The organism is Paenibacillus provencensis (assembly GCF_042678545.1).
Lineage (GTDB): Bacteria > Bacillota > Bacilli > Paenibacillales > Paenibacillaceae > Paenibacillus > Paenibacillus provencensis.
Map to the genome: position 1 here is coordinate 1,440,420 of NZ_JBHTKX010000001.1, position 57,671 is coordinate 1,498,090.

General features: G+C 42.0%; 49 protein-coding genes, 3 pseudogenes and 1 other annotated feature (1 of these 53 only partly in view). Of the genes and pseudogenes, 17 read left to right on the top strand and 35 right to left on the bottom strand.

Going from position 1 to position 57,671, the window contains the following annotated elements:
* The first annotated feature begins 450 nt into the window (after nucleotides 1–450).
* The 4 genes from ACFQ3J_RS06935 (at nucleotide 451) to ACFQ3J_RS06950 (ending at nucleotide 6,957) form a co-directional block, all read left to right on the top strand.
* Nucleotides 451–1,233: a hypothetical protein gene (locus ACFQ3J_RS06935; RefSeq protein ID WP_139236966.1), complete on the top strand. Its 783-nt coding sequence runs from the start codon at nucleotides 451–453 to the stop codon at nucleotides 1,231–1,233.
* A 528-nt stretch (nucleotides 1,234–1,761) separates the two neighbouring features.
* Nucleotides 1,762–2,934 carry a hypothetical protein gene (locus tag ACFQ3J_RS06940; protein ID WP_091156535.1) on the top strand — a complete coding sequence of 391 codons (1,173 nt, stop codon included), beginning with the start codon at nucleotides 1,762–1,764 and terminating at the stop codon, nucleotides 2,932–2,934.
* A gap of 105 nt (nucleotides 2,935–3,039) precedes the next feature.
* Nucleotides 3,040–3,939 carry a CPBP family intramembrane glutamic endopeptidase gene (locus ACFQ3J_RS06945; protein ID WP_091156532.1) on the top strand — a complete coding sequence of 300 codons (900 nt, stop codon included), beginning with the start codon at nucleotides 3,040–3,042 and terminating at the stop codon, nucleotides 3,937–3,939.
* 783 nt (nucleotides 3,940–4,722) lie between these two features.
* Nucleotides 4,723–4,966: a binding site (T-box leader), on the top strand.
* A gap of 110 nt (nucleotides 4,967–5,076) precedes the next feature.
* Complete coding sequence (locus ACFQ3J_RS06950) at nucleotides 5,077–6,957, top strand: alanine--tRNA ligase (protein WP_170862398.1); 1,881 nt, start codon at nucleotides 5,077–5,079, stop codon at nucleotides 6,955–6,957.
* Between the two features lie 829 nt (nucleotides 6,958–7,786).
* Here the strand turns inward: ACFQ3J_RS06950 and ACFQ3J_RS06955 are convergent.
* Nucleotides 7,787–8,302: pseudogene (locus tag ACFQ3J_RS06955) on the bottom strand (transposase); the annotation flags it as partial.
* Nucleotides 8,303–8,599: 297 nt separating this feature from the next.
* Between ACFQ3J_RS06955 and ACFQ3J_RS06960 the strand changes: the two are divergent.
* Nucleotides 8,600–9,193, top strand: a complete 594-nt coding sequence (locus tag ACFQ3J_RS06960) for a TetR/AcrR family transcriptional regulator (RefSeq protein WP_091156525.1) — start codon at nucleotides 8,600–8,602, stop codon at nucleotides 9,191–9,193.
* A 15-nt stretch (nucleotides 9,194–9,208) separates the two neighbouring features.
* Here ACFQ3J_RS06960 and ACFQ3J_RS06965 read toward each other — a convergent pair.
* A pseudogene (locus ACFQ3J_RS06965) lies at nucleotides 9,209–9,501 on the bottom strand (IS4 family transposase); the annotation flags it as partial.
* On the opposite strand from ACFQ3J_RS06965, the gene ACFQ3J_RS06970 reads away from it, so the two are divergent.
* From ACFQ3J_RS06970 to ACFQ3J_RS06985, 4 genes and pseudogenes are all read left to right on the top strand, one after another.
* Nucleotides 9,465–9,638: a hypothetical protein gene (locus tag ACFQ3J_RS06970; protein ID WP_379293353.1), complete on the top strand. Its 174-nt coding sequence runs from the start codon at nucleotides 9,465–9,467 to the stop codon at nucleotides 9,636–9,638. The pseudogene ACFQ3J_RS06965 and the gene ACFQ3J_RS06970 sit on opposite strands and share 37 nt — an antisense overlap.
* Nucleotides 9,639–9,722: 84 nt before the next feature.
* Nucleotides 9,723–10,667, top strand: a complete 945-nt coding sequence (locus ACFQ3J_RS06975; protein ID WP_091156523.1) for a DUF4097 family beta strand repeat-containing protein — start codon at nucleotides 9,723–9,725, stop codon at nucleotides 10,665–10,667.
* A gap of 108 nt (nucleotides 10,668–10,775) precedes the next feature.
* Entirely contained in the window at nucleotides 10,776–11,432 is a 657-nt protein-coding gene (locus ACFQ3J_RS06980; protein WP_091156520.1) for a hypothetical protein, read from the top strand.
* Nucleotides 11,433–11,590: 158 nt separating this feature from the next.
* A pseudogene (locus tag ACFQ3J_RS06985) lies at nucleotides 11,591–11,810 on the top strand (helix-turn-helix domain-containing protein); the annotation flags it as partial.
* Nucleotides 11,811–12,534: 724 nt separating this feature from the next.
* Here the strand turns inward: ACFQ3J_RS06985 and ACFQ3J_RS06990 are convergent.
* Entirely contained in the window at nucleotides 12,535–12,807 is a 273-nt protein-coding gene (locus ACFQ3J_RS06990; RefSeq protein ID WP_091156516.1) for an HU family DNA-binding protein, read from the bottom strand.
* A 113-nt stretch (nucleotides 12,808–12,920) separates the two neighbouring features.
* Entirely contained in the window at nucleotides 12,921–13,124 is a 204-nt protein-coding gene (locus tag ACFQ3J_RS06995; RefSeq protein WP_091156513.1) for a cold-shock protein, read from the bottom strand.
* A gap of 167 nt (nucleotides 13,125–13,291) precedes the next feature.
* Here ACFQ3J_RS06995 and ACFQ3J_RS07000 point away from each other — a divergent pair, with 167 nt between their 5' ends.
* Nucleotides 13,292–14,203: a tyrosine-type recombinase/integrase gene (locus ACFQ3J_RS07000; RefSeq protein ID WP_091156511.1), complete on the top strand. Its 912-nt coding sequence runs from the start codon at nucleotides 13,292–13,294 to the stop codon at nucleotides 14,201–14,203.
* Between the two features lie 550 nt (nucleotides 14,204–14,753).
* Here ACFQ3J_RS07000 and ACFQ3J_RS07005 read toward each other — a convergent pair.
* Nucleotides 14,754–15,338, bottom strand: a complete 585-nt coding sequence (locus tag ACFQ3J_RS07005) for a hypothetical protein (RefSeq protein WP_091156508.1) — start codon at nucleotides 15,336–15,338, stop codon at nucleotides 14,754–14,756.
* A gap of 875 nt (nucleotides 15,339–16,213) precedes the next feature.
* Here ACFQ3J_RS07005 and ACFQ3J_RS07010 point away from each other — a divergent pair.
* From ACFQ3J_RS07010 to ACFQ3J_RS07025, 4 genes are all read left to right on the top strand, one after another.
* Nucleotides 16,214–16,423: a hypothetical protein gene (locus ACFQ3J_RS07010; RefSeq protein ID WP_091156507.1), complete on the top strand. Its 210-nt coding sequence runs from the start codon at nucleotides 16,214–16,216 to the stop codon at nucleotides 16,421–16,423.
* A gap of 37 nt (nucleotides 16,424–16,460) precedes the next feature.
* Nucleotides 16,461–16,967, top strand: a complete 507-nt coding sequence (locus tag ACFQ3J_RS07015; RefSeq protein ID WP_091156504.1) for a DUF2247 family protein — start codon at nucleotides 16,461–16,463, stop codon at nucleotides 16,965–16,967.
* A gap of 1,386 nt (nucleotides 16,968–18,353) precedes the next feature.
* Nucleotides 18,354–21,383 carry a DEAD/DEAH box helicase gene (locus tag ACFQ3J_RS07020; protein WP_251584057.1) on the top strand — a complete coding sequence of 1,010 codons (3,030 nt, stop codon included), beginning with the start codon at nucleotides 18,354–18,356 and terminating at the stop codon, nucleotides 21,381–21,383.
* Between the two features lie 395 nt (nucleotides 21,384–21,778).
* Nucleotides 21,779–22,396: a copper amine oxidase N-terminal domain-containing protein gene (locus tag ACFQ3J_RS07025; RefSeq protein WP_251584055.1), complete on the top strand. Its 618-nt coding sequence runs from the start codon at nucleotides 21,779–21,781 to the stop codon at nucleotides 22,394–22,396.
* 992 nt (nucleotides 22,397–23,388) lie between these two features.
* Here ACFQ3J_RS07025 and ACFQ3J_RS07030 read toward each other — a convergent pair.
* Nucleotides 23,389–24,114 (bottom strand): PadR family transcriptional regulator, encoded by a 726-nt coding sequence (locus ACFQ3J_RS07030; protein ID WP_251584053.1) that lies wholly within the window; start codon nucleotides 24,112–24,114, stop codon nucleotides 23,389–23,391.
* A gap of 172 nt (nucleotides 24,115–24,286) precedes the next feature.
* On the opposite strand from ACFQ3J_RS07030, the gene ACFQ3J_RS07035 reads away from it, so the two are divergent.
* Nucleotides 24,287–24,757, top strand: a complete 471-nt coding sequence (locus ACFQ3J_RS07035) for a hypothetical protein (RefSeq protein ID WP_251584051.1) — start codon at nucleotides 24,287–24,289, stop codon at nucleotides 24,755–24,757.
* 91 nt (nucleotides 24,758–24,848) lie between these two features.
* On the opposite strand, the gene ACFQ3J_RS07040 is transcribed toward ACFQ3J_RS07035, so the two are convergent.
* The 3 genes from ACFQ3J_RS07040 to ACFQ3J_RS07050 all read right to left on the bottom strand — a co-directional run bounded on the left by ACFQ3J_RS07040 (nucleotide 24,849) and on the right by ACFQ3J_RS07050 (nucleotide 27,970).
* A complete protein-coding gene (locus ACFQ3J_RS07040; RefSeq protein WP_091156496.1) occupies nucleotides 24,849–25,751 on the bottom strand; it encodes an SDR family oxidoreductase in 903 nt (300 codons plus the stop codon).
* 209 nt (nucleotides 25,752–25,960) lie between these two features.
* Nucleotides 25,961–27,157, bottom strand: coding sequence for a TraB/GumN family protein (locus ACFQ3J_RS07045; protein WP_251584049.1), 1,197 nt, complete (start codon nucleotides 27,155–27,157; stop codon nucleotides 25,961–25,963).
* A 384-nt stretch (nucleotides 27,158–27,541) separates the two neighbouring features.
* Nucleotides 27,542–27,970: a MarR family winged helix-turn-helix transcriptional regulator gene (locus tag ACFQ3J_RS07050; RefSeq protein ID WP_091156492.1), complete on the bottom strand. Its 429-nt coding sequence runs from the start codon at nucleotides 27,968–27,970 to the stop codon at nucleotides 27,542–27,544.
* A 369-nt stretch (nucleotides 27,971–28,339) separates the two neighbouring features.
* Here ACFQ3J_RS07050 and ACFQ3J_RS07055 point away from each other — a divergent pair, with 369 nt between their 5' ends.
* Nucleotides 28,340–28,768: an EamA family transporter gene (locus tag ACFQ3J_RS07055; protein ID WP_091156489.1), complete on the top strand. Its 429-nt coding sequence runs from the start codon at nucleotides 28,340–28,342 to the stop codon at nucleotides 28,766–28,768.
* Nucleotides 28,769–28,859: 91 nt separating this feature from the next.
* On the opposite strand, the gene ACFQ3J_RS07060 is transcribed toward ACFQ3J_RS07055, so the two are convergent.
* The 9 genes from ACFQ3J_RS07060 to metE all read right to left on the bottom strand — a co-directional run bounded on the left by ACFQ3J_RS07060 (nucleotide 28,860) and on the right by metE (nucleotide 43,359).
* Nucleotides 28,860–30,422, bottom strand: coding sequence for a helix-turn-helix domain-containing protein (locus ACFQ3J_RS07060; protein WP_251584047.1), 1,563 nt, complete (start codon nucleotides 30,420–30,422; stop codon nucleotides 28,860–28,862).
* Nucleotides 30,419–32,188: a sensor histidine kinase gene (locus ACFQ3J_RS07065; protein WP_251584046.1), complete on the bottom strand. Its 1,770-nt coding sequence runs from the start codon at nucleotides 32,186–32,188 to the stop codon at nucleotides 30,419–30,421. Before ACFQ3J_RS07065 ends, ACFQ3J_RS07060 begins: the two co-directional genes overlap by 4 nt.
* A gap of 33 nt (nucleotides 32,189–32,221) precedes the next feature.
* On the bottom strand, nucleotides 32,222–33,046 hold the full coding sequence (locus ACFQ3J_RS07070) for a carbohydrate ABC transporter permease (RefSeq protein ID WP_251584086.1): 825 nt from the start codon (nucleotides 33,044–33,046) through the stop codon (nucleotides 32,222–32,224).
* A gap of 135 nt (nucleotides 33,047–33,181) precedes the next feature.
* Nucleotides 33,182–34,063 carry a carbohydrate ABC transporter permease gene (locus tag ACFQ3J_RS07075; RefSeq protein WP_251584045.1) on the bottom strand — a complete coding sequence of 294 codons (882 nt, stop codon included), beginning with the start codon at nucleotides 34,061–34,063 and terminating at the stop codon, nucleotides 33,182–33,184.
* Between the two features lie 57 nt (nucleotides 34,064–34,120).
* Complete coding sequence (locus ACFQ3J_RS07080) at nucleotides 34,121–35,434, bottom strand: extracellular solute-binding protein (protein ID WP_251584044.1); 1,314 nt, start codon at nucleotides 35,432–35,434, stop codon at nucleotides 34,121–34,123.
* A 582-nt stretch (nucleotides 35,435–36,016) separates the two neighbouring features.
* Entirely contained in the window at nucleotides 36,017–36,736 is a 720-nt protein-coding gene (locus ACFQ3J_RS07085) for a hypothetical protein (RefSeq protein WP_251584043.1), read from the bottom strand.
* Nucleotides 36,737–36,862: 126 nt separating this feature from the next.
* Nucleotides 36,863–38,335 carry a protein adenylyltransferase SelO gene (locus ACFQ3J_RS07090; protein WP_251584084.1) on the bottom strand — a complete coding sequence of 491 codons (1,473 nt, stop codon included), beginning with the start codon at nucleotides 38,333–38,335 and terminating at the stop codon, nucleotides 36,863–36,865.
* A gap of 97 nt (nucleotides 38,336–38,432) precedes the next feature.
* Nucleotides 38,433–40,829 (bottom strand): polyprenyl synthetase family protein, encoded by a 2,397-nt coding sequence (locus ACFQ3J_RS07095; protein WP_251584042.1) that lies wholly within the window; start codon nucleotides 40,827–40,829, stop codon nucleotides 38,433–38,435.
* Between the two features lie 238 nt (nucleotides 40,830–41,067).
* The gene (gene metE / locus ACFQ3J_RS07100) at nucleotides 41,068–43,359 is read right to left on the bottom strand and encodes a 5-methyltetrahydropteroyltriglutamate--homocysteine S-methyltransferase (protein WP_251584041.1); all 2,292 of its coding nucleotides are present in this window, start codon (nucleotides 43,357–43,359) and stop codon (nucleotides 41,068–41,070) included.
* A gap of 289 nt (nucleotides 43,360–43,648) precedes the next feature.
* Between metE and ACFQ3J_RS07105 the strand changes: the two genes are divergently transcribed.
* The gene (locus ACFQ3J_RS07105; RefSeq protein WP_251584039.1) at nucleotides 43,649–43,777 is read left to right on the top strand and encodes a DUF4023 family protein; all 129 of its coding nucleotides are present in this window, start codon (nucleotides 43,649–43,651) and stop codon (nucleotides 43,775–43,777) included.
* A gap of 116 nt (nucleotides 43,778–43,893) precedes the next feature.
* Here the strand turns inward: ACFQ3J_RS07105 and ACFQ3J_RS07110 are convergent, their stop codons facing one another.
* The 17 genes from ACFQ3J_RS07110 to ACFQ3J_RS07190 form a co-directional block, all read right to left on the bottom strand.
* Nucleotides 43,894–44,454, bottom strand: a complete 561-nt coding sequence (locus tag ACFQ3J_RS07110) for a 5' nucleotidase, NT5C type (protein ID WP_251584037.1) — start codon at nucleotides 44,452–44,454, stop codon at nucleotides 43,894–43,896.
* A gap of 95 nt (nucleotides 44,455–44,549) precedes the next feature.
* Nucleotides 44,550–45,857, bottom strand: coding sequence for an aminotransferase family protein (locus tag ACFQ3J_RS07115; RefSeq protein ID WP_251584036.1), 1,308 nt, complete (start codon nucleotides 45,855–45,857; stop codon nucleotides 44,550–44,552).
* Nucleotides 45,858–45,971: 114 nt separating this feature from the next.
* Nucleotides 45,972–47,210 (bottom strand): MFS transporter, encoded by a 1,239-nt coding sequence (locus ACFQ3J_RS07120; protein WP_170862397.1) that lies wholly within the window; start codon nucleotides 47,208–47,210, stop codon nucleotides 45,972–45,974.
* 87 nt (nucleotides 47,211–47,297) lie between these two features.
* Entirely contained in the window at nucleotides 47,298–47,987 is a 690-nt protein-coding gene (locus ACFQ3J_RS07125; RefSeq protein ID WP_251584035.1) for a PDZ domain-containing protein, read from the bottom strand.
* On the bottom strand, nucleotides 47,988–48,851 hold the full coding sequence (locus ACFQ3J_RS07130) for a PDZ domain-containing protein (RefSeq protein WP_091156454.1): 864 nt from the start codon (nucleotides 48,849–48,851) through the stop codon (nucleotides 47,988–47,990).
* A 17-nt stretch (nucleotides 48,852–48,868) separates the two neighbouring features.
* Entirely contained in the window at nucleotides 48,869–50,065 is a 1,197-nt protein-coding gene (locus ACFQ3J_RS07135; protein ID WP_251584034.1) for an NAD(P)/FAD-dependent oxidoreductase, read from the bottom strand.
* Nucleotides 50,066–50,162: 97 nt separating this feature from the next.
* Nucleotides 50,163–50,687: a hypothetical protein gene (locus ACFQ3J_RS07140; RefSeq protein ID WP_091156450.1), complete on the bottom strand. Its 525-nt coding sequence runs from the start codon at nucleotides 50,685–50,687 to the stop codon at nucleotides 50,163–50,165.
* 105 nt (nucleotides 50,688–50,792) lie between these two features.
* Nucleotides 50,793–51,227 carry a 3-hydroxyacyl-ACP dehydratase FabZ family protein gene (locus tag ACFQ3J_RS07145; RefSeq protein WP_251584033.1) on the bottom strand — a complete coding sequence of 145 codons (435 nt, stop codon included), beginning with the start codon at nucleotides 51,225–51,227 and terminating at the stop codon, nucleotides 50,793–50,795.
* A gap of 12 nt (nucleotides 51,228–51,239) precedes the next feature.
* Nucleotides 51,240–51,635: a 3-hydroxyacyl-ACP dehydratase FabZ family protein gene (locus tag ACFQ3J_RS07150; protein ID WP_251584032.1), complete on the bottom strand. Its 396-nt coding sequence runs from the start codon at nucleotides 51,633–51,635 to the stop codon at nucleotides 51,240–51,242.
* A gap of 40 nt (nucleotides 51,636–51,675) precedes the next feature.
* On the bottom strand, nucleotides 51,676–51,972 hold the full coding sequence (locus ACFQ3J_RS07155; RefSeq protein ID WP_379292467.1) for a cupin domain-containing protein: 297 nt from the start codon (nucleotides 51,970–51,972) through the stop codon (nucleotides 51,676–51,678).
* Between the two features lie 59 nt (nucleotides 51,973–52,031).
* The gene (locus ACFQ3J_RS07160; protein ID WP_251584031.1) at nucleotides 52,032–52,787 is read right to left on the bottom strand and encodes a class I SAM-dependent methyltransferase; all 756 of its coding nucleotides are present in this window, start codon (nucleotides 52,785–52,787) and stop codon (nucleotides 52,032–52,034) included.
* A 44-nt stretch (nucleotides 52,788–52,831) separates the two neighbouring features.
* A complete protein-coding gene (locus tag ACFQ3J_RS07165) occupies nucleotides 52,832–53,488 on the bottom strand; it encodes a helix-turn-helix transcriptional regulator (protein WP_091156439.1) in 657 nt (218 codons plus the stop codon).
* A 235-nt stretch (nucleotides 53,489–53,723) separates the two neighbouring features.
* Complete coding sequence (locus ACFQ3J_RS07170) at nucleotides 53,724–54,191, bottom strand: DinB family protein (protein ID WP_091156437.1); 468 nt, start codon at nucleotides 54,189–54,191, stop codon at nucleotides 53,724–53,726.
* A gap of 121 nt (nucleotides 54,192–54,312) precedes the next feature.
* Nucleotides 54,313–56,049, bottom strand: coding sequence for a CRTAC1 family protein (locus ACFQ3J_RS07175; protein WP_251584029.1), 1,737 nt, complete (start codon nucleotides 56,047–56,049; stop codon nucleotides 54,313–54,315).
* Nucleotides 56,034–57,074, bottom strand: a complete 1,041-nt coding sequence (locus tag ACFQ3J_RS07180) for a DUF1702 family protein (RefSeq protein WP_379292471.1) — start codon at nucleotides 57,072–57,074, stop codon at nucleotides 56,034–56,036. The genes ACFQ3J_RS07175 and ACFQ3J_RS07180 overlap by 16 nt, the downstream gene beginning before the upstream one ends.
* A gap of 3 nt (nucleotides 57,075–57,077) precedes the next feature.
* Nucleotides 57,078–57,311: an acyl carrier protein gene (locus tag ACFQ3J_RS07185; RefSeq protein WP_091156431.1), complete on the bottom strand. Its 234-nt coding sequence runs from the start codon at nucleotides 57,309–57,311 to the stop codon at nucleotides 57,078–57,080.
* 17 nt (nucleotides 57,312–57,328) lie between these two features.
* A protein-coding gene (locus ACFQ3J_RS07190) for an SDR family NAD(P)-dependent oxidoreductase (protein ID WP_251584024.1) crosses the window boundary here: on the bottom strand, nucleotides 57,329–57,671 show its end. 413 nt of this gene lie beyond the right edge of the window; the window shows 343 of its 756 coding nt (coding positions 414–756); its start codon lies beyond the right edge, outside the window; the stop codon is at nucleotides 57,329–57,331.

A 57,671-nucleotide genomic window follows, 5' to 3' on the forward strand; every position in this document is an offset into this window, starting at 1 on the left:
AATGAGGGAAAAGCTCGCGTAGGATTTGATGAGGATGGGCTTGTCTAAGCAGACTTTTTCTCTAGTTCTTTTCTCTAGTATTCAAAGTTAGTAAATTAATCATTGCATGGAAGTGATATCTACACATTAATGAAAAAAACAAGAGATTATTAATCTGTTAATAATGCGATAAGTATATCATAAATGCGAAAAATAAAGATTGAAGACATTATTCATGCTAGTTCTACAATTTTCCCTACTAAATTACATTTTCTCTGCCTTGAATAAAATAGATCATCCGTTTGATTGATTTTACATTAATATAATATAACTAATACAGAACGAGAAATAATTTACAAATATTTGTAAAAATAGGATTGACCTTCTAGTCATCAATCTATTATATTCAGGTATGAAAATTGATCTGGCCAGAAGATTTTCAATATGACATTGTTTGGAGGAGAAGGATTTATGAGAAAAAGAATTGCAGGATTTTTGCTAAGCATGGCATTAATGCTAACCGTTCCTTTTCAAGCCGTTGGAGCCGAATCGGTAGACAAGCTGGATCAGATCATTTCACTGCATGGCAATGGACTGACCAAGGAAGAATTGAAAGAGAGCCTTTCAGATTATTCCGATCAAGAAGGAATTACTCAGGATCAAGCAGCAGACCAGATTTTGAAAGAATTGCAGACTAGTAAAGCAGCGATCGAGCCCATGAGAACAATAACGGAGATTCCTGAAAAAGATAAAGCGGCTGTTTCCCTGTATTCTAGTCAAATCAATCCATTCTCTAACAATGGAAATGATGGAAGTTATCAACTAATTCAAAGCCGTAAAGGCACCTTCTTCTACCAGCCGGCGGCAACTTGGGGTTTCACCCATGGCCATATCGGAATGTACTATACTACAACGACGATTATTGAGGCAGCCAATCCTGATGATGGAATAAGAACAGCCTCAGTTGCAAATCGCAAAGTAGCGAAGGGATCCAGAGTCATGTCTACTTCTCTTACTACACTAACCGAAGATAGTAATGCTGCGAATTGGGCATACAGCAAAAAAGGCAACGGATATAACAGCAACTTTGCGGTCAACCGTTCCTGCGGTGGACCTAAGTACAATTGCTCACAGCTCGTATGGTGTTCATTTAAACAAAAAGCCGGTATCGATCTAGACAAGAATAAGGGAGCAGGTGTCTACCCGAATGACATTCGTGATCATGCCAATGTATATGACATCAAAGTGTATTAATGTAACCGCTATATAACCTCTAATCATCTTAAGTGCAATCTACTCTACATCACACCCAAAAAACAGACATAGGTGAATCAATTTCATAACTCATTAAAAAGGTGGATTCGAAACTATAATAGACAAATTAAATCATTTTGATCTATATATACTCTTGATTTAAGCAGCTAAAGGTATTTTGAAATTGATTCAGGAAAAGAAAATGACAACTTTAAATTACTTGCAAATGTCCCGGAAGGTTAGAAAAGCAAAACCGAATAAAGATACAGCAACATCCACCTACCGGCATTGATTTAGACAAGGATTACGGTTTCGGCGTCTTCGGTTTAAGATATTCAAGTTTACTGATCGAAGCAGCCGGGATCAAAGGCTGTACTTCCATAACGAGGTCAGGAGTACATGTGTCCTGGCCTCGTACCATTCACAATACAGTACATATGCATAATGTTGCTAACTTGCCAAAGTTGTTCGGGACCTTTTACCGGGGATGAATCACACTCTTAACACAGTCGAAGGAGATTTCAAACAATGTATAACCTGCCAAGCTATAAAATTATACTCTTATGCGTTCTATTGTTGCTCGTCATCATGCTTGCGGCATGTTCTGGAGATCAGGCTCCGGAAACAGAGAAAGTGACCTATTCAGAGGCTGTAGCTTCTATTCTATACTCAACGGACGTCGCTGGAGAGGGGTTAGGCTCTGGAATTAGCTATCTTTTTCTTGTTAAAGATGACGGGAGCATATCTGTGGTCAAGGATAGAGGTTTGGAACTCAATTCGCTCATTCCTTATCAGGATAAGTTGCTGCTTCATCAAAAGAGCGAACTGGTAGAAATACAAGCAGATAGCGAAATCAACCGGATTGAGTTTCAAGATTGTAATGCGCCGTCCGGGTACGGTCAATCTTCGGGCGTATTGGAAGGACCCGGCTATCATTATTCATTATTTAATGTCGGTTTCACCGAGGATATGAGCGGTTATACCTCCAAAATCAGGTGGGGCGATGGAAAGAGCAACTACTGTGGGGAGATTGGGAGTTTTTTTGAGACATTTGGGAATGACGATGAATTCATTTATTTGTTCAGCGGAGATTCAGTAGATCCGGAGAAATTAAACTTCCGAAGAGTGACGCTTTCCGATGGCGAGATTACGGAGAGCGACCCGGTAGAATTAACCAGTATGGAGTCAGATGCAAGAATCATGTTCACTCGCTTTATACCGTATAAGGATCGGCTTTTAGGTATTTTCTCAGACTCGTCGTTAGGTAATGCTGAGCTCAAGTTATTGGAGATTAACCCTGAAGAACCTTCTGATGCCAAGATACATGAATTAAAGAGTTACCCCGGCTATAGTTCAGATTATTTCCTTTATAACAAGGACAGCATTCATGTTCACGACGGGTTGATCTATTATGCGGACGGTTACGGTGATGTCTATGCTTATGATCCTGAAGCAGAGTCCTTGAATAAAAAGTTCCATTTTGAAAACTATACGAGAACTTCTATGCTTCAAGATGAGCAAGTTCATTTTACCGACAATCTTGTGTACTTTTTCAGGAAAAATCAAGAGAGCGGAGATCATATAATCGAAACTTATACACTGGATGGTGAAAAAAAATCCATCTTACCCGTAAAGGGCATTAAAGAGCAAATCGGAAAAGATAGTGTTCATATTTACGATTTTAAGATGCTAGTCAAATAATAATAGAAAGAAGGTTTAGATATGGATTTTCAAGCTCACTTTGATCTTGCAGTATTGCAGCAAGGAGGATGAACTATCTACAAAGCGTATAAAGGTACAAATAAAATGAATAACCAACTAACAATGAAGAGTGCAGGCTGGATATTCTTTGTTTCCTATGTCACCGGGATCCTTCTGTCTGCATGGATGAGCGGGCAAGGGAATAGGCACCATGAGGACCTATACTTATTTATGGGTTATGTTGCCGTAGGGCAGATCGGACTGAACGTGCTCCCCGCCGTATTATGGTGCCGGTATCGGAAAATATCTCTTATTACCGTGTTCAGACTTCATAGAGTTTCATTTAAAAATGTTATGCTTTCACTGCTAATCTACGCCCTATGTCAAATTATTTTATTGTTTTTTCATCAGGTTACCGAGGTTTTTTCTGTATGGTTGGGCGCTCCTTATCAGACATCGCATTATCCGGTTGCGGATTCCCTGCTCTCTTTATTTATCCTATTGGTTAGTATTGGAATTATCCCGCCGATTTGCGAAGAGCTGTTGTTCCGGGGAGTGCTGATAACGGGATATGCATGGCGTGGAATGTGGTTTGCAGCAGCGGCCAGCTCTTTTTTGTTCGCTATTTTCCACGATAATCCTTACAGGCTGATCGAATTATTCGGAGCGGCCTTTGTCTCTTCACTGCTGGTGATCAAGTCAGGCTCCATCATTCCGGGGATCATCGTTCATTTGTTGACCAATTCGGTTTATGTGCTCAGTTCCTATTTACAGGGCGGAGATATGCTTGAGGGAATTTCGAGACCTGAGGGTCCCGGTGCGGGTATCCTTTTACTAACCTTGGGTGCATCAATAATTTGCTTCTTTATTTGCAAATGGCTCTTAAGCCGATTTGACCCGCCAGGAGAGAAGGAAAAAGAGCAGAAAATGAGTTCCTCGGTACAGTGGATTGTCCCTATTGTTGCATCCGTCGGGGTGTTTATCCTAAAGTTATTGTATTTTTGATTGTTTTTTACTCGAAATGCTCCTCTAATTTCAATGGATTACCACACCTTTAAAAAGAGCAGTTCATCTTGCAGGATTGAGTTTTAGCATTTAGCAGCCAAAGAAGTGGAACATTTTAACTATGAATGCCCATATCAGCATGAATTAGATAAAATGAATATTCAATCAATGAAATCTTGCACACCACAAAAAATGGCAATTATGAGCATAAGCAGCTTCAAAAAACTGTTGAGGCATATATAAAAAAAGAATTTTTGAAATAATACAAAGTGAAAACAATTGATAATGTAATATGCCTTTAAATGCTATTATGAAAGTCAAATTGATAAATTCCATGTTGTAGAGATAATTTTGATTCTCAATCGTTTTCAATTGCGAATATAAAAGCACGGCAGTTATGGCTAGTGAGGCTCCACTGCGAACAAGTTTCTTACCGAACTGCTTTGGACAAATCAAAGGCTGACGGAAGGCCTCCTGCTGACCGCTTTCCAGGTAATTGTTCAGCAATTCCCTCTCTCAGAAGCACACCCAGTGTTGGTTTAAAGTTCTTGGTTCTTACGAATTGTGTTTTGGTGGATACCTATTCCTTCTGGATCAATAACCAATCAGCATTGGCTGAAAAGTGAATTTGTGAAGTTTATCAACGAATGAATCCTATCTCTTTAACAAGCAATAACCTTCAAAGAAAAGGGCAGATCAACTAATTTCTTCCTTTTCATAATTTAACAAAAATGTTAATTTACGGAGCAAGTTGGGTGTGATACCATTGGTTTAACTTAAAACGAAAAGGCTATGATGAGAAATAGTAGGTATTAGGGATCTCACAGAGAGAAGATGGTTGGTGCGAATCTTCATTGATCTAATAGTGAAGCAGTCTCGGAGCTGTGAACCGAACAGAGGAATCTTAGTAGGCTTCAACGGAGTTCCACCGTTATTCAGGAAACAATATCGGAGATATCCCGTATTGATAGAGTGCAGAGAAATCTGAAATTAGGTGGTAACACGGACATAATAGTTCGCCCTAAGTTGACAAGAAATATGTCAGCTCAGGGCTTTTTTTGTTTTATTTCTTCTCGTTTAATTATTTGCAAAATAATTTTCCGAGAATAAATAATAATTGAAATGGAGGTATTGAACATGGTGAAAATGACACCAGATGACTTAAGAAAGTCATATATTGATTTTATGAAAGGAATAGGGGCTAGCCAAGTGCCCTCTTCTAGCTTGTTACCAGAAAATGATCCCTCAACGTTGTTTACAGGAAGTGGAATGCAACCTATGGTTCCATATTTATTGGGGGAAAAGCATCCGATAGGTAATGAGATTGCTAATATTCAGAAGTGTTTAAGGACAGTGGATATTGATGAAGTAGGAGATACGTCGCATCTGACATTTTTTGAAATGATAGGTCGATGGGAGTTTGAAGCAAATGAAAATAACTATAAGAAAAAGCAAATCGATGCCATTTGGAATTGGCATATTATCGAATTAGGAATTGATCCTGGCAGGCTGTATATCAGTGCTTTTATAGGAAGTGATGATTTGAATATACAGAAAGATACGGAAGCCATTCAAATCTGGTCAGAAAAATTTAAATCAGTTGGTATAGAACCTATCATTGAAGATGATCCCTATCAATATGGGGCATCTAGAGGTGGGAAAATATTCTTATACGATGAAAAAGAAAATTGGTGGAGCCGAGCCGGAAGTCCATTGGATATGCCTGTTGGTGAACCGGGTGGGCCTGATAGTGAAATGTTCTATGATCTTGAACCAGGCGGTGATTCACTGGATCATCCTGCTTCTGTAAGCGAGAGGTTTTTAGAAATTGGGAACAACGTATTTATGTGTTACAAAAAAGAAGACACAGGATTTGTAAAAATGCAAAATCCCAATATTGATTATGGAGGCGGATTAGAAAGGGTTGCAACAGCCCTTAATGGTGACAAGGATATTTATAATACGGCTTTCTTCCTTAATCCCAAGAAAAAATTGATGGAGTTAAGTGGTAAACAATATACTGACGATTTAAAGTCGTTTAGAATCATACTTGATCATGTGAGAGCGGCTACTTTTCTAATTAATGATGGTGCGGAGCCAGCTAATAGTGATGCAGGGTATATAACAAGAAGGTTATTAAGAAGGGCGATTCGTGCAGGTAAAAAAATAGGTATACAAGGAAGTTTTGTGGGTGAGTTGTCTGAAGTTTATATAGATGAAGCAACAGCTTATGAAGATTTGATCGGTAATAAAAAGAAAGTTATCGAAATAGTAAATAAGGAAGAAAATCTTTTCTATAGAACTTTACAACAAGGAGAAATTGAAATACAAAAACATCTTAAGAATAAGGGTAAAGTTACAGGTGCGGATGCCTTTTATTTTTACGAAACATATGGGTTTCCCTTGGAGTTGACGGAAGAGTTTCTAACTGAAAATGGATATAGCGTGGAGGGCAAGGCGTCTTATATAGAGGCGGCAAAGAAACATGCTGAAAAGAGCAGAACTGCTTCTGCGGGTAAATTTAAAGGTGGATTAGCTGAACATTCAACAGAAACAACAGCGCTGCACACGGTATCTCATTTATTACTTGCTGGTTTAAGGGAAGTTTTAGGTGATCATGTTCATCAACAAGGAAGTAATATTACTTCAGAACGATTACGGTTTGACTTCAATCATGATGAAAAACTTACGCCAGAGCAAATAGCTGAGGTGGAAAAGTATGTGAATGATGCGATTTTATCAAAAGCAGTTACCTATATTTCAGAGATGCCTAAAATTGAAGCGAAAGAAAGTAATGTTGAAGGGAATTTTTGGGATAAATATCCGGATATCGTTAAGGTGTATACAATCAAAGATAACGAAGGGAAAGTTTGGAGTCGAGAAGTATGTGGAGGACCTCATGTAGAAGATACAACAAACTTAGGAAAGTTCAGTATTAAAAAAGAACAATCTTCTGCTGCTGGAGTTAGAAGGATTAAAGGAGTAATTAATAAATATTTCCAGAACGCGGAACAATAGCTGATGTTTTAGGATTGCCATTTGTAACAACGTTATGAGTTGCCGGGAATCCAGGATGAATGATAAATCCGGCAAACGAAGAGGGTTTGACATCGCTTCGCCTTTCCGTTGGCGGTACCGGAGCACAGTATTCAAAGAAAAAGCAATTCGGATTAAATCCGAATTGCTTTTTTACTGCAAGAAAGGGGACTAAATGAAAATTCAGTAGTAGTGTCGATTAACGTTTGTCGGGGGACAAGAACATATTCCCATTGAAAGTCGCTATTTTAGCTGCTTTTCTTATTATCAGGTTAGCCAGTAATTACTGGTTGGCCTTTTTTTGTGGTCGTTTTACGATGGGGGAAGCCGGGAGAACGCAGGGGCTTTAGGGGCTTTGACCTCGTAATAAAAACGGTTCTCCCACGACCTCTAAAACTCCATGTTTGAGCTGGTAGGGACGATGACCTCGCATAACAAGCGAAGCTATGGATTTGGAACCATCGTGGAACTAGCCGGCGAAATCAAAGACGAGGAGTGAGGAAATGGAACCTGTTGTAGGCGTGGATGTGGCCAAAGGTTCAAGTGTGGTATGCTAAAAGCATAATTCATTCACCGCAAGCGAAATAGGTCTAATGACGCCAGGCAACTGCACCAAAAGGGTTTTATGATTAAGATAACGGGAAACGTTAGATCAAAACAGTAATGGAGCAGTTTGCCAGTCGGCGCTGCTCCTTTTTTGTTAAGCTACCCTGAAAATTAACTCATAGCGTAACTCTAAAAAACAATACGAAACTAGGCGCAGCTTACAAGATTTTTAAAAAAGCTGCGTCTCTTGGTTTGAGAAGGTTAATTAGGATGCTTCCGAAGTGACCAGAGTTACAGTAAATCCAAGGTTTTCTAGCTTTCGAACAGTCTGTTTGACGATCGCGTCTTGGTGCCGTTTCTCAAAATAATCGGAACCTAAGTCTTTATAATCTTCTTGCCTGGTTAGTAAATGGTAAGCAATGGTCATGATGGAGTGGGCTACGGCAACAGCTGCGCGTTGCCTTCCTTTGCGAGCTGCAATTCGCCTGTACTGGGCACCGAGATAATGATCTGATCCCCGTATGGAGTGAGAAGCTTCGATGAGTGCGGATCGGAAATATTTATTGCCTTTATGTGTTTTGGAGGACTTGCGTTTGCCTGCGCTTTCATTGTGACCTGGAACAAGGCCAACCCATGAGCATAAATGAGCTGCACTCGGGAAACGAGAAGCAATGTCCGTGCCAATCTCGGCAAGGATTTGCTCGGCCGTTCGGGCTGCGATTCCCGGAATGCTATCCAGACGATCCAGGTCTTTTTGGAAAGGGGCGAGCCGTTTTGCTAAGGGAACTTTGTGTCAATTTTAAAAAAGTGACGAGGGACAAGAAAATGGTCCGATTACCGATTTGTCACAAACCTAATTAAAAGTCAACACACAATGACAAGAATTTTATTTCATTCCCGATATGATTTCATTGACGGAGGTTAGCAAAGATGATTAGACTGATCAAGAATTTTCAAGAAATGTAGAGGGCCAAGAACAAAACATTGACAGGAAATTGAAAAGTGCTTAAAATAAAATTTGATTGAACGATCAAAATAAAAAATGAACAATCAGTTTAAAATGAAGGTGGATGAATAAATGGAAAACAAACAATCTTTGATAGCTGATGCACGGAGAGAACAGATCATTAAAGCTGCTATAGAGGTTTTAACAGAAATTGGTTATCTCAGCACGAGCCTTTCCAAAATAGCAAATAAAGCAAATATAAGTACAGGACTTATATCTTATCATTTCTCTGGTAAGGAAGATTTGATGAAAAATACTTTGATGTATTTGGTTGAACAAGAGCGAGCGTTTATTAAGGGAAAAGTAGAACAGAAACAAACGTATATGGAGAAATTAATGGTTTTTATAGAAGCAAGTTTAGCCTACCAGGGTACAAACCGTGGATATAACACTGCTTTACTTGAAATTGTTTTTAATGCTCGCACGCCAGACAACGTCCCTTATTATCTGGCAGAAATTAATGATGAAGATCAATTAAATGTTTTGTTGAAAGAGATTCTTTACAAAGGACAAGAGTCTAAAGAATTTGGTGATTTTGATCCTCAAGTGATTGCAATTGTCATTCGGGGTGCTTTATCAGCGTCAATGTCATTGCCTCAAAATGAATTAAGCCTTGAAGACTACAGTGAAAAGATAATAAAGAGCTTTTTAAAAATGATTAAATAATAAACCGAAAGCAACTCAACTTTCGCAGCTTGAAATCGGCAGATAAGCCTTGATGCAACTGGGCAAAGCGACAATCCACTGCTGGAGATGACGCCGAATAAGGAACGAAAGCTTTTTGCCCGCTTTCGACACCACTTCATGGATCAAGGCAAGCAGCTGTTGCAGAGCGATCGCCCAATCGAGCGCGAATCATCCGTGCTTTGTCGATGCTGCTAAGCGAGCTAGATATAGCGCGAGAACACAACGGTGGTGTGGCTTACGAGCAAATCGTATGAACGGCCTTAGAACTCTTTTTGCAGTCGCTGCAGCGGTGACATCAATTACGTTCGTCAGGCATGGGATTACTGATTATAATATCGAGAACAGGGCGCAAGGATCTACCGGAGGCTTTAACAGGAAGAAGGTTCAACTGTTACGAGACGGGCATTTTGCTGGCGCTGGCTAGCAGTATGTATTTACGGATATGCTCCGGCTAGGCGCCGCCTATCTGCGCTGGAACATCCGAACCTTTAAAAAGGGAGAATTAATCGTGAACAATAAGAAGTGGTTTTTCCTGGGGATTTCGCTGATCGTCTTGAGCTTCGCCGGAACGGCTTGTCAGCCGCTCGATTTTGTCGACAAGTTGCCCGCGCACGAGCAGAAATGGACGTTTGCGCAGCACGAGTTGAATGCGCTCGTCATCGACAGTGAATATGACGTGAACATGGAGTTCATCGCCAGCCCCGACGACACCAACTACGTGGAAATCAGCGGGAATATGCAGCAAAATACGATCGATCAGTTGAAAGCGACAGAAATCACAGGGGATGCGCTGGAACTCCAGCTGCTGAAGGATGTGAAATTAGTCGCCCCCAACTACAAGTCCATCAATACGCGGATTATTGTAGCGCTGGCGGATGACACCCGGCTGCAGCAGATCAGTTATAAATCGGGCTCCGGCAACACCAGCTTTACCGGCTTGAAGGCGGAAATGATCGACTTGTCCGTTTCTTCCGGCAATCTGCGCGCGGAAGTTATCACCGCCGGACGGTTGAGTTTAACTTCAAAATCCGGGGATATTACTGCGGAGCGGATCCAGGGGGATACAGAAATCCAGCTGCACTCCGGCGATATCAAGGTGGATGGGCTGAAGGGCGCCCTGACAGTGCAGTCGACTTCCGGCAGCATTACCGCCGTGGACGTCGACGGCTCGGCCGATACCTCGCTGCATTCGGGCAATATCAAGTTTGACCGGTTCACCGGACACGGCGTGTTTAAATCGGCCTCTGGCAACATTACTCTGACGGGGCAGCGTTCGGACAGCCTTGACATCTCCGTCCGTACCGGTGACGTGACTTTGTCGCCCGATCCGGAGTTCAATGGGTTCTTCGACCTGAAGACCACATCCGGACACATCACGGCGCCCGAATCCCCGCAAGAGACGACGGACGTTATCAAGGTACGGGCAGCTTCGGGCGATATTCGGATCCGGTGAAGGTGTCCGTCAGTGAGAGATCATGGTGAAAGAGTTGAGGCAGGCTTACGCCTCTGTTGAAAAATAGCGGTAATTTGTTAATTTAATAAACAAAAAGGATGTGAAGAAGTGTTCAAAGAGAGGAGTCGACGTAAAGCCGCGCGACGGGTCAAGACCGGGAACGGGCGTCCACTAAAGGACTTCCGCTGGTGGCAGCCGCTCTCCCGTGCCCTGTACTACCTCACGTTGACAAACGATGATGACCGACAATTGGTCTTCGCCGTTGACGTCTCGTATTGGCAACAGTTTCTGGCGGATGATGGTAAGGGCAAGGCCCATCTATACCTCGATGGCAAACATCACGCCGAGTCCAAACTCCCTGCGGACTTCCCCGTGGCTGGAGGAACGATCGAAGTAGCGTCCACGGTTTTCGGCCTCAAACGTTGCCACTACGTCACCGACGAAGGAGCCGTGCACCAGCTCATCCCGGACGAGAGTTCCGCCGAAGGGCGGCGCGCTCGTCTTGATCGCGAGCACCCGTCGTTGAGCCGATGGATCGGATTTATTTCGCTGATCATGCTCATCGTTCCTATGGTTCTCGCCATCCCTCAGATCATCGATGCGGTCACTCAGGTGCCTTTGATAGCTCAGCGCTTCGGGACCTTCAACTCGCCCATTGCTCTGCCGATGTGGATCAACATCGCGCTCGGTCTCTGCGCCGCAGCGGGCAGTGTGGAGCGCACAACGCGACTGCAATGGAACGCTTTGCTAGATGGTAGCTTTTAGTAGGTAGCTGGCCAATGCGATTCAATTTATCTATACACCCAGGCATGCTTCGTGGCTCAACCGGATTACTAAATATTTTGTAGAAGAGCCTTGATTACTGAAAGATGTAAGACGACAATATACTAGCTATAACAGTTTATTGTTGAGGTGAATATTAAATGGATGAAGTCTATGAATCAAAACAAATTGTATTATAATGGGCGCTGCCTTGAAAAAGTACAGAAAAGAAAAAAATATTAGCTTAGACGACTTAGCTGAATTAACGGGCGTAAGCAAACTTACTCTGGGGAATATCGAACGTGGCGAAACAAATCCAACTTTGACGATTATATGGAAATTTTAAAAGGCATATCTTTACCGCTATTTGCTTTGTTCAAATGATACCATTTCTAATGTCCGAGGAAAAAATGATACATGTGGTGATAGATTTGATAAATTGGAGAATACTTTGACGATTGGTGAGTTACTTCTCTTAGTTCCGAAGACAATAGCACAATTATTTAAATAACTATTATCTAACGAAGTCAGTAATATACCGTTAAGCTAACGGTCAGGTTAACGCGGGGTTTCGCATACAATCTCCATAGAGGAGATGGTTCAAGATGGAGATTATTAACGCTGTGTTTAAAGTGATTGGTTATGCATTTGCTTTTGTAGTAACTGCTATATGGAAGAAAGAAAAATGAAGAGGTGACTTCTACATTCGGTCATGATTAAACTGAGGGGAAGCGTTAGTTCAAAAACAGGAAGGAGCAGTTATGCCGGTTGAAAACGTCTGCAGGCTCAAACGAATTCCGATCGCAGGAATGTAGTGCATGGCTGCGTTGCTCTATAGTTCAGCACCTGAAGGTCCAGATGATGAATAGAGTGGCAGCCGATATTCCTCGTAATCCAGTGCAGTAGCTTCCTTACATATGTCTTTCCTTAAAATGCCCAGATTAGCTGTTTCTGTTTGCAAGCCCTGTTTGGAATAATAATTAATAATGTCATCGATAGTAGCAAATGGGACATTTGTATTTGAATCAAGTGTACTTATTTCGATATAAAACCACTTTTCTGATGTAGTAACATCTTTTATTCTAAGAATTTGGTGACTTTAAGCTTAATTTAAAGCTTCTTTAAGAGCAGAGCCTGCCGTGAATACAGGAACGTTACCTGCCGGAAGCAGCACCTTTTCACCGGTTTTGCTGTTTTTTCCCATGCGTGCTTCACGATAGCGGACATCAAACTTCCCGAAGCCTACTAGTTGAACTTCTTTTCCTTGCTTTAAAGCTTCAAAGATGGAGTCCAGCACTTGACTTACAGCTTTTTCGGCATTCTTTTTTGAAAACCCACTAGACTTATACACTGCTTCTATTAATTCTTCATTATTCATTTGCGATACCTCACTTTTATGATTATAAATTATGAAAATGAAAGACCTCTTGTATGGACGCAACCAAGAATAAACAAAAAAGCTATCCCACTTTTAGGACAGCTTAAAAGATTTTAATATATTTTAGAAACGTTCTCAGCCTGCGGTCCACGATTACCTTGGGCCACATTGAACTGAACGCGTTGACCTTCATCCAATGACTTGTAACCATCACCTTCAATCGCGCTGAAATGAACGAATACGTCATTTCCGTCTTCGATTTCGATAAAGCCAAAGCCTTTCTCAGCATTAAACCATTTAACTGTACCTGTTTGCATAGAATTCCTCCTAAAATAAATTTAACCATAACCATTTCATTGACAGCTAATATATATTAACGATCATTAGGTGTTATCAATGCATACAAGTTGATGTCCGCTAATGTTTAGGTTAATATAAGAATACCATGTCCGCTAATGTAAGTCAAGATTTGGAGGCTTTGCTAATGAAAGAAGCGAACGGGATTTCAGAACAGGGTAAGCAAACGATTCAGGACTTTGTTTTCGCTCTCACCACCCATGGAAATTTGAATCCTAAAACATTAAAAGAGTACGCAAGCGACTTAAAACATTTTATTAGTTGGTTTGAGAAAGCCTACAACCAAGAGGAAGAAGTTATATTCCGAATTGAAGAAGTTGCCGCTTCAACAATAATACGATATCGAGATTCCGCGCAAAAAGTGATGGAATTGAAACCAGCGACCATTAACCGCCGGCTTATAACTCTAAAACGTTTTTTTGAATGGGCTATGTCGGAATCCAGGATTCACCGCGATCCTTCCAAGCAGGTCAAATTGATTCCCGAAGAAAAGGTAAGCCCGCGCAAGATGACAGATATAGAAGAAGCTGCATTGATCGCTGCAGCTGAGCAAGGCGGTTCTCATCGGGATCAGACTATCCTAATCGTGATGCTTCACACCGGCTTGCGGACAATGGAATTATGTGATTTAGCTCCAAAGGATATTCAAATCGGAACACATAGTGCCCAGCTTATAGTTCGATCCGGAAAACGAAATAAACAGCGTGAAGTACCTTTGAACGCTACATGCAGAGTTGCTATAGAAAAATATTTGGAAGAACTCCCTCCGGACAGTCAATATCTGTTTCCTTCGGAGAAAACTGGTGATCGATTGACTGAACGCGCTTTACGACATTTGATTCAAAAATATATGAAAGCATCAATGCTCGAAGGATTAAGCGCCCATGATCTACGGCACCGGTTTGGTTACGTAATGGCAGAGAATACGCCGTTACACCGTTTGGCGCAAATTATGGGGAACGATAGTCTGAACACAACGATGACTTACTTCAAGGCGACTCGTGTGGATCTGCAATCAGAAGTTGAATCGTTACTTTGAAAACTTGAACAGACGTGTTATAGATTATAAATGATTACAAACAAACGAGACTAACCGTTTATCGGTATTCAACTGGGGAACGGTTGTCGGGGGACAAGAACATAATTCGATTACCGATTAGATGAAATATCTAATCGGTATCTGACCGCTAATTCATTAAGCTAACGGGCAGGTTAGTTACATTAATGTAAGATTCGAGTGAAAGTAAAGTTGGTATGGTATTTGATGATTATAAGGGTTTCTCGGGAGGGATAAACATAATGAAATTTTATGAAGTTGCCTTGTATCTTCACAACGGTTATAGAGATATTGAGCTAGTGGTGTCGAGGGACAAGAACATATTCCCATTGAAGTCGCTATTTTAGCGGCTTTTTTTATTTTATCGGTACAAGTTCTTGTCCCGAGCCAAGGACAAGAACTTAATCCGATTGCCGATTAGATGGATATCTAAATAGAAGCACATGTAGTTTGAGCCACGATAAATACAATGATACAGGACATTCCTCTTAAATGGAACCACTGCCTCAAGGAGAGGTAAGCATGTTTTAACCTAATAAATTGGAGTATGATTTCTTGAGTAATTATCTACTTTGTCGAAAACTTTTTTGGTGGACTTCTTGTCTTGCATGGTTGTATCCTTTAACACATTATTCAAATCATCAATGTAGGATTTGTATTTTTTCGCATCACCCGTAATATCTTTACCTTCCATGGTATAACTAGTAAATAATCGTGAAGAAATTATTACAAAATCTGAAGTAAAACTCTGAAGAGGGGATAGCCCTCTTTTGTACAACAATTTACTTTTTACATCTAGAAGTTTTAAATCCGAATCCATCTTGTAAGTGGAACTTAGCAAGTCATAAAGCGCTAGTTGTTTCTTTTTTTCATCCGTTTCCTCAAAATAGGTATTCAGACTTGTTTGCGCAGCACGAATGTCAACCATAAACAACTCATAAGAACCTTTTATATCACCATTGTTTGGAGTCGATTTATAATCTTGATACAACATAGAAACATTTAAGAAGATAGACACAAATAATATAATAAGGAGTAACGCACTAATAAATTTTCTCAAAATTTCTCCCCTTTCTAAAATACAGTTGATATTTTTCATAGTAGAACTATTTTGCATTTATTTGCCACTTTATAGTTACTTGGGCAACGGGCATCCCTATTTACTATGTATGGCCATACATAAGCAATACCATTATATAGAAAATCAATAAAATTAGTCTATTGGTAATTAATCCAAAAACTTATGAGTAGAAGTGCTCCTAGAATTGGCGACTTGTTAGATCCCAGTGTAACTTGGTAAAGTTTTCTGCAGATTTGATCATAGATTAAAAGGCAACTTGTATATTAATACACGGGCACACGACTCTCTCTGATCCATTGTATGATCTGGAAGAGGGGCATGGGCATATTCTCTGGATATTCTCACCACTTGGGAAGGTTATCGCCACCCAAACTGTCGATTATTTTCGTTGATGGCACAAGAAGAGTTTGTATGATAGAACCCATGTTGTTGGGGGATAATAACTATTCCCTTTGAAGCCTCTAAAGGAGCGCCACCGGGACCGTACGTGTTCAATCCATACCCGATCGAAATCCACTGCGAACAGTTGATTCCGTGTAAATTGCATACGATAGTCTGCAAATGCGACAGCGAGCTAAACTCCCAGCGGACCGCCTGCGGAACTTACGGAAAGCACTGCCTTGCCCGCAACCTGGTTTCCGGTTATATAGTCTAGGGCTGGCCCATTCTTCAATATTTGATTGCCAACGATTCCCGCATTGAGAACGGAGATCGGATGGGCGGGAAATTGAGCGATACACCCGTTGCGGGTTGAGCCACAATTTATTGTGTTTATCGGTAACTTCTTTCCTTAAATATTTTAATGATCTGCAAGTAAATTCACGATACACCATTGAAACCAGAGTTCACTTTAAATTTAGGTTGTTAAATTTATGTTTTGATACACTTTCTAATATAAAGGAGGGGTATTTATGTCAAAATTATTGAGTTATCGAAGAAAACATCAAGATATAAAAATACAATTGCTTAGACTATCTAAAAAAATCGATGAATCTGAGGACCTTGAAGACATAATTTTTTATCAAGAATTATGCGAGAGGTATGCAATATTTCTTAAGAGTATTGAAAAGAAATGTAATAATGAATTGGGTATCACTATTTGCACCAATTGTTTAAAGTAGGTGGGATTATAAATGGTAAGCCAAACTAAAGAGGTGAATGATGAATACTCTGAACGTAGTTTTACCTTATGAATATGTTGATAAGTTAACTAATTTAACTTGGAATGATGTTTCATTTGCTATTGAAAATGGTTTCATGTCAAGAATATCAGCTATTGAACATGCCTTTGAAATTATTAGCAAAGAACCCAATCCTTCTAAAGATGTAATAGATTTAACTTGGCTAAAAGATGATAAAGGAGTGCTGTATTATTTAGACAGAATAATAAGCTCCACAGAGAGAGATTACAATGGGAGCAAGAAAAAGTTTCTGTATTTAATTTTGAGTTGGTTATACGAGCATAAGACTCAATATTCCGATCCTCTTGGCATGGTCGAAGTGATATATGCGGATTTTGATTATCCAACTGAAATATCTGAATTTGTACGATATATGCCTAGTCAAAAACCTATATCTGATTTGTATGAGGAAAATATTGCACAATTATTTCGTGAATGGAAATCATATTTAACACACGAAGAAGATAAATATCATAAGAAATGATTAACATGTTATGACCTTGAGGGCAGCAATCCTCAAGGTTTTTCTTGCTATGCGGTTGGTTTAACCTTTTAGATGCCTTTTATTCATAATACCTAATTCAGAGAACTGGAGAAAATTCCAGTGCATACCGATTCGTCGGGGCGATTTTCTATTTCGTCCACAGGTACGTATGGAGACGCGATCCTGAATGTGTACCTAAGAACGGAAGGAACGACCTATTACATTGGGGTCAAAAGAGGGACTATGAACGCGTCGGATTATTCAAGTTAAGAAAAAAAGTCCCCACGAACGCGTTAGCAAACTCCACATCAAAAGACGAAAAAGCCTCCGATCGGGTTCGGAGGCTTTTTCGTGTCTAGAAAGTCTAATGTGTCGCTGCTCGGTACTACTGGTAATTACTGCTTGATAATTTCAAACAGGAGGTAACGTCTAAAGATGAGTTATACAAGATGTGATTATTTAAGGTGGGATAGTTACATTGCGTTCTTTGTAGTTATTACTATTGTCATCACAATTTTAGGTTTCTTATTGACTAAGACAAAAATAAAGCGTGCTTTCTGGGGTATTGGTCAGATTTGCATTAGTTTGATTCTATATTTTGTTTTAATTGGAAAAGGAGATATATATGCGGCTGGGACCCTTTTAATCTCGTGTTTTTTTGGGATACTTGGAGGCTTGGTTATTCTCTTATCGTGTTTTTTTATAAAAAGAAAAGTCATTAAATAAAATGAAGCGCACCCATTAGAATGGACATTGGAAAACCCCTGGGTTTAACCGATGAAATTCTAATGGGTGCATTTTTGTATGTCAATTAAAAGTTAAAAGGTGAATCGGGTCTGTTAGACCAACGTGGAAGACGGAAGGAATATATAGATCACGAGCGATATGTTCAACAATTGAAACGGTAATATGCGATGCTAAAAAAGTGTTAGAAAATCTGAATAAAAATGGCCGATTAATTGCTGTCGGAGGACAAGAACATAGTCCTATTGGAAGTCGCTAAAATAGCGACTTTTTTATTTTATGGGTACAAGTTCTTTTCCCAAGCCATGGACAAGAACTTGTACCGATTACCGAAATGGACAAGAACATTGTCCGATTGCCGATTAGATGAATATCTAAACAAAGAGCAGATGTAGTTAAAACTTGAATAAGCACTAAAGTAGGGTTTTCACATTTTATATGAACAGAAGACTCGAGAAGAGATAATCTTGGGCAGTTAATCCAACGCGCATTATTGCGTCGGATCAGTTAATCAACCATTCACTATACCTGATTACAAAATAATTAAGAATAAGTTTTTTTTAATTAAAGGTTTTCTGAAATAATTATTATATAATTACATCAAAAGATCTGCGAAATTTTATCACAGAAAGAAGGGTTTTTTTGGTACGGTATAAAACAGTAGTATCAACTATAGGACGTGGTAATAAGTTAAGTCGTTGTATTGACAGCAAAGGTAATAAATTTGTCCAAGAAAAAATAATCGATAGTTGGAGATTGTCTTACCAGGAGAGAGTTTCTCGAAGCGAAGGTGAGATTGGTTTACGTTTACCTCAATTTGGAGCGTTATCTGCAATTCGTGCACATTGGGCAACATCAAATTCTCCAGCTACAATAGTATTGCCCACTGGTACAGGAAAGTCTGAAACAATGTATGCAACAATTATTTCTGAAAGAATTGCTTCAACATTAATCATCGTGCCTTCTAACCTTTTGAGAGAACAAATTTATGAAGGAGCGAGTCATTTTGGCATACTCCCGAAATTAGATATGATTTCTGATGAATCTATTTATCCAACTACTTTTCTTTATAAATCAAAAGTTGAAGCTACAGATGAAGAAAATATGATTGCTGCACTTGAGGAGGCGAACATAGTTGTTTCTACCCCGGGTATGATAAAAAAAATGCCTTCATCTGTTTGGGGGAATTTTGTTCAAAAACTAGAAGTGGTGATCTTTGATGAAGCACATCACCTTGCATCTCCGGATTGGAGAGCGGTAAAAGAAAAGGTTTTAGGGAAGAAAATTCTACAATTTACTGCAACCCCTTTTAGAAACGATGGAAAGAAAGTTGATGGTAAGATAATATTCAATTACGGATTGGCAATGGCGCAAAAAGCTGGATATTTCAAGCCAATCGACTTTTATCCAATTCAAGAATTTGACGAGCAAAAGTCTGATGAAGAGATCGCGAATATCGCAATCCAACAATTAAAAGAAGATTTGGACAAAGGATTCGAGCATGTTCTTCTAGCACGAGCAAAGAGCCGTAGACGCGCCGATGAGTTGTATGAAAAAGTATACTCCCAGTACAAAGAGTACAATCCAGTTGTAATTCACACTGGTATTCCTTCTACACAGAGAAATAAGTATTTACAAGATGTTAAAGCTGGGAATGCAAAAATTGTGGTATGTGTAGACATGTTTGGTGAAGGTATCGATATTCCAACATTAAAAATTGCAGCAATCCATGATAAATATAAGTCACTTCCAATTACACTTCAATTTATTGGACGATTTGCTCGAACAAGTGGTAATAATTTAGGAAATGCAAAGCTTATAACAAATGTGGCAATGGATGATTTAAAGGACTCGATAGAAGAGTTATACCGTCAAGATTCTGATTGGAATTCGCTCCTCAACATACATTCACATCAAGCTATTGATAAAGAAATTGTACTTAATGAGTTTATTGGAAAGTTTGAAAAAGGTCATGTTACGGATATAGATATATCACAACTTAAGGTGAAAATAAGCACCCGAATGTTTCGTTGTCCTACGGAAAGAACTTTTATAGACGGATGGAAACTGGTCTTGGATCCAGATAGAACTACATCAATGATCAATGAAGAAGATTCAGTCTACATTTTCATTGAGGAAATTGAAACAAAAGTAGTTTGGTCTGATCAGAAGGATATAGTGCAATATGATTATGATTTTTTTGTTTTGTTTTTGGATAAGGAGAATGGAATCATACATATAAACGAAACTGATACTGGAAAAGGAAACCGACTCATTGAAAGTATGTTTCCACAAGCCCAAGCAGTTAAAGGGGATTCAGTATATCGTAGCTTGAATGAGATTAATAGGTTAATGATTGGCTCTTTAGGATTGAAACAACAACCAAGTGGAAGGATTAGTTTTAGAATGTTTGCGGGTACCGATATTAAGTCAGGAATAAGTGAAGCGATCGTGTCTAATTCGACTAAATCTAATTTATTCGGTTATGGTTATCAAGGTGGGGAACGTATAAGTATAGGTTGCTCATATAGAGGGAAAGTTTGGATGCGTTGGGTAGAACGTATAAACTTTTGGACAGAGTGGTGTCAGGGTATAGGGAAAAAAGTTTTGGATGATACCATTGATACAAATAGTATTTTAGATAATTCACTCACTTTAGAAGTAATTAAGGTGTTCCCTGAAGGTGTTCCTTATAGAATATTATTACCAGAAATGATTGAAACATCTAATAGTTTCACGAAACAGTTGTATATTACTAAAGAAGAAAAGGCATACCCCTTCTACCAATCGGAGTTAAGGAACCCGAGTTTGGTTGATGGAAATCTTCGCTTTGAATTCTTAATAAATGAAAGAAAGTTTATCTTTGAACAGATTATTAATGAGTCCTCATATAGTTTTAAGCAAATTGAAGGTGAAGAGCTTATAGTAAAATTAGGCAAGAGTACTGTTAAAATGACTGATTTCTTGTATGAATATTCACCAGAAATTTCGTTCATACAGTATGATGGAACTGTAATTGTGGTTCAGGAAAATCTAAAAACAGTTATCAAACCAAAAAGTGGTATTAAATTATCACCAGATGCTCTTAAGGCTGTTAACTGGCCTGATTTCGGAGTCAATATTAAATCGGAATCTCAAGGAAGAGGAAGAAAGATTGATTCTATACAATACGCTACGATACATAATATTGTCGATCAAAGTTCAGACATTATTTTTGACGATGATGGATCTGGGGAAATTGCTGATATTGTTTCAGTTAAAATTGATATGCAGCATAAAAAAATATTATTTCATTTATATCATTGTAAGTATTCACACGGAGAGCATCCCGGTGCTCGTGTCTCAGATCTATATGAAGTATGCGGCCAAGCTGAAAAATCAATTATGTGGAATGATAATGTATTAGAAATAATACAAAGAATGATCGAAAGGGAAAATTCGAGGCAGAGAAGTTATGGTGAAACACGATTTGAAAAAGGTAACATACAAACTTTAAATATGTTAAAAAAGATGGTGAGAGCTGGTTATGAAACAGAATTTAAAATCTCTATTGTCCAACCAGGGGTATCAATATTAGAGATCACAAATTCTATGAAACAAATTATTCTTGCAACAGATACTTATTTAAATGATACGTTCGGTTTACGTTTGACATGCTTTTTCAGTAATTAAATGAATACTTTTCCTTATAAAAAAATATAACAAAGACATAAAAGGGAGCGTGCGACTGTAAAGGGAGAACTGTAACCTTACTTGTAGAAAGTTTTAAAAAACGACCATTAAAGACTCAAGCAGCTAAAGGTGACTTCTGTATTCATCAGGAGTCATCTTTTTTAATGTCCATTGGTGTGGTTAAACTGACCGAACATTCATTTAACTCAAGTTAGGGGCAGTCAATCAAAAAGGTACATGAACAACTAGAAGATATAAAACACTAGTTGTTTGTTAATCAATTTGAGTTAAGATATCACAAAAATAATCATATTCTGATGGAAGGAACGTATTTCTTTATCATAAATTGTATGTTATGATGCATAGGAAAATAGGACCAGTAGGAGAGTGCTAAAATGAATAAAAAGGTGCTTGTTACTTCAGTATTGACTTTGTTCTTGCTTTCAAGTTCAACAAGTGTGTTAGCTCATCCGGGGAGAACAGATTCTAATGGAGGTCATACTTGTTGGACAAATTGTGCCAAATGGGGATTAGAATACGGAGAGTATCATTATCATAATGGTGGTAGTTCTTCTTCAAGTACTAAATCATCCGGTAGTACTTCATCACCATCTACAAAAAAAACTAACCCAGCAAAACCGAAAGAAACTAAACCTCAGTATACGGAATCTTCTTTAAAAGTATATGTTAATGATAAAAAAATTAATTTCAACAATAAACCTCTACAATATCAAGGAAGTAATTTGCTTCCTTTACGAGACATTGCTAATGCATTGGATGCAACATTTACATACGATTCTGATAGCGCGACTATAGGTCTAGTCAAAGACAAATTTAAAATAACTCTTACTCTGGGAAGTAAATCTGTATTTTATAACGGTAAGTCTGCTACATTGAGTACAGCTCCAAAGGTTATTAACGGAATTACGTACATTCCGGTACAATCCATTAAAGGATTGGGAGCAACTTTGAAGTTAAATTCTAGTGACAACACATTAAATATTCAGATCTAACACTTATTGGGGAGCATAGGCTCTCCATTTTAGATTCATTTCAAAAAAAGTCTGGAAGGTAAATCTAGTGATAGGAGAAAAGACGTGAGTCCAGCTGAACTATCCCCTAACTGGATCTATTATAAATAAGAAAAGGCCAACAAGGCACAAAAAACTAAACAAAGTCACTAAACAATATTCTTTTCCCTCTGTCAAAGTTTTTGTAATATGACAAGAACTTAAATACCTTTTTTACAAAGATTCTAATGCACTTAGAGTCGTATAAGCAGCATATTCAATTTACGAAGAGGAAGAGGAGAATCTGTAGAAGTTCTACAACCCGCTAGAAAAACTTGCGGGTTGTAAGATATAATCAAACAATAACAATTTATTTTATTTTGCATACATATGTACAAAATACGGGTTTTGTGAACATATAGTGAAAAATTAATTTAAAAAAGCCTAGATTTTATAATCCTTATGTATTTATATGACCATTCTAAATTACTATCCCCGATTTCCCTTTCATTTTCTATGGATAAATATGATTTTAGAGATCAGCTTATCTATTATTTATGTTTAACTAATCAAACTCATTTCAAACGTTGCAACTCATTTATGATTTGATCAAGTCGATCCAACATCAATTTGTCGTTTTTCATTTTTCTTTTCATTCTAACTTCAATGGCTACAATTTCAATGAGCAGAATAATGAACAAAATTATTATTATAAACATGAAATCACTCCCGGAGTAATTTTTTGACTAGAAGAATTCCTTTTCTTCATTATATATTATATTGTAATAATATTTGGCTACAGCTATATAAACACTTTAATGAAGTGAAAGTTACATTATATTTCACCATTAATTTTTTAGATATTTTGTATACAAACAAAAAAACCGCATTTATTATGCGGCTTCACCTAATATCTTGATCGTTTCTTCATATTAAAATGAAAGCGCTAACTTTCGTTTTGTGCAATGATATCAATCCCCTTGTATTATTCATGTTTACTCTTGAGATTGATCCATTCCCTTATCTGTAGCTAAATCTGAATCCGAGACTATAATGTTAGAGCCTGCAGCTTCATCTTCACGATGTGTATTCGGTTGGGCTCCTAATAGTTCACTTAGACGAGACTCAAATTGACCCAGTAGCTCTTTGATTTGCAGAGATTGTGCTGATTCGGGATTAAGTTTGATTTCTTTCACTGCTCCTGCCATTAGAAACAAAAGATCTGGCTGCTCCTTCATTAATCCACGTAGATGATGCCTTCCCACTTCTTTATCCGGACGCAGATGACGTTTACGCTCCTCCCAATGTCCTCCTGGTTGATCCTGACCTATCTTTCTTTCTGCCAATACAGCTATGCCTTCCTCGGTAATATGATACAGCTTCTTCCCATCCGTATCCGTACTTGTGATGAGCTTCATGTCTTCCAGCAGCTGCAGATTGGGATATACAGATCCTGCACTGGGAACATATAATCCACCTGTCTTTTCTTCCATAGCCTTAATTAACTGATATCCATGCATAGGTTCAGAGATCAATAACTCCAGCAGAGCAAATTTAAATTCACCTCTCCCAAAGAATCGATGCCTGCCTTCCCCTCGTCCGCCTCGATGATCTCCGCGTGATCCTCCATGCCGGTGCTTTATAAATGTTCCTTCAAAATGAGATATATCTCTGTGCCCTGCAAAATGTCTCCACTCCATGTGTCTGTCTTGAAACTTCATCTGACACTCACTCCTTATTAACGATATATCGTAATAATATAGCGATATATCGTTATAGTCAACCCATCATTTGGCTTCTTACGCATATTGTTATGAGACAACTCGACTATATTTCAATCTTAGCTTAACTCATTCGTTAGTCCTCTACCCTTACAGTCAAACCGATGATCCTGTGATTAGCGAGGAAGAAGAAGTAGAATTAACAGCAGATGAACTGGATTTCGAGAACTATCTCGATCAATTGCTTGCGATTGCACAATACGAGGAAAAAGCTTTTTCAGCACTGCCGAGTATGTTGTACATATCCTCTTCCAATCGTAAGTCTCTGTTCCTTAAATTTAACAATACCGTAGTGCCTAACTATACGAAATATGTATCACAGCTGAAGCAGATCAAACCGGAAAATGCTGAGCTGCAAAAAATCCATACCAAATTAACTCGTGGAAGCTACAATCAGCTCGAAGGATACCTGTTGTATAAGCGCGCACTATCGAAGTACACCATTAACCGTACACTGCTTACCCAAGGGAATGCCAAAGTGAAGACCGCCAAGAATGGATTGAACAGTCTAAGGCAGAATTTGATGAATATGCTGAAAAGCTTGGCTAAGAATAATGACGTTTTATCTACTGGTATCTCCTGATTACATTCGGATTAAATAAAACGTTAATCTTATGATTTCACAAAAAAGAACGGTGATCCAATAAAGATCCCGTTCTTTCTGTATATATCTATTATGGTGTAGGTGATCCACCGTTTGCATTAATCGTCTCACCGGTAATGTAGCTGGATTCCTGACTCGCCAAGAATACATAAGACGAAGCCATTTCTGCAGGCTGACCCGCGCGTCCAAGCGGAGTTGTTGAACCAAATTCTGCGAGCTTCTCTGTCGGCTGACCGCCTACAATCTGAAGAGGGGTCCATACCGGTCCGGGTGCCACCACATTTACACGAATCCCCTTGCTTCCAAGCTGCTGAGCCAAAGCTTTGCTGAATGTATTAATCGCGCTCTTCGTTGTTGCGTAATCCAGCAGTATTGGCGACGGCTTATATGCTTGAATGGAGGATGTGTTAATAATGGAGCTTCCAGGCTTCATGTGCTTCACAGCCGCTTTGCACAGCCAGAACATGGAATACACATTCGTCTTAAATGTCGCGTCGAATTGCTCTGTTGTGAGCTCCTCGATCTGCTCCACATATTGCTGCTTCCCTGCGACATTCGCTAGGATGTCAATACCGCCAAGCTCTTTTACCGCACTCTCAATCAGCTTCACGCAATAGGCTTCATCCTTCAGATCACCAGGGATGGCGACGGCCTTCTGTCCTGCCTCTTCGATGAGCTTAACCACTTCTTTGGCATCAGATTCCTCTTCAGGAAGATAAGACAGTACAACATCTGCCCCTTCGCGTGCATAAGCAATGGCTGCTGCACGTCCAATTCCACTATCCGCTCCAGTGACGACTGCTTTGCGTCCTTTTAGACGCCCCGTTCCGCGATAGCTTGTCTCTCCGCAATCGGGAACAGGCTCCATCTTCGATTGAATGCCAGGCTCAGGCTGCTTCTGCTTCCACTCTGGTGTAGCCTTTGGATACTGTTTCGTTGGATCCTGCATCGTATATTGGTCTTGATTTGCCATTATTAGTACCTCCTTAAGTTACAACATTAGGATTTAGTAAAGGTGCAGCTCTCTTCTTTGTAACCGAAAATTCTCGATTTAAAACCATGCACACGGCGAACCCATATAAAAGATACACACATGAAAAAACCATCCCGCTTAGAACAAACTCAGCTGAGAGATGGTTTCCCAATCAATTCACATTAATTATGATCCACGTAGTGTCTGCATTATTTACGAGTTACAGTATAGCCACGATCCTGCAGCAGCTTCACGATACCGTCTTCACCAGCATAATGCGCTGCTCCTACGACGATAAAGTAATCTGCATCATCTTCTGCGGTTAAATATCCAATAATTTGGTCTGCCATTTTCAGATTACGGTCCACCAGCATGCCATTATAGTACTCTTCATTCGTCTTCATGCTATTCGTGATCTCGAGCAGAGCTTCATCGTTGCCTTGCTTCCACATCTCCGCCATTTGATCGATAGAATCATCTACCAGATGATAGTTATCAAGGACTGATTTCAAATTGGCTTCTTGCAATTCATTTGAGAATCCGCTTAATAGTTCCAGCTGGGATTCAAAGGACTCAAGCTCGATGATTGGCATCTTGCGTTCTACGGCCTTTTGCAGGAAATGAAGATCAATGCCGATCTCACCTTGATACCCGGATTCCATGGATTTAAGCTGTGACATCGTCATTTCAACAACCCACGGTTTATAACCATCTAACGCGTCTTTTTGCATCCCATTCTCAGCAAGGATAGCGCCAAGCTGCTCATACGTTTCGCTTGAGATATGATCCTTCAGTGTCGATCCGTCCTGATACATTCCGAGATCCAGCATCATTTTCTGCAGGGCTTCATCCTGTGCTTGCGTCAGGTCAATCTCTACTCCTAGATATTCCGAATCTTCGAACGCAATTTCATATGATGGGTCTAACGGATAGAAGCTGTCGTCTGCAATGTGCATCGATCCAACAAGATAGACCGTATTGTCACCGTTGCTCACTTCCCACAAGAAGCCCTTGCCACCTGTAGTTAGAATAATGGTGCGGGTTGCAGGATCCCATTCCACCTTGTAGCCAATCTGCTCACTCACCACTCGTACAGGAACATATGTAGTACCGTTTACGATCTTCGTCTTTGCATTCACCGTTAACTGCTCATTGTCCACAAGTACGGTGATCGTTCCCGTCGTATCGGATTGGACGAGTGTTGCATTCAGTGCTTTAAGGAGATCCTTCTGTGGTGCGTACGTAACGCCTTTTTCAATCAATGGCAGTCTGCTTGTAAAATCAATCTCATGTCCATTCACTTCAATATCCGTGGCAGGAACGGCGGCAGCTGCGGGAACTACAGGAAGTACCAGCATGCTTGCGGATAATAATAAGGCAATAATGGATGATTTCTTTCTCTTCATAGGTTACTTTCTCCTCAATCATAATATATTTGGAAATCCTGCAGATGCAGGATAAACCAGCTATAAGAAAACAACGGAATACGAATCTCAAACTTCCATTCAAAATGATGTATTGCTTCACCCTGCTTGAATAAAACACTTGTTAAACGAATTAACTGTGCATATCAATATACACACTATACACTCTGCTATGATCATCCGTCAACCATAATCTGGATTTTAGATTTTAATAGGCTTGGGATTAACAAAAAAAGAAGCACAGATTTCCCTCTGCGCTCCTTTTATTTTGAATGCTAAAATTTAATCAAAGCCTGCCCTCTAGCAGTACTTAAGTTCCGGTGTATCTCTCGACGCATTTCTTGCAATCTTGCTTGCCTACATCAATTACTCCATATCTTCTCTCGTATTTACGATATTCTGACGAAGCAGAGGGACAGCCTCAAATAATGCTTCCTGCTGCGCTGGAGTGATTCCATCCATAATACGGTGCTCTAAGGCTGTTATTTTCTGTCTGCACTCTAGATAGATAGCTTCACCTGATTCGGTCAGCTCAATTATTTTCTCTCGTTTGTCTTTACCGGGTATCTGACGGACAATGTCAAGCTCCTGAAGTCGATGGACTCTTCTTGTGATCGTGGGTTTCTCTACTTGATAATACGCTGAAATTGCGATGAGCGTGTCGGGTCCATTGTTTTTCAAATAATAGATAACCTGCCATAACGAATAGGAGAGCTCATAAGTGCTCATCAATTCATTGAGTTTCGTAATAATAGGCCGATAAAGACCAAGATAGCGCTGAAAAAAACCTTCCATCGTTCTCACTCCTACTTCGTGTATATCATAATCTAGAGCTTGGCTCTGTTAGATAATCAATCGGCTTGATATCAATTAAAACGTACTGATCTGATTTATTACAAACATTAATTATATCTTATTATGTAACCAAAGGTGTAATCAAATTGTAATCGTTATCAATATTATGAACGTGAAGGGGAAGACTCATATGAAAGCAGCTGTATGAGGTGCAACTAGATGCAAGTGCCGGTTCACCAAATGATCCTCTAAGCTGCGTAGAAAATGGAATATTAGACCATACTTATTATACCAGGATATTTATGTATAATCTGGATACAGAAAAAGATAGGGTACAGGGAACTTCTCTGTTAAGGAGGATTTAAAAAAATGCCTGTGTGGCTTCTATATTCTATACTGTCTGCCATTACCGCTGCACTTGTAGCCATCTTTGGCAAGATCGGCTTGGAGAACATCGACTCTAATTCCGCCACTGCAATTCGTTCTGTCATTATGGCAATATTCTTAGTCGGTGTCATTGCTGTACAAGGTAAGTTTGCTGAGGTCGGTGAAATACTGACACAGAAAAAAGCACTGAGCTTTATCGTTCTTAGTGGAGTCGCTGGGGCATTGTCATGGTTGTTTTATTTTCTGGCTCTCAAGTACGGCAAGGTGTCTCAGGTTGGTCCTATTGATAAATTAAGCGTAGTGGTCGCAGTCATCCTGGCTGTTGTCTTTTTGGGTGAGAAAATAACCTGGTTAAATGGTATGGGTGTCATTCTTATCGCTCTCGGGGCCATCCTTGTTGCAATCAAGTAAATAAAGGGCAGGTTCTAATAAAAAAACCATCAAACTATGATGGCTGTAAATCTCAATATAGATACGTCGAATTTTATATTAAGCTGTTCCATTAAATAGAAGATCGCATCTCACGATAATCACTAGGGGTTAAACCATAATGCTTCTTAAACAGCCTGCTGAAATATTTTACATCCTCATAGCCAATGAGCAGTGCGATTTCGCTTAGCTTGGCGGGAGATACGGATAAGAGCTCTTCTGCTTTTTTCATTCTTAAATCAGTGACAAATTCCACAAATGATCTGCCTGTTACCTTCTTAAATAGTTCACTAAGATGACCAGGATGAAGATGCAGATGATTCGCTACATGCTGAAGATTCACCTCTCTCAATGACACGGTTTCCATGAACGCTTTTGCTCGATCCACATGAGATTCCGGGCCTTGACTGACTTGAGCATGGTAGCCGGACATGATGGCATGAAGATAACGGAATAATGTTCCTTCCCTAATAAACCCGTCTCTATCTGCATCTAAGCTAGAATCGATATGGATCTCACCATCCGATCCGAGCATTCGAAATGTCCTGTCCATCCATCGATGTCCGGCAACGGCAGCGGAACGTAAACAAGCCAGCGTCGTTTCAAAGGTACATTCCGGATCCATGATCAAATTCTCATATAACTGTGAGGTCCATGCTTTTAGAGCGACAGGATCATTATCCAATAGAATGACACCCAGCCGGTTCTCTTCTTCTGGACTGATAATGTTTTTTCCACCTTTACGATGTACTATATCGCTGTAATCGATTATCTTATCGTCCAAGAGAGGGAAATACCGTAGAGCAAAGGCAGCATCTTCGTAACTCTCATGTGCATCTTCCAAGTCAGCTACGGACCTTCCCGCTGCCAGTCGTATAGTGCATTTAAGCAAGCTTTCTACACGTTCGAGCAGTCTTGACCATGTTCCGTACCGGGGTAACTCTGGACCATAATCAGCAGGGAAAAGGCAGACCAAGGCTTGTTGATGAATCAAATAGATACAGCTCGGCAATAAATCTTGAAGCAAATTTCGAAGTGCAAATAACAGTAGTGTCGAAGAATAGTTGGGTCCATTCCATCCGCTGGCTTCCAAGATGAATACCTTACAGCCTAAACTTGAATGATCTTTTATTTTGTTCACTGGCAAACCACTTGTTAAGGACTCGATTCCTTCTGTCACATCACCATGGATGATCCATCTAATGCATTTTCTTTCGAATTCCTCACGGGCCTGTTGTACATCCTTTCCCTTCTCAGCCCAGCGCTCCGTAATCCGGCGCTTAGCTTCAAGAACCGTGCGAATGATATCTTCAGGAGGACTAGTTTTGAGCAAATAATCCGATACTCCTTGACGAATTGCAGTTTGAGCATATGAAAAATCATCGTATCCAGATAATATGATCACTTCTAAATCGGGAAGAATGGTTTTAGCTTGTTCACAAAGCTGAAGTCCTGAGATTCCATTCATACGAATGTCAGTCAGTAGGATACTTGGACGCTCTTGTTCAAGTCGCAGAAGTGCTTCTTCTCCTGAAGCAGCGGGCTGAAGCAGCTCAAGTCCAAGCTCGGACCAAGATATAACACACGCTAATCCTTCTCTAATAATTTCTTCATCGTCAACGACGAGTACTTTCATATCGTTTCCTCCATAATCGGTATGGTGAAAGCAATTCGGGTTCCTCCGCCTTCCCTGCTGTCAATTTCGAGATGAGCATCAGGTCCGTAATGCAGCAAGAGACGCTCGTTCACATTTCTTAATCCGTAACTCCCCTCATTCACACGATCAGATATCGATTCATCCCTATGTTTAGGAGCTTCTATCATTTTGCGGACATCTGCCAAGCGATTCATGGACATTCCAGCCCCATCATCTAGGATTAGAAAACCCATTCGCTTCTGCTCCTGACGAACCATAATCAGAATAGAGCCCGGACCTTCCTTCTTGTTAAGACCATGAATCATCGCATTTTCGATTAATGGCTGAAGGAGCAGCTTGAGCATCCATTTGTTCTCTAGCTCCGGATCAACCATATACTGGATCTTAAATTTGTCAGGATAGCGAATATTCTGTACCCGGACATATTGGCGGATATGGTCTATCTCTTGCGAAACAGGACAATACTCCTTCCCTTGATTCAAGCTGATACGTAGAAATTGGCTAAGCCCCTCCACCATATCTGCAATTCTCTTCTCTTTGGCCATTAGTGAAATCCAGTGTATGGATGCCAAAGTATTGTATAGAAAATGAGGATTGATCTGCGCTTGAAGAGCATGCATATCCGCTTCTTTTTTACGTGCTTCTTCACGAATCAGATCCTGTTTGAGCTGCTCAATATGTGCTCCGAGCATGTTATAGCTCTGTCCGAGCTTACCAATCTCATCTTCGGTCGTAACTGTGAAATGGGGAAGCGGCTCGTGGGGATTAATCCGATACAAATGACGTGTAAGAAGCAGCAACGGTCGAGTAATTCTGCGTACGGTCGCCCAGGCCAAGCATGCGCTGATAAGAACCGACATAGCAACAGCAACCGCGGTAATGGTTAAGATGTAGCGGTTCTCTTCTCGATAGAGGTCATACGGAATAGAGCCTATCAATGTCCATCCCGTAGAAGGCTCACGCACATACATGATCGTCCTCTTCTCTTGCTTCTCTCCGTAAACAACAGAACCGTTATTTCCTTGGTTCAGCATGGATAAGAGTCCTGGATATTGATCTTCTATTCGTATTCCTAATTGGGTCTTATCAGGAGAAGATAGAATTACACCGTTTGAATCGATGAGTTCAATTCGACCGCTGCCCCTGGCAAAGTCCTTTTCAGCAAGTCGATGAGAAATATCCTTCTCGCTTAAACTGATAGACAGCCATCCAAGATGTTTATAGTTATGGATGCTACGGATGGGCCGCGTCAGAGTCATCACATGCTGTTCTCCGGCGTAATTTAAAATTCGATATACGGGAGACCAGTGCTTTTCTCTTATTGGGGTCAATTGTTCCTCGGGTGTATCCGCTTCATACCAATTAGCCGTAGTCAAATCAGCAGAGAAGTGTTCGGGTTTAATCACAATACTTGCGATATAAGATTTAGAGGCGGCAAGATTGGTCATTCTGCCTATGATCTCTTGCCTCTCTTCTTCTTGATCCTCGTTCTGCACAAGATAATCTTGAATATCCCGCTCACCAATCAAATAGATAGACAAATTGTCTACATCCTGCAGCATAAATCTCAAATTGGCTTCGAGCTGTTTCAAATAGTCAATCCCCGACAGCGTCGCTTTTTCTTCGGAAATGCGTGCCGCTGTATCAAAGGCAAATAAACCAAGCACCACGAGGGGGACAATGATCGAACCAGCAATGAGCACGGACAGCTTGCGCTGTAATGAGGATCGCAGCCAGCTCCTCAAGGATCTACCCCTCCTTCATGATGCGGTTATTGGTTAACCCTTGACTGCTCCGGCTGTCATTCCTTTCATCATCTGCTCCTGAAACAACAGATAGAGGAGAACCGTTGGGATAATAGACAATGTCATGGCAGCAAGCGTAAGTCCATAATCAGTCTGATAACCGTCGGCAAAATTGGCGATGGCTAATGGAAGTGTCTTGAGTTCTGTCTTATTAATGAACACCAAGGCAAAAGAAAAATCGTTCCATGCATGCAAGAAGCTAAGAATTGTTACCGTAGACAAGGCTGGCAGTGACATAGGAAGCATGATGCGAAAAAATAATCCCCATAGCCCTGTTCCATCCATAAAGGCTGCTTCTTCAATATCGCGAGGAATACTGGTCAAATAAGCAGTGAGTATGAAGATGGCCGTTGGCAGCGCAAAAGCGGTGTAAGGTAAGATTAGAGCCCAATACGTATTTAATAGAAGCATTTGCTTCATCAGAATGAATAAAGGAACCAATGTGCTGTGTATTGGAATCAGCATACCGATAACAAAAAATGCAAGCATGATGCCTTTCCACCGAAAAGAAAAGCGAGCGAGAACAAATGAGGCAAGTGCGGATATAAACAAAGTGAGTGCCAAGGAGCCCATGGATACTATCATTGAATTATTGAAGGCATTTCCAAGGTTGGAGCTCTCCCAGGCGACAGAGAAATTCTCCCATCTCCAGACTTCCGGAAGTCCAAAGGGTCTGTTATAGAAATCTTCATTGGTCTTAAATGCACTGGTAACAAGCCATACAAAAGGATACAACGTCAAAATTCCATAAAGAAAAAGCACGAACCAGAATAAGGATCTTCCTATTCTACGAAACATAGAGGAACCTTGGGAAATGGCAGGTGTTGAACCTGCAATGTTCGGCTGCATTTGTATGCCTCCCTTCAATTCTATTGGCATGAATTAAATTTGCAAATGTATTTTGGCCTATACTCTTTATCTGTAAAATGTAGATTACACCGATGATTCTCTCTTTCTAGAAGCGAGCCACTGGCTTGTTCCAATCAATAAGAGACTGATCAGTACGATCGTTGTGGAAATAGCACTCCCGAAACCGTACCGATAGGTCGTAAAGGTGGAGTTATACATGTAGGTTGCCAGCAATTCTGTGGTATGTGCGGGTCCGCCCTTTGTCATGATGTAGACGAGATCAAAAGATTTCAAGCTTCCGGATATACACAAGATGACAGCCACCTGCACCGTGTTTTTTATCATGGGCAGGGTAATACTCCATATTTTTCGAAGCCCCGTTACTCCGTCAATCTTGGCTGCATCATGAATTTCACTCGGGATATTCTGAAGTGCCGAGACGAAGATGATTAAATACAGTCCGACAAAGCTCCATAGTAATGGTGGAACGAGCGAATATATCGCAATTGCCGGATCTGACAGCCATTCCATCTTCCAATCCTCCAGATTTAACGCATCCAGGAGAAAGTTTAAGATACCGATCTGGGGATGATAGATATACTGCCAGATCATACCAATAACAACCGTCGACAAGACCATAGGTAAGAACACGGCTGACCGTAAAAACTTTTGCAAAGGGCTGCTCTTATGCAGCAGGACGGCCAAGACCAGCGCAAGGGGAATTTGACCAAAGACAGAGGCAAGGACAAAGATAATGTTATTTTTTAGCGCCCGCCAAAAGATCGGATCTCTAAAAATTTCTGCGTAATTCTGAACCCCGATATAGACCGCGTCTCCTATCCCAGACCAGTCAAAAAAACCGTAGTACGCTGACCATATCACGGGTACGAACACAAATAGAGCATATAGAATAACCGCTGGAGCGAGTCCTATAAGAATAAAGCGGCGATTTCGCAATGCATTCATGGCTTTGACACTCCCTTTAAATGAGAATACCCCTCCCCTTTCGGGAAGGGGATTATTCTATTTTCCGATGGCTGCAGCCTGTGCTTCCTGAATTTTACGGGCAACCTCTTCCGGATTTCCGTTCATCAGCAGCTCCTGCAAACTATTGTTTACCACTTCGGTTGCGGCTGAGCCAAACTTGGAATCATATACAGGCGTAATTTTTACATCCTGCATCAGCTCGTACAGCTCTACAAAAAGCGGATGAGCTTTACTTCGATCCAGTTCAACGTCATAGCTGACGAGTGTGCTGCTCTCAAGGGTTGCTTTTTGACCTTCTGGCCCGGCTAACTCATAGAATAATTTCATGGCTGCTTCTTTTCGCTCGCCCGTCAGTTTTTTGCTTACACCAAGGCCTGTGCCGACGACACCAGCGGTCACATTCTCCTCGCCTTTTCCTCCTTCGATCGGAGGCAATATCGTGATATGCGTATTGTTCAGCACTTCTTCAGGGGCATTATTCACCAGGTTAGCCAGTGCCCATCCACCATTGATCACCATCCCCGCTTTGCCTTGAAAATAGAGCTGCATCATTTGCGTCTCATCTATGCTGTTAAAGCCATCCTGAAAAGCACCTGAGTCTCCGAGATTCTTAAGCACGCGTAGTGCTTCCACAAACTCTGGATCTGTAAATTCAGCACCGTCCTGCTCAATGGCTGATAAGAACCACTCCGTTCCTGTAATTCGGTCAGCAAGTGTGCTGAATAGCGTAGACTGGACAACCCAGTTGGCCTTATTGCCCAGCGCAATCGGAATAACATCCTTCTCATTAAATGTCTGAATCGCTGACTCCAGTTCCGCCCAAGTTGTTGGCACCTTGACCCCGTGCTCATTGAACAATGCCTCGTTATAATAAATAAAAGAGCTTGGTGCTAGGTTCATCGGTACAGAGTAAATATTTCCATCCACGGTATAGCCGTCAAGAGCATTAGGAATGAACTTATCCTTCCACTCCCGATTATTGTCTAGCTCTTCGTTAATGGGCTGAAGCAGATTGCCCTTAACAAATTCCTTGGTCATAGCATCTGGCCACATTACAAATAGATCGGGCATTTCATCGGCGGCAGCTACTGTACGCAGACGTGTACGAAGTCCATCTGATGGAAGACCCTCATCGATGACTTCAATGCTGGGATGATCTGCTCGAAATTGATCAATAATACCGCGCATCGCTACTGCCTTGGCATCCTGACCTGTCCAGTTGTGCCATATCGTAATGGACACCTTTTCTGAGTCTTCGTTATTTCCGCTCGTTCCACTTCCTCCACCGCATCCTGCGACAACTACCAAGATAAGCAAACACAAGCTTAGGACAATACTCCATTTCTTCATGTATGGCTAACCCCCTTAAATATGTTAGTCTCATTTTAATAGAAGCGCTTACATCTGATAAGGAGAATAACCTCGGTAAGAAGGTAGAAAAATTACGGATAAAAATAAACCGCGATGAACGCGGCTTGAAATTTGGATGACTTCTCTGTATCGTTTCTTCCTTATAAAAGATTGAACAGCTCTTCAGGATTAATAAATCTAATAAGCTCATCCAGCACCGGTGAGGCATACCAATCCTGATCAAATAAACCCTGACCATATTTAATGGTATGGATTACCGATCCAGCCGACAGATAGATGTTATGATGAACTTCTATTCGTGTACAATAAAGTTTGGCCAATTCACATGGAAGAAAGTTTACATATGATTGAAATTGCAGTACTGCTCTTTGTCGGAGTACTGTCCTCTTTATGCGGAGCTGTCGTTGGACTGGGCGGATGTTCAAGAGTTAACAGTTCACTGTAGCCAGCATAGCATAAGGACAAAAATATAGGTTGGAATGATCCAACCTATATTTTGAACACTAATGTGATGGAGTAGGGTTAGTCATCTAATCTCTGCTGTATTGGATCTCACATGCATCATTTCTTATTTGGTCTAAAATTATTAAATATGTAGGAATTGATCTCATTCGATTTGATATCTTGCTCGATCGTATCCTGCTCTGATCTGATCTGTTCATTTCTATGTATCGCTAATTGACTAATCATTAAGGACTTAAGATTCTGTTTTGCAGACTTCGTCACTTCTTGCAGCTCGGCTAAATAAAGTGGTTGTTCTCCGCTATGCTTGATATGCTGGATTACGGCTTCAAGCTGTAGATCTTCCCCAAGATGAAGGGAGATTCTTTCATTTCTTTGTAGTCCGAGAACTGATCCGGCAGCAAACAAGATCTCGCTCATGCTCAAATTTTTCACCTCGCATAAGGAGTCTGTTTCTTCATTCAGGGATCCAGCCTCATCTGTCTTATTTATTCTTTCAATCGTGCATGTTAGATGCTGTACCGGCAGCAGCACTTCTTTACGACGCTGAAAGAATCTTCTTTGAACCGGCGGAGGAAGAATACATAATACATGTTTACGATAGAACCCGATGGGATAGGTATCAAAGGTAATCAATCCTTCTGCATAAATGGTGATGCCCACGGATTCCCCGAGAGAGATGTTCTTGTTCTCATTTAGTGCAATTTCAAACACATCTCCATCAATATACGTAATACGCCCTCCGAATGTATGATCCTGAGCCCGAATCATCACCATACTCTCCAATAGAACAAATTCACTGATCTTGTCTATTAACATTGTTAACCCTTCCTCTCGCGATCAGGACATAAAAAAGCACACATTTACCAATTAGGTGAAATGCATGCTCCTCATTGATTCTATTTATATCGGCATTTTGAACCTATTCATGAAATAATTCCGTCCCTAAGTTCCACAAAAGGTCTGATAAGAACAATCTTTCGGAGGCAACACAGCATACTCTTCTTGTTCCTTGGTATAGGCGTAAGGGTCAGATAGAACCTCCAGCAATTGCCCCATCACCGACAGATCCTCATCCTCCACGGCTGCCTCCAGCGCTTCTTCTACTCTATGGTTCCGAGGAATGACAGCAGGATTACTCCTCTTCATTAAAGCAAGAGATTCTTCGCGGCTCTGATCTTGTCGCTCAAGACGCTTCTGCCATTTGGAATGCCATTCCTTATATTCTGTCGTCTCAAACATCATTTGACCGACCTGTTGATCCAGAGTTAATGAACGGAAGGTATTCGTATAATCCGCCTTATGCTGCTGCATCATCTCTAACAGCTCGGCAATTAATGTTTCATCTTCCTGTTCTTCATTATACATTCCCAGCTTGGATCGAAGTCCCGACAGCCACGTCTGGTGAAATAAGCTGAAGTACGCTGATAACGTCTCTTCGGCCATCTTCACGGCTGTCGATTCATCCTTATCTAGCAGGGGCAGCAGCGTTTCTGCAAAACGCGCCAAATTCCATGCTCCGATCTGCGGCTGATTCCCATATGCATAGCGGCCCTCTCGATCGATGGAGCTGAATACGGTTGCGGGGTCATATGTATCCATAAAAGCACACGGACCATAATCAATCGTAATTCCGCTCACTGCCATATTGTCCGTATTCATAACCCCATGAATAAAACCAACCAGCTGCCATTTTGCGATGAGCTCAGCTTGTCGTTCCACCACTTTTTTTAGGAGCTGCAAATATCGCCCCTCATCCTGCTCAATATCAGCATAATGCCTAAGTAAAGTGTAATCAGCCAGCGTCCGCAGATCCTCAATACTGCCCCAGTTCCTTACGTACTGAAACGTGCCCACACGCAGATGACTATCTGCTATACGGGTGAGAATTGCACCAGGCAGCACAACCTCGCGATATACAGGTTCTCCTGTGGCGACGACTCCCAGACTGCGGGTTGTAGCTATGCCAAGCCCATGCATGGCCTCACTAATAATGTATTCACGAAGCATCGGTCCGAGCGCCGCTCGACCATCGCCACCTCTGGAGTAAGGAGTCCGGCCCGCACCTTTCAGTTGAATATCTACACGATCCCCTTCAGGCGTTATTTGTTCACCCAACAGAATAGCACGGCCGTCCCCAAGCATATTGAAATGTCCAAATTGATGACCTGCATATGCCTGGGCTATGGGGAAAGCTCCTTCAGGAATGATATTTCCTGCCAGTAGAGCTGCTCCTTCTTCACTGTTTAACAAATCTGTATTCAATCCCAGTGATTGCGCAAGCGGCTTGTTCAATATGACCATGCTTGGAGCTTTAACTTTAGTAGGTTCTGTAGGTCGAAATAGCAGATTCGGCAATCTAGAGTAGCTATGATCGAAATTCCAGCCTTCGTCCTTGCCTGATTTAATATTTGTCATCATATCTCCTATATTCTTAATGTATTTTAAAAGAAAGTTATTTCATATTCCTGTATTGTTTGCCGCAAGAAAAAACTTATCCGCAGCACGTATCAGATTAATTGTTTCGATTAATGATGTAGTCCAATAAATGCTTCAGAAAATCGGTCTTTCGCGGCATTTCATTTAGAGCTTCTATAGCGTTACAATAGTGGTCCCACATCATTTTACTGGCACCCTCCTTGCCGAGGACAGTGACAAAGGTGGAGTTATTGTTCTCGACATCCTGTTGGACCGGCTTTCCTAGAGCCTCCACATCACCTTCTGCATCAAGCAGATCATCCTTGATCTGGAAGGCAATACCCGCATGGTATGCATATTTTTTAAGCAGATTCATTTCGGCTTCATCCGCCTTAGCAAGTATAGCCGGCATCACCAGGGAGGCTTCAAATCCAATTCCTGTTTTGTAGAAACAAATCATATCGAGCTCAGCAAGGGTCAGCGGCTTCCCCTTGGAATTCAGGTCCATCGCTTGCCCCATACAAATCTCTCCTGCTTTTTGGGATGAATACTGTATCAGCGAGAGCACCGAAGCTGGATCAAATTGATGCAGGGAGGCTTGCTCCTCAGTGGCTTTTTGAATCAAGAACAAACCGGTTAACTCAGCTGTAGCGCTGCTATGCACCTCATGCAGTGTAGCCCGGCCTCTGCGGGTTGGTGCATTATCCTGTGATGGAAGATCATCGAAGATCAAGGAAGCCGTATGCATATACTCCAGTGATCGAAGGAGCGGGATAATGGATGGATACTCTAGACCATATTCATTTACACCCATAACCCAGGCTAGTAGCGGGCGCAGACGTTTGCCTCCTCCTTCAAGACTATAGTTGGCAGCATCGATAAGCGGCTCCTTCATCGAAGAGATTCCTTCAGGCTTCGTAATTTCAAGCACACGATTGATCTCGTTCTGAGCTGATTTCAGTGTCTCTAGAAACTTTTCTTTCTCGGATTGATCATGCTTCATGACGTTCAGCATCTCATCTCGCAGCAATTTATCGAAGAAGTCGACGTCCTCTGCTTTATCCACCATATACTGAATGAGCTTGTTAAACTCAGGATGTCCGGATGAAAAAATCTGCATGATTTCGTTGTATTTAAGTTGACCGACACGTTTCTTGCAGCGTTTGAGACCATTGATGGCACGATCCAATATCACTTCTCTAGTCTTCGGATCAGAATCGTATACATTATGAATCAGGTTCGAGATCACGGCCCAGTATAATTCAAAGGGATTAACTAAATCCGGTCTTTTATCCCGGTGGGTTAAATAGTACGTGTAGGGCGTAACTGCTCCATCCTCCAAGTCTTCGAACATATCCGCGAAATCATCCGCAAGCTGATTATAAATTCCATAGTAGAAGGTTCGATAATCAAAGCCTTCATCCTCAGGTGCACTTATGACTGAACGCACAATGAGCCGGGAGGAGGCAGATTTGAGAATAACCGGAAGGTACAGCTCTTCATTGGTGTAGCTTGTGTGCTCAAGGCTTTTTATACGGTCAATGTCCTGAGCTTCAAAGAACACATAGGATTGTTCAAAAAAAGTGTTTATCTTCTCAGGGCTTTGATAATTCTTAATATACTCAAATGCGTCCTTAAGCTCAGAATGAATAAATTCCATCAGTGCTGCATTCGCACCGGACCATTCTTGAATAGAGAGTTCAGGGACTTTTCCAGTAAGCAGGGCCGTTCGAATGAATTGAGAGTACCTTTCCTTCTCCTGTGCGCTTAACGTCTCGGAATCCAGGAGATCGTCAATATATGGATAAGTCAGACCATAGGAATACCCAAGTCTTATCGCCTCATCAATTCTCCTTGCACGTTCTGCAGCCTGCGTATCATCGCCTATATCATCCAGAACATGCATGACAACGCCAAATATAATCTTAATCAGCTTGCGCTGAGCCTGCTCGGCATTCATCTGCTCAGGGATGTGGGAGGAGACGCTCCCCAGCTTGTTCATTACCCAGATGGCTGCCGGTTCTACCCCTTCCTTCTGAGCCCAACGATAAAAAGAAGCCAGGCTCACAAATTCAGGCTGTGTCTTCGCCTTCTCATTACTGCGCTTAGGCTCTATCAAATGACGTTTAATCATGGTGACCATCTGCTGCACCTTGCGCTCGGTATGAGGTGAATTAAGGTACTTACCCATATCTCTTAAGTGAAAATACGACACACTACGATCTAAGTAATCATCTAGTTTACCGGTTATGTTCAAATAAGCAAGGTATTTATGATAATTGCTTGCGTCCATCTTCTGTTTGTCATTTGCAAAAAAAGACCAAATTGAAGGTCGATGAATATGTTTATTCTTCCATACTTTGAAATCATCCGTCAGCGCAGTTACATAACTCTTATCCGATACCTGCTGTGCTAACAGTTTAAAGTACTCGGCCGCCTTCTGTTCGGATTGCAGGTACCATGCTTCAGCTTGACTTGTATGTTGCTTAATCATTTGTTGTATGACCTCAGTTTCTGTTTTTAGATAAAAATAACTCTGGATATCATCATTTCTCTTTGTTCCTATACGTATTACGGACCGATGGGTTACAAATGTCTTATTTATTCTCATGAAGTAAGTAACTTGAGGAATAATACTTACTGTAAATTAACATCCTTTTCGTGAAAATACAAAAAAACCTGGCTGTCTGCCAGGTTCGCATGCCTGCGTAACATTTATGAAGTATAAGTCATTATTTAATGGAAATCGCATATTTATCGCGAGCCGCTTTGGTCGCTTCAACCATATGTTTAAGTGATTGAACCGTTTCTTCAGTTCCTCTTGTTTTTAAACCACAGTCGGGATTGATCCAGAATAATTTAGGATCCAGCACTCGCAAAGCTCGATCAATCATGGAGGACATTTCTTCGACTTTTGGAACACGCGGGCTGTGGATATCGTAGACCCCAAGTCCAATTCCCAGCTTGTAAGTATTATCCTCAAAGCTATGAATAAGCTCACCATGACTGCGTGATGTTTCGATCGAGATCACATCTGCGTCCATGTCTTCAATTGAATCAATCATATCATGGAACTCGCAGTAGCACATATGAGTATGAATCTGGGTTGAGTCCTTCACCGTACTTGTGGTCAATCGGAAAGCCTTAACTGACCATGCCAAGTATTCTGCTTGCTCTTCTTCCTTTAATGGGAGACCTTCACGAACTGCAGGCTCATCCACTTGAATCATCCCAATGCCAGCCAGTTCCAGTGCTTCAACCTCTTGTCTTAGTGCGTAAGCGAGCTGATAAGCAATCTGCTCTCTTGAAATGTCATCTCTCACAAATGACCAGTTCATAATGGTAATCGGACCCGTCAGCATCCCCTTAACAGGGCGCGATGTTTTGGATTGGGCATACTTGGTTTCTTTTACCGTCATCGGTTCTTCAAATCGGATGTCCCCGAAGATGACGGGCGGCTTCACGCAGCGGGAGCCATAGGATTGTACCCAGCCGTTCTGAGTGAAGGCAAATCCGCCAAGCTTCTCACCGAAAAATTCAACCATGTCTGTCCGTTCGAATTCTCCGTGTACAAGCACATCCAGTCCAATCTCTTCTTGCAGATGGATCCAAGTATCGATCTGCTCCTCAATGAAGCCTTCATACTTGCTATCGCTCCACTCGCCCTTACGCCAGAGTCTGCGAGCTTTCCGTACTTCAGCCGATTGCGGGAAGCTGCCAATCGTAGTTGTCGGAAGTAATGGCAAATTCCATTTATCCTGTTGAAGCAAGTGACGCTTCGAGAATGGCTGACTTCTCTCTGGGTTGGCGGAACTAATGGCTGCGACCTGCTGACGAATATCGTTACGTTTGCGATCTGGTGACTGTTCCAGCGCATTTAGAGCCAGATCACAATCGGTAAGCTCTGCTTGGATGGCCTCGCTTCCTTGATTGATCCCCTTGGTCAGAAGGACCAGCTCATTCAGCTTCTCGTCGGCAAAGGCCAAAGCGCCTTTTAATTCGCTCGCAAGCGCTGTCTCGCTTGCGAGCGATACCGGCACATGAAGCAAGCTGCAAGAAGATTGGAGTATGATACGATCCTCAGATACCCATTTGTTGATTACTTTGAGTTGTTCAAGCTTGTCACGCAAAGAGGCTTTCCAAATTCCGCGCCCATCAATAATGCCAGCTCCAAGCACTTTGTCTTGAGGGAATCCATGTTTTTCAAGCGACTTCACATTACCTGAATATCCATGCACCAGATCAAGTCCAATACCGTGAACCGGCAGCTGAATGATATCCTCGTAGTTCTCAACGGATTCGAAATAGGTTTGCAGCATGATTTGGAGCTTAGGCGCTGCAGCTGCAAATGTACTATAGATCTTCTGTAGTCGCTGGATATCTAGTGAGGACAGCTTGGTCACAAGAATCGGTTCATCCAACTGTACCCATTCCACGCCTTCATCTGACAACTCCTGGAGAATTTGATTATACAAGGGGAGCAGCTGATCGAGATAGTGATCCAGCTCTTCTTCCTTATAGCCTTTGGACAGCTTCAGCAAGGTAAGGGGTCCAATAATTACCGGCTTCCCTTCAATTCCGAGAGCTTCCTTCGCTTCTTTGTATGCGATGAGAGGTTTATTTTCTGTAAGTGTTGGAGCTGCTCCGTCCAATTCAGGAACAATATAGTGATAATTGGTATTGAACCATTTTGTCATTTCACTCGCTGTCGCTTCTTTCGTTCCACGAGCGATTCCATAATAAACGGATAGTGGCACGGTGCCGCCATCGTATGTAAAGCGCTGAGGCATGATACCAAACATCGTTGCCGTATCCAGCACTTGATCGTAATAGCTGAAGTCACCGACAGGAATTAGGTCAATCCCTTGTTCTTTTTGTTTTCTCAAATGACTCAAGCGAATCTCACGTAATTGTTCATGAAACGCTGCTTCTTCAAGCTTGCCCGCCCAGTAAGCCTCCAGTGCTTTTTTCCATTCTCTCTGAGCTCCAATTCGTGGATATCCTAATATGCTGCTCTTAACCATCTCTTAACACTCCTATCTGACAAATTGTTAAACAAAAGATATCACGGTTAAGAGGTTATAGTGTAACTGTAATAAACTATACCTGGTTATAGCCTGCGGCTATAGCAAACATCAGAGAGAAGTCATTATTCGTCAAGTAATGTTAATCGAAATTGTCGAATAATAAGCGTAGTGTAACGACAAAAATATGGATATAACTATGTCGAAACACGAAATATATTGGGCCTAACGTGGTTATATTAAGCTAGGTAAATGATCGATGAGGAACTTAACAAGGAGGCAATAATTCATGGACAGCACGAAGGAATATGTAAAGAAATTAAACGAAAATGCCGAAAAACAGCGTCATAACAAAAACAACGGTAAGGGTACTCCTGGCGATAAGCTCCCATCCAAGCAGCACAGCACCAATAAATAACGACATCATTTCATCGCTGTTTTTGTCGTAGGATCTTCTTGATTAGCGACTGACTGATTCATGACTAGACCTATAGAAAAAAGCCTGACAAGTCAGGCTTTTTCAATCATTCAAGATCAATCCATACTGAAGATAGCATCAATTCTTTCTTTAGCACCTTCCCATGATTCCATAACAGGTACTTTATACTCCTCCAGTGCCTTAAGATTCCATGGATGGGGGATACATAGAACCTTTTTCCCTCGCTCTATGGCGGGCAATAGATTATGCATACCGTCATCGATGAGTAGATCATACTCAATCAAAGACTTTCTTTTACATACAAACAGCTGCTGCAATGAAATGAAGGGCATATGCTTCTGCAGCCAATTCCACTTCTCAGCTGCCGATGAAGGGTCCCCTGCTGTCACTATAATCAGATCGTATGCTTCATCAAGCTTTTCCATTTCGGCCACAACATGATCATCAAATAACTCCAGCTCTTCATAAATTCGCGGCCGGTTAAAGAATACATCATGGGTACTGTCTGGATGGCGCAGGTGATCCGTGTTCCAGTCAATCATGTCTTCATAACGTAGTGGATGTGTCGGAAAATCGTTGTTGTTATGAAATATTGCTCTTCTGATGAAATGACATATCGTATCGTCCATGTCTACTGCTACAACTGGCTTCGTCATAGATCCTCCTGCTTTTGGCTCAAATCTCAATATTGCTAATTCAATTTATTGATACATTAGACAAGAGCGTTTGTCAAATTACAAACGATTAAGGGTTACATTGCACGGATGGCATTGACGATTCCTTTCCAAATGAATTCAGCTTCAGTACTGGTGATATTCAAAGGTGGGTAAATAATTAACGCCCCATTAAAAAAGTTTCCTAATATTCCTTCGCGTCTCAAATTTGCGCTGAGTCTTCCTCCCCACTCCATTGAAATTCCACTTTTGGTATGTGGATCTACAAACTCAATGCCAATCATCAGGCCTTTCCCTCTAATGTCTAAAATATAGGGGTGTCCTTCGAGCTCGGAACGCAGCCGGGTCAAAATCTGCATACCTTGCAATTGAGCGTTTCTCACGAGCTGTCCCTCTTCTATCATATCAAGCACTGCTAATGCGGCCTCACAGCCGACCGGGTGACCGTTTTGCGTTGATCCATGGAGAAATACTCCTCCTCTGCCAAACATGGAGTCTCTCAACTGTTCGGAGAAGAGTGCTGCGCCCATGGGAAAGTAGCCTCCAGTCAAACCTTTGGATAAGAGAATGATGTCAGGATTTATTAGGTAATCATGAGAAGCAAGCCAGCTTCCTGTCCTTCCTAGCCCAGTCGTGACTTCATCCACAATGAGCAAAATACCATGTTCTGATGTCAATGCTGCCAGCTCTTGAATGAATGCCTTGGGCATAGGAACTGCACCATTAACCCCTTGAACCAGCTCTACAACGAATGCAGCGATGGAATCACCACCATGCTCCTGTATAATACTTCGAAGCTCCTGCAGACTGGTTGCTGATCGTTCTGCTTCTTTTTGCTCATTATGATGATAGGGAGACGGGATAGAATAGCAGCCTTCTAGATCAGGGCCGAAGGAGGCTTGAATGCCCATATGGGTTACCGACCCCGACCCAAAGGTTGTCCCATGGTAATTCCCTTCGATACTAACAAATTTCGTGCGCTGAGGCTGCTGCTGAGTGATGAAGTATTGGCGGGCCAGCTTCATTGCTGTCTCTACTGCACCAGATCCATCCATAGTAAAGAATGCCATGCTCATCGGCTTGCCTGCAATCGAGATCAACCGTTCGGCAAGGGTTGCAGCAGCAGCGTGATTCTGTTCGCAGGTCGATGCATAGCTCAAACGCTGAAATTGCTTGCAAATGCGATCAATGATCCGAGAATTTCCTAGTCCGATTGAGGGAACTGCGGTTGTTAGATACATGAATTTGTTCCCGGCTTCGTCATATACCCACGAGCCCTCCCCTCTATCCAGCATCATAAATGGCGGAAGGGACTGCTGATCCACTGGTGGCATATAGGTAAAGGGATGCAGGAATGGATATGTTAATTGGGTTGATTTATACATTTTATCTCAGCTCCTTGAAATGAAAGGCATAAAAAAACTGAACTCCGAGGAGAGGAGCTCAGTTATACTGGTGCAAATAGCAAGGCTGGCTTGTCTCCTTGACGCTCTCTCCTCTCAATTGTCCGATGAGATCGTGGTAGCGGACTGACTGGCGCCTTCATCCACCTGCCGCAAATTAAACAGAAGAAACACAGCTCCTGTAATACCGACCAGAGCCGATAAAATGAGGAAGAATGTAGGGAATCCTGAGTAATCAACAACGGTACTAAGCAGGGTCTGCGTTCCGGCCAGCATTAACGTAAATAATAAAGATTGCATGGATAATACCGTAGCACGCCGATTGGATGGGATCATCCGATTCAGCATGGCAGCGAGCGCTGGCCGCAATGCAGAAGAGCAGAAGCCCATCACAAATAAAATAACAATTCCCCATACTACAGGAGCCAATCCTGCGGCAGCCAAGCACAAAGTCATAATCAAGGGCAGCAGCAGCAAAATTAAAGATTCCTTGAGTTTCTTTGTCAATCGATGGGATAAGGCGGACCCTGTAATACTGGCGACACGAAGGAGCAGGATAATTGCACCGACCCAGCCAATAGGAATATCACTGGTAAGAACATAGGGCTGAATGAAGAAAAATATTAGCATAAAAGTAGGTAGGGAAAGAACCGTCGAAAAAAAGATGAAATTACGCAGCGTTTTAAATTGAAGACTTAAATGGAATGCCTCCTTTAAATCAGCGGAAATTCCTTTATTTTCCTGGGAGGGTTGTCCTACAGGAGGCTCACGAAATTTAAATAACAGAAATCCACCCACTATACATGCCAGGCCACTCCATAGGAAGGGCTGAAGCATCGTATAGCCTGCCAGCAGGCTTCCAATTAGTGCAGCTGCAGCCTGAGTTCCTTGCACAACAGCCGTATAGCGGCCCATAATTTTGGCGTATTCCTCCTCACGGCCGGCACTCTTTAATCCGTCATACAGAACTGCTACATCCGTCCCACTGAAGAAGGTCTGTGCTACACTCCACAAAATATGAATTAATAATAGCAGGGGAATCCAGGAAACTAATCCATATAGTATCGTCAAGATACCGAAGGCAACGGATCCAATGAACAAAGACACCTTGCGTCCATATCTGTCTGCAACCGCTCCCGCAGGAACTTCAGCAATGGCTGCTATGACAAAACCAACTCCTTGCATGATCCCGATAAGTCCTAGACTCATTCCCCTGACCTGCTGCAAAAAAATGATCCACATGGGCAGCCACAGCAAAAAATTAACAAGTACGGTATGTGCAAAGAATCTTCCAAGCTGGAACGTGATTGGCAGTGGAGCACGTGCAGATTCCATTATTAAACTTCGACCTCCCTCTTCTATCATTCATTAGTTTGAGATGAAGCAAATAAATATTTAGTTTAATTGTGAAATATTTCTATATTATTCGTCAAGCCATTTTACCATGGTATTATGGAGAATTCCTTCGCGCTCATAGTTCAAGACAATCTCTGACTTCCGCAGTGTATTGCGTGCCAATTCACGGACCAGGGCTTTGTGATTCGTGACAGGACGATCATCAATAGATCGAATGATATCTCCTGCTCTAAGACCTGCTGCTGCCGCTGGGCTTCCTTCAAAGCAATATAAAACCCGGTTTCCATCACTTATTCCTGTGCTTAGAATTCCGAGACGGCGATGTCCGAACAGGGCCTGGCGAATATCGCTTCCCAGTTCCACCACACTTTTTAAATTAAATAACGTTCTTGTCCATGTCTCATCCATCAGATCCTTAACAAACAAATCATCCGGTTCTTGACCGAATCCACTGACTTCGACACGGACAATAACATATGGGGTAGAGCTCTGAAGGTAAAAGGTGGTGATGAGCGGATACTCTTTCCCTGAAATCTCGTAAGCATGTCTCCACTGGAGTGATTGATTCGTTGTTAGTACATGGATTTCAACCCGATTAGTAATACCTCCGTATTCCATAACAAGTTCATCTCCATGCTGTACACCGCTGTCTGCAAAGAAGGATAGGTACCCTTCTAAAGTGGACAAGTAGCCCCAGATTTCCTCTTGATCTCCCATTATATGAATCTCATTTCGGAAGCGGGTTGACGTGTTCAATCATATTCCCTCCTTATCCGCAGCCATACTTCGTTCTCTCTTCAGTCTTTGCAGCTCTTCCTTCGTCTTCGCATCGACAAAGCCTGTGAATTTCTCGTCGTAGGACAGATGAACTTCCGTTTCATAAAGCTGCCGATCTCTTGCGTACAGCACCTTGATTGGTGCCGGATTGTTATATTGCTTGGACAAAGCAACAACCAGTGCTTTATGGGTGTTGACTTCAGCTCCATTCACAGTAAGAATGACATCACCACTTCTAATTCCTGCCTTGTAAGCCGGACCTTGAGAAAAAGCTTGCATGATGTAATTACCTTTACCCGCACGTAATCCGGTTTCTTTCTCATAAATTTCCGAGTGTCCTGTATTAGTGACTCCGAGTCTTGGGTAGCCGAACAAATTCAGCCTTAAATCCAGCCCAAGTTCAAGCACACATTTCAAATTCGTGAGTGATCTTCTCCACCCGGTCTCCATACACTCTCTGAGCCATAAACCATGTCCTTCGTTCCCATATCCTTCAACTTCTACGGTAAGTATCACAAAAGGGCCTTGCTGTTCTATCAAAAAAGTAGTTTGCAAATTATACTCGACTGTATCGCCGTTAGACAGAATAGAGACATAACAATCCGATAGCTTGTACATGTGTGGAAATTGAGAAGCTATACATTCCGTTTCATTTTCGATATCCCCATAAGTAAAACGGAATTTGTCACCCGCCTGCGGATGGTCTGGATCCCCAGTGCTGCTTCCGAAATCGCTCAAATAGGCATTTGAGCCGGAAACTGTGGCAATCATCCTCCATACCGTCTCAGGTGTAGACTCCAGATGAATCACATTGACCGTATGTCTTCTGTCTTCGCTAAGCATGTTCGCTTCCCCCTCCATTAATTTGGCATCATCATTTTTTCGAGCTGTTCATACCGTTCATTGCCGAGTATTCTGGCAACCTCTTTCACGTTTGCTGCTAAGTCATGAGTCAAGCCAGGAAAAGTGCATAAGGCTTGCAGCCATTGAAGCTTCTCGTAGTTAATGGCTTGATCAGCCCTGTTCATGGATACATGGGCCCCATGCATCTGCGGCTTGATTAGCTCATCACGCTTGGTCTGATAGGTCTTCAAAGCGTTTTCCCAGGAAGCCTGTCCAGTGAACACTTCATGGAGTGCCTTGCTCAATAGCTCCGCGCTTCCTACGGCATTATCCATTCCTGAACCGGTAACCGGATGTACATACGCTCCTGCGTCTCCTACAAGAGCCCAGCCTTGTCCATATGCTTGCTTTAAATACATGGGTCTCGCTCCAATGCCTCGAACTCGATCAGACAGCTGTGCTGCTTGCATCCGTTCATGCAGTCCGGGTATTTTTGTTATTCGTTCTAGCAGCATATCCTTTGGACTTCTCATCCAGCGTTTCATCTCCGACATAGGCGGCATTACCAATACGGTATGAAGGTCGTCATCAGTCGGGTTGCAGAAAATGATATCCTCCTCGTTCCAGAACCACTCAACTGCCGGTATAGGCAACGGTTTAACATTCCTGAAATAACCGTAATAAGCTGGCCTCATTAACGGAGAGGTCTCATACGATGCGGCATTCACCCTGCTTGCGACAAAGGAAAAATATCCGTCTGCTCCAACAATGACGTTTGCCATTAATTCTTTTTGAACGGCTCCTTTTCTGATGCTTATTCCCTGAACCTTTCCCCGATCCTGGATCAGCCCGGTAACCAAGCACCCTTGTTCAAAGCTTACCGTAGGGTATGACATCGCTTTTTGAATGAGAATTTGGTCAAAATGGTAACGGCGAAGCCCAATAGCTCTTGGTGTCACCAGCATATCTGATTCAAAGCTGCTGGTACCCAGATGAACATGCATTCGTCGGAGCGAAGGAGCTCCAGCGGCTTCAAGCTGTTCCAGCACACCCAGCCTTTGATAGATATCAATCTCACCCGTCACATGCGTAGAAGTCGTATGACTAGGGAACGTATCGCGATCTACCATAGCGACTTTGTAACCCTTTTGAGCCAGAAAAATGGCAAGTGCTGCTCCGGCACACCTGGCCCCAACGATAACGGCATCATACATTCATTCGCCTCCCTTCAAGAAAATCTCGACAAATCAGTCCGAAGACTGATTTGTCGAGCTGTAACTTCTGTGCTGCAATGTGCCTTTAGATCAATGATTAGGTAACTTGCGTGCAGGCATAGATTGTGCCAGCGAACTTGCCATCAAGCTGATCATAGAGCGAGATTACATCCTGGGATGAAAACTCAGTAGCTTGCGGTGGAAGTCCTTTCACCATTCCAGTCATGTGAATGGGAGTTTGATTTACGAATGTACCTTCCGGTGTTTCAATATCCCAGTAAAGCCAAGTTTCACCCGGAACATTGCTGTTAATATTCATGCCCAGTGGAATACTCACCTCGCCCTTCAAAGCTTTGCCAGTTGATGCATTCCCTCCGCGTACATAGACTTTTTCACCTGGCCACAAAACTTCAGATGTCGCTACGAGATCAACATTTTTGATGTCAAGCTCAACGCTGATGCCGGATTTCATTGTGAATTCTGAGTCAGACACCGTAAATTCTGTAGGCTTCACTTGAGAGAAATAAAGTTTTTCGGAACGACCGTCAGCAAGCTCCAATACCGTGGTACTGTTTGAGTTAGGCAATGTCATAGATGCTTTTTTAAGAAGTTTTGTAATCATTTTTCTTACCTCCGTGGAATGGTTGTTACTTCGGCCGAAGTACAATTTTATTATCATCCAAATCGTGCTATGGCGCTCTGCTTCATCCACTCAAATGTTCGGCTTTTATTTCCATTTCCTGCATTTTGCTTTAAAAGTGATTATAGGCTTGTTCTTAACTGTGCCGGCTGCGAACACGTCGAAGAAATCGTCCTTTTTTACATCTTGAAGCTCTTGAATGTGAACCACGTATTCAATAACATCCCCCGGAAGCACAGGCATGAGAAATCGAACCTGCATGTTCGTAAGCTCTACATTATTATTTTTAGAAGAGCAGCCTGACTTCAGAAGCAAATGCAGGCTTTGTCGAATGCCCTCAATAAGCAAGACACCTGGATATATACTGTAGCTCTTAAAATGTCCTTGCAAAAAATAATCGCTTAAACTTATTAGCTTTATGGTTGATATCCGGGCTGCTTCATCTGATTGCAGCACTTTGTCAACAAGAATCCATGGTTTGGAGCCGGGCAGCAGATCTTCAGGAGACAAGGAGTGCAGCATGGATTATCCCCCTTATACAGTCGATTGAATTTTGGCTAAACTCAGTTCCCCCTCAGCAACTAATCGGTCTGCTGCATATGCTCTGGCTTCAATTCTGGCTTGAGAAGTAAACAAGCGAATTGGGCTGACTTCATATATAAGTGTTTCTTGCCAGGAAACGGGTTCCGACTGACGCATAAACAAGGAACCAAGAATGGGGATCTCTCCCTCTAAGAGAGGGCCCGTCTCCAGCTGAACGAGCAGCACCGCAGATTGGGCTAGTCCTTCCAATACACATACTTCAGGAAAGAAGGGCAGCTCGTACATGTGCTTATGAACGGATTGCAGACGAATCGATGCTTCTAGTTTCTTGCCAGGCTCATAATGAATAATTTGCTCTACGAAGCGAAAAGGAGGCTGTTGGGGCAATTGAGTAATCAAACTTGTATAATCGACATGGTTCATGGCGCTAGTCTATAATTTCGATGGGTTCTTCAATGACAATAAAAAAGATAACTCCTGTATCGGTCTGGATGTCGTGAAGCTCACCAGGACCCGCAGTAAGGAAATCCCCTTGTACCATCGTTTCTCCGCCTGCCAGCATACTGCCTTCAAGCACGTAAGCATATTCTCGGCCCGGATGGTTGTGAACAGGAATGAAGCCGCCCGGGTGCAGCTTGACGATGAATGCTTCCGTTCTGCTCTTTGCCGTCTGCTCTTTCCATAGCGGCTGATATTCTGAATTGTGAAAGACTCCCTTTTCCACTCACGCTCACTGATTTTTGATATGAAATGTTCTCGATTCATTTTCTTCCCCTCCTTGATTTATTGTTCACGATGTGGCTTTACAGCGGACAGCACCATTCGTGGACTGGATATGTTCAAGGGATCCCGTTGCAAGCTGCCATATACACAGACATCTGTAAATCCTGCTTTCTTCAGCATTGTTGTCAACTCTGTTGCGGAGTAAAGGCGGACATCAAGTGTCGTTGAGCGCATACTCCGTTCCCTGAACCACTGAATCTTTTCTACCCAGCGTCCTGTCGTCGGGTAGAAAAAACGCTCCGACCATACCGGCACACCGTTCATATCATCCCATCGCCGCGGCTGATATTGCGTTACTTTATAATCTCGATTCTCTGTTTCAATGAGAAAGGTTCCACCTGGCTTGAGGGCTTGGAATACCCGCTGAATAGCGGCATGATCATCCTCTTCGTCGAGATAACCGATAGCAGTTCCTATATTGAGAACCGCATCATATTCGTCACTTCCCTCCAGATTGCTCATTAATCCTTGAATGAACTCAATGTTCTCCTCAACGCCTGACTTCACGGACTCTTCTTTTGCCCGCTTCAGGGATACAGTAGAGTAATCGAAGGCTGTTACTTGGTATCCTTGCTGTGCCAGCGGTATGCTAAGTCGTCCTTGACCGCAGCCGAGATCGAGGATGGAAGAGCCCTTGTCGAGAACAAGCAAGTCAAGAATCCATTTCACTTCTGCTTTTGTTCGTTCCGGTGTCATAATGGCTTGTGACAGCAGCAAATAATCTTCTTTGAAGAAATCCTCGAGACGATCCATCATTCGTGCCGTCTCTCCTTTCGTAATGTATATTTTCATATCAGTTTCTAAACTGTCTTGCGCAGGTGAGCAACCCGATATTCCGAAGGGTTCATTCCAATGAGTCGCCGAAAGGTACGCGTGAAATGTGTCAAATCCCCGTATCCCACTGACAAGCACACGTCAGTGACGAGAGAACCGCCTTCAAGCAAGGATTTTGCGAGTTGTATTCGGCGCTCCATAGTGTACTCTTTAAACCCTTTTCCTGCGTATTTCTGAAAGATCCGAGAGCAGTAGGAAGGGCTAATGCATAAATAAGACGAGAGCACATCTAGCGCCAATTCATTGCTGCCCAGATTCTCTTCAATATACATCAGTGCTTTTCTAAAAAGCCTTGCCTGCTGCGAATCATCTGACGAATGAACAGCAGCATCCACTCTCTCCATGACTTCAAACATGCCGACAAACATAATCAAATCCGGTAATTCGCTGCTTAAGATAAGAACTACAGGGATTTGTTTCATGACTTCTTCGAGGTCCCAATGGGCCGGCAATTCACGTGCTTTGGAAATGATAAACACCATTTGATAATCATTTAGTGCTGAAGGAGTGATACTGAATTCCGGCAATGAAGACAGGATTACATCGCAGTAGGAATCCATCTTTTCTTTGAAAGCTAAACATTCGAACTCTGAATATTCGTGAAGTACGATTAATCGTTCCATAGTTTATCCCTCCGTATGAATGAAGTTAATATAATGAGGGACTCCTGTTGAAGTAAAGATGATAAGTTCACCTCCATGCATGTGATAGCTGACTATATACAGCCTATAATCATGGTATAGGAGAACGTAGATTCAATACTCTGTTGATTTGAATGCTCTTTCGGCTTTAATTGACGATCTGTAAAAATGCAATAAAAAAAGACACTGCTTTCATTAGAAAGCAGCGTCTCCTGAACTATCTATCTTTGATTTGTCTCTTTATTGCTGTAACCGCACCGACATGGAGCCCTTCATGAAATATAGTTCTGATAAGCACTTGCTCGATAGTGTGCATCCCCATCTCGGTAGGGGCAAACTCTTCTTCCATCCGATCCTTGTACGTTTCCTGAATGAACCTTGGCTGTTCGTTCAGCAAAGTGACCAGTTCTGACAAGGATGGAGTGTCATCTGTGAACTGAGACGGGCTTGTTCCATAACCGAACCATTCATTAAATGCCATGGATACAGGCGGATCTTCTTTGGTGAGCACTCTTAACCATAAGTACTGATCAATAATGACATGCCCCAGATTCCATCTGATATTGTTATTGAAGCCCTGGGGTACGATCTCTGCTTCTTCTTCTGAAATATCCTTCACTAGCTCCAGTAATTCTGTCCGATATGTATTCAATTGCTCAAATAAAACCTCGTGTCTTCTTTCCATTAGGTTCCCTCCTTTTTTGTCATATACCAATATTATACAAATATCTTTTAAATCCTCTATTTCTCATCACGAAAAAATAGGAGCGAAAATAAATCTCGCTCCTATGAAACGGACAGGTTGATTACTCCGTTTCTGATGGTTCTTCAATCTGCATTATACGATCTCCAGGTACATCTTCAAGCATTTGTGTTCGTCCACTGGGCCATTTAATCGTGATCTTGTCCACTTTGTCATGCTTGCCAAGCCCAAAATGAATCCTTGGGTCACTCTGAGCACCATGGCTGTTGCCACCGTCTTTTTCAACCACCGTCTTGACACCGTTAACCTCGAAAGTCACTCTTGAACCAACGGCATCTCGATTGCTTGGAAATGTACCGATCAGGTCGAGTTTAATCCAATGATTCCCGTTCGTTATTTCATTTCTGTACACTTTAGTTTTCGAGCCCTGATTTGCAAATACAAGATCATTGACTCCTCTATTAAACAGATCGACTGCTGCCACGCCGCGGCTGTCCTCCGTGAATGTTATTCCGACATCCTTCGATACGTCGATGAACTTCTCACCGTTATTTAAATACAGCGGTTTGGGCTCATATCCAGACATGCTCTTGTTGTTAAATGCAGGCCAGCTGGTCGCATCCTCAACGATATAACCCGGGGTTGTCGCAAGTGTCCCCATATCAAACCAGTATTCATCCTTCTTGTCAGCGGATATAAATCCGTTGGTCACCATTAGACTCATATTTCCGCTGTTATCGGCATCAAAGAACCTTGCTCCCCATGACCATCCCGACTGCTGCACTCCCATCTCCTTGGCCCTGTCTACAAACTGGCCTTCCTCATTCTCATGCCACAGCTGATTACCTTCCAGCAAATATTTTTCCTTACTAATATTGCTGACAAAGTTGACAAGTCTGCCATCATGGAACAAGTCTGCAAAGTCAACATTCATTCCTTTGAAGGTATCATCACCTACTCCTCTCTTTTGAACCACTGATTGAAAGCCTTTGCCTTCTTGATTAATCAGCAGCATGTCGGGCCCAAAATCATTGGCATTATAAATATCAGGCCACCCGTCCTGGTTCAGATCAGCAGCCCCGGAGGCCAGCGTCCAGCCGGGGTCATCAACATTCATCTGTTTGGATACATCTGTGAAGGTCTGATCACCATTGTTCATTAACAGCACATTGCGTCCGCCATTACGAGCTCGTTCAAAATCATCATGCATGATCTTGGTTGATTGGAGGCTCCAAAGATCGTGCTCCTCGTTAAAATAACAGCTCAAATAAATATCCAGGTAGCCATCCCGATTATAATCTAGTGAAATGGCTTTGCTGACATAGCCTTCATATCCTGTTCCCGAGGTGTCCGTAATATCTGTAAAGGTTCCGTCTCCATTATTCTTATATAAGCGGCTCTTGCCCCAAGCTCCCACAAATAAACTGGGATGACCGCTATTGTCAATATCCAGCCACAGTACGGTTTCCGAAATTCCTTCCCGATTAACGTCTGCAATCCCGGCTTCTTCCGCGGCTTCAGTGAACGTACCATCTCCATTGTTCCGATAAAGCATATTTTTGCTGCCTCGTTGGGAATTGGCATAGTATAAATCCATATACCCGTCTCCGTTGTAATCACCAACCGCTACCGCAGCGCCAGTTGCAGACATCCAGGGCATAATATTACTGAGCTTGGGATCGAATGTTTCCGTCAGATGTGTAAATTCTATGCCAGAGCTTACACTGATCTCCTCATACTGAAATCCACGATCTACCAGCGAACTTGATTCTCCCGATGTACAGCCCGCAATCATGATAATGGATAACAGTAAACCGTATTTTTTCATCTTTTTCTGCATGTCCATCCTCCTATCACATCGTAATCATTCATTAATTGTCTTGTCTTGTCTATCCATCGAATATAATGCGATTCGGGATTGTACGAGCCGGCAAGTTCACGTGCCAAATGAACAACCTTGACGCCTTCTTCCATCTTGCTGTGCCATTCCGGATCCATCTTACTCGTCATATCGTCCCAATACCTTCTATTCTGGAGCTTTCTTGCTTCCCATCCGAAAGCCATTCCCTGTCTGAATGATGCATGATACTTCTGAGGAATCACCCGATAAACGCCTTGAACACTCCCAGGATTGTCAAACAAGCTGTAAGCAACAGCAAGGCCGACACCGCTCATGACATCCTGACGAACCTCTTCAGGCATATTCTTCAGATTATTCAGCACGGTTGAAATTTCAAATCGGCATTGAAACCACAATGATCGACCATAACCCTGGCAACCTACTCGTAATGGGCTTGTCCCCATATGTCTCAGCTGGCTGAATAAGACTGGGTTGATGCCGTAGTCAAACAACCCTGCCTTGAATCCGACCCCATCGAAGAGCATTGGCGCATAGTACGGATCCATATTTCGAATCCAGCGCTGATAAGAACTCATTCTGAATCGATAAACGGAATACAGCCACCAGCCTAATCCGACATAGTACTGATAGATGTGATCAGGATTGAGCCGATAAATATATCTCTCAAATGCTTGTCCACGATTGCTGAGTTGAAGCATCGATCGAGCTCCAAAACCCATACCTGCACCTTCATAGGCGAACCCGCGATAAAAATCGCTGAATTCTTTGTCAAGCACAGTTTTAATCTTGTTCATCCTAGTACCGCAATTCGATGCCAGATTGTGACCCGTCAAAAAACTTTGCAGGATCTGTGTGAATCGGCATCCGAAAGGGCTGTCGTCTCCACCGGTAAATCGTTTTAACATTTGAGGTATATTTTGCCTAATTAATCGAGCATATAGAAAAATAAACAAGAAGACCAAAACAAGGATTGAGACAACAACCATTAGACCACCGTTCAGCATTGCTTATTCCTTTCTTGTGTCGGCAATATCCACAATGTCCTGAAGATGCTGTAGAGTACCCAACTCACCTTCAGTCAACTGAACTCCGAATTCACGTTCCAGATGAACCGCAAGCTCCAATGCCATCAAGGAATCAATTCCCAGTTCTTCAAAGGTGCTGTTGAGTGCATCCGCAGACAAGGATTCCTGAGTCATTTCTTCCACAATCTCAATAATTCTGTTCCTTATATCCTCCATACTGATCACCCTCCGCCTTATATTAGTCCCCCACTTATTCCAACCACTTCTCCCGTAACGTAGGACGCATTGTCCGACAACAGATATAGAATCAGGTCTGCGACTTCGCCAGGAGTACCCATACGTTTTAAAGCAATAGAATTGGACAGTTCTTTTTTTCTCGTAGTCTGAAGCTCCTGAGTCATTAAGGTATCAATATAGCCAGGGGCTACGCAGTTGATTCTCACGCCGAGCGGTCCAAGCTCCTTGGCCAATGCCTTGCTGAAACCTATAATTCCAGCTTTGGCTGCTGAATAATTGGTCTGTCCAGACATCCCGATCTGCCCTGAGATGGAAGTAACATTCACCATAACCCCACGG

Coding starts and splice junctions, on each gene's coding strand:
- ACFQ3J_RS06935 (WP_139236966.1), top strand. CDS start 451: ATGAGAAAAAGAATTGCAGGATTTTTGCTAAGCATGGCATTAATGCTA.
- ACFQ3J_RS06940 (WP_091156535.1), top strand. CDS start 1,762: ATGTATAACCTGCCAAGCTATAAAATTATACTCTTATGCGTTCTATTG.
- ACFQ3J_RS06945 (WP_091156532.1), top strand. CDS start 3,040: ATGAATAACCAACTAACAATGAAGAGTGCAGGCTGGATATTCTTTGTT.
- ACFQ3J_RS06950 (WP_170862398.1), top strand. CDS start 5,077: ATGGTGAAAATGACACCAGATGACTTAAGAAAGTCATATATTGATTTT.
- ACFQ3J_RS06960 (WP_091156525.1), top strand. CDS start 8,600: ATGGAAAACAAACAATCTTTGATAGCTGATGCACGGAGAGAACAGATC.
- ACFQ3J_RS06970 (WP_379293353.1), top strand. CDS start 9,465: ATGAACGGCCTTAGAACTCTTTTTGCAGTCGCTGCAGCGGTGACATCA.
- ACFQ3J_RS06990 (WP_091156516.1), bottom strand. CDS start 12,807: ATGAATAATGAAGAATTAATAGAAGCAGTGTATAAGTCTAGTGGGTTT.
- ACFQ3J_RS06995 (WP_091156513.1), bottom strand. CDS start 13,124: ATGCAAACAGGTACAGTTAAATGGTTTAATGCTGAGAAAGGCTTTGGC.
- ACFQ3J_RS07000 (WP_091156511.1), top strand. CDS start 13,292: ATGAAAGAAGCGAACGGGATTTCAGAACAGGGTAAGCAAACGATTCAG.
- ACFQ3J_RS07005 (WP_091156508.1), bottom strand. CDS start 15,338: ATGCAAAATAGTTCTACTATGAAAAATATCAACTGTATTTTAGAAAGG.
- ACFQ3J_RS07010 (WP_091156507.1), top strand. CDS start 16,214: ATGTCAAAATTATTGAGTTATCGAAGAAAACATCAAGATATAAAAATA.
- ACFQ3J_RS07015 (WP_091156504.1), top strand. CDS start 16,461: ATGATGAATACTCTGAACGTAGTTTTACCTTATGAATATGTTGATAAG.
- ACFQ3J_RS07025 (WP_251584055.1), top strand. CDS start 21,779: ATGAATAAAAAGGTGCTTGTTACTTCAGTATTGACTTTGTTCTTGCTT.
- ACFQ3J_RS07030 (WP_251584053.1), bottom strand. CDS start 24,114: ATGAAGTTTCAAGACAGACACATGGAGTGGAGACATTTTGCAGGGCAC.
- ACFQ3J_RS07040 (WP_091156496.1), bottom strand. CDS start 25,751: ATGGCAAATCAAGACCAATATACGATGCAGGATCCAACGAAACAGTAT.
- ACFQ3J_RS07045 (WP_251584049.1), bottom strand. CDS start 27,157: ATGAAGAGAAAGAAATCATCCATTATTGCCTTATTATTATCCGCAAGC.
- ACFQ3J_RS07050 (WP_091156492.1), bottom strand. CDS start 27,970: ATGGAAGGTTTTTTTCAGCGCTATCTTGGTCTTTATCGGCCTATTATT.
- ACFQ3J_RS07055 (WP_091156489.1), top strand. CDS start 28,340: ATGCCTGTGTGGCTTCTATATTCTATACTGTCTGCCATTACCGCTGCA.
- ACFQ3J_RS07060 (WP_251584047.1), bottom strand. CDS start 30,422: ATGAAAGTACTCGTCGTTGACGATGAAGAAATTATTAGAGAAGGATTA.
- ACFQ3J_RS07070 (WP_251584086.1), bottom strand. CDS start 33,046: ATGTTTCGTAGAATAGGAAGATCCTTATTCTGGTTCGTGCTTTTTCTT.
- ACFQ3J_RS07075 (WP_251584045.1), bottom strand. CDS start 34,063: ATGAATGCATTGCGAAATCGCCGCTTTATTCTTATAGGACTCGCTCCA.
- ACFQ3J_RS07080 (WP_251584044.1), bottom strand. CDS start 35,434: ATGAAGAAATGGAGTATTGTCCTAAGCTTGTGTTTGCTTATCTTGGTA.
- ACFQ3J_RS07085 (WP_251584043.1), bottom strand. CDS start 36,736: ATGTTAATAGACAAGATCAGTGAATTTGTTCTATTGGAGAGTATGGTG.
- ACFQ3J_RS07090 (WP_251584084.1), bottom strand. CDS start 38,335: ATGACAAATATTAAATCAGGCAAGGACGAAGGCTGGAATTTCGATCAT.
- ACFQ3J_RS07095 (WP_251584042.1), bottom strand. CDS start 40,829: ATGATTAAGCAACATACAAGTCAAGCTGAAGCATGGTACCTGCAATCC.
- metE (WP_251584041.1), bottom strand. CDS start 43,359: ATGGTTAAGAGCAGCATATTAGGATATCCACGAATTGGAGCTCAGAGA.
- ACFQ3J_RS07105 (WP_251584039.1), top strand. CDS start 43,649: ATGGACAGCACGAAGGAATATGTAAAGAAATTAAACGAAAATGCCGAA.
- ACFQ3J_RS07110 (WP_251584037.1), bottom strand. CDS start 44,454: ATGACGAAGCCAGTTGTAGCAGTAGACATGGACGATACGATATGTCAT.
- ACFQ3J_RS07115 (WP_251584036.1), bottom strand. CDS start 45,857: ATGTATAAATCAACCCAATTAACATATCCATTCCTGCATCCCTTTACC.
- ACFQ3J_RS07120 (WP_170862397.1), bottom strand. CDS start 47,210: ATGGAATCTGCACGTGCTCCACTGCCAATCACGTTCCAGCTTGGAAGA.
- ACFQ3J_RS07130 (WP_091156454.1), bottom strand. CDS start 48,851: ATGCTTAGCGAAGACAGAAGACATACGGTCAATGTGATTCATCTGGAG.
- ACFQ3J_RS07135 (WP_251584034.1), bottom strand. CDS start 50,065: ATGTATGATGCCGTTATCGTTGGGGCCAGGTGTGCCGGAGCAGCACTT.
- ACFQ3J_RS07140 (WP_091156450.1), bottom strand. CDS start 50,687: ATGATTACAAAACTTCTTAAAAAAGCATCTATGACATTGCCTAACTCA.
- ACFQ3J_RS07145 (WP_251584033.1), bottom strand. CDS start 51,227: ATGCTGCACTCCTTGTCTCCTGAAGATCTGCTGCCCGGCTCCAAACCA.
- ACFQ3J_RS07160 (WP_251584031.1), bottom strand. CDS start 52,787: ATGATGGATCGTCTCGAGGATTTCTTCAAAGAAGATTATTTGCTGCTG.
- ACFQ3J_RS07165 (WP_091156439.1), bottom strand. CDS start 53,488: ATGGAACGATTAATCGTACTTCACGAATATTCAGAGTTCGAATGTTTA.
- ACFQ3J_RS07170 (WP_091156437.1), bottom strand. CDS start 54,191: ATGGAAAGAAGACACGAGGTTTTATTTGAGCAATTGAATACATATCGG.
- ACFQ3J_RS07175 (WP_251584029.1), bottom strand. CDS start 56,049: ATGCAGAAAAAGATGAAAAAATACGGTTTACTGTTATCCATTATCATG.
- ACFQ3J_RS07180 (WP_379292471.1), bottom strand. CDS start 57,074: ATGCTGAACGGTGGTCTAATGGTTGTTGTCTCAATCCTTGTTTTGGTC.
- ACFQ3J_RS07185 (WP_091156431.1), bottom strand. CDS start 57,311: ATGGAGGATATAAGGAACAGAATTATTGAGATTGTGGAAGAAATGACT.